The following is a 57671-nucleotide window of genomic DNA, read 5'->3' on the forward strand; positions in this document are numbered from 1 at the left end:
ATTCACAAACTAATGTCGCAATATTAGGACTGTGTACGGTTATTAGTCAATACTAGACTTACCAAATAGAACACCATATAAGCTTAAGTTTAACTCAAGCTCTAAAAACTTTTACTATACCTTGCTTAAACAAAGAACTTTTGTTCTTTGATTTCGCAAAAAATTAGTCCAACCACCATGCTTGGCAGCAAAAGTTAAGCAGGACGGAGTTGAACCCTTTCAACCCATACCTAATATCTTGTAATCTTTATATTTCCACTAGCCCTGCACTGCAAGAATTTATTTATCTCGTAATCCTAACTGCTTATAATATTTTTGTTGAGCAAAAACTGCTGGAGTTAATAAAGCCTGTCTATGTGTTTAGTGTAGACGAAGCCCACCGAAGGTATCGCTTCATTATCTATAGTAGGAGTATGATGTCGGTGTGGGTGGTCAGAGTTTTGTTTTAGTCGCTTGGGCATGGCGGTAAACCAAATTTTTCATTGTATCTAATTAGCTCTCTCTTCCCCTTTGCCAAAACTGCCGTAAAATCTCCCCAGGTTTACGATCCCAAGTGTCGATATGCTCGTATATCAAATTATCTTGGTTGAGTTTATACGTTGAATAGCCATTAAAAAGCAAACCAGCTTTCCAGGGAACGCGCAACACTCCTCGCACTGTCCATTTGGCTAAAATCGTATCTTCGGCTGACTGATAGACCTCATGTACATCAAAGTAAATTTGGGTAAAAAATAGCCGAGCGTGAAATCGCAAAGTCCAAAATATAATCCGATAGTTAAATTTGTATTTAAATGTATTTACTGGGTCTTTAAAATAGATATCGTCTGTATAAATGTCATAGGAAATATCTTTTTCAAAAAGTGTCGGTAAATCTTGTTTGAGAGTTTCAATTACCTGTTGCATCTGTAAGTTACTTTATAGGTTAAATTTTTCCATAGCCCCCAAATATTATTGTAGTACTAGCATAAGCGTTACAGTAATATCCAAATTAACGAGATGTGCTTGCAGGTATACGGGTAAATAAAATCTCTTTAGCAGTTGGTTCTAGAGGAAAGGTAAGACTAGTAATATTACCTTGAGTATCAGTTAAGAAAGATATAAAGTCTGGTTTGTCGCTTAACTTAGATTCAACAAAAATATCATAGTGGTAGTGTTCTAATTTATAAATAATTGAATTATAAGTTAGTGTTAAAAGATTATCATTAATTGTTCCCACTCTAATAAAATAGGATTTACGCAAAAAGTGCTAAAAAGATTAATTTATCGAACCGCCATCGCGCTTCGCGTCTCGCAGAAAAGACGCCAAGAACGCCAAGAATCGTAGAGTTTGCGTAAGTCCTATAAAAAATATTTTCAATTACCTCTAGAAAACCCAGATTCAATCTGACTTTGTTAATTTGAAATTAGTATTACTTTTATACAGCAAAAATTATCACGAACCATGTTATTGGGTAGAGTGTAAAGCTTATTGCATTTATAGCTAAAGATTTCTTAAAAACTTTACTACTCCTTGCCAAATTGAAGATGTCTTGCTGTTACTTACACCACCCGCACTCAAATCTGACAGAGTGGGAAATGATGCAGACTTAGCATAAGGGCCATCTCGCAAAACTTTAGCTAGGGTATTGTTATTTTCGCGCAAACCTTCGTAAAAAAAGAATACCTCTCCTTGAATTCCAAGTTGACGATTGTATTCAATTGCCTGCACCAGATATTCTGGACTAATGCAGTAAGAGCCAAGTTTCATCAGTATTCCTGGCGCTAACTTAGGCAGTGTCGCATCTGTGAACTGCTGGTTTACTAGTTTATCAGCGATCGCCTGATAACTCCTAAAGTCACGGCGATAAATCTGCGGCTGAATCATATCAACTATTCCCCGCTTCAGCCATGCGGGTGAGTCTTGCAGATATTCCTGGAATGCCCAATCATGAATATTAGGTGCGATCGCTACTAATAAATTAGGATTAACTGCTTTCACTTCCCGGTAGAGACGCGCCAAGAAATCAGTGAGAATATCTGCACGCCACTGTAACCATTGCCTATCCTTGGGGTTCTGTGGCGGATTGCGATCGAATTGCTGGCGATAACGGTTGACAGTTCCCTCATCATAGCCTCCTTCACAGGGAAATGCAGGGAAGCGATCGTCTCCTTGAACACCATCCACATCATAATTCTTTACAACTTCCAGCACCAAGTTCAAAAAGAATTCCTGCACCTGTGAGTCGAGTGCATTCAACCACTCAAAGCCGTTTTTCTTTAGTAAGTTGCCGTTACAATCGCGCGCAGTCCATTCCGGTTTTTTTTGTAAGAGTACACCACCATTCAAATTGTAGGAACTTGCAAAGCCATATTCAAACCAAGGAATAACTTTTAACCCAACTCGCCGCGCCTCAATTATCACCTCTTCTAAAGGGTCACGACCTACAGACAGATGGTCAATTTCGACTCCAAATGTCTGCTGCATTGTTTGACTAGGATATAAAGTTACTGCCTTATTCCAAACAACGGGAAACACCACATTAAATCCGGTTTTGGCAAGGAAATCCATCGCCTCGGCAATGCGTTCCTTTGACCTGAGAACCTTACTATCAGTAGTCGTCAGCCAAATACCACGGGTTTCTATTATTGCCATTTCTATAAATTGAAATTCTCGGCACTGCACTATCTAAACATTGACTAACCGACGATACCGCGCCTGTATTATTGTGTAAATTCCATAGGCAACTAAACCTAGTGCCACAATACCCAAAAGCCATGCTCCGTTAGGCTGTTGCGCTAGTGTCTGTAATACTTCATCTAAACCTTCGGCGGTAGCGGCGTTCGATTGCCTTGCGGCTTCAATTAAAAACCAACCGATAATACAAAATACTATACCCCGTGCCGCTAAACCAAATCTGGAAATCCTCATTACCCATTGGGCTTGTGTGTTGCTTAACTCAGTTAAATTGAGTTCTTTACGAAATTTGCCACTAAAAGCTTGATAAAACTGATAGAAACCTAGAGCAATTACAAACACCCCCACAGTTCCAACTAACCATTCACCAAAGGGTTGAGAAAGCAAACGTGCTGTCGAATCTTCAGTAGAATCACTACTATTTTTACCGCTACCTGTACCCATAACGATTTTCACAGCACTTAAGGCTAAACTTCCATAAATCAAGCCATTAACTGCGTAACCAATTCGCGCTGCCAAACCTTTGGCATCATTCCCTTTATTTTCTGGGTCTTTAATTGCCTGTACAAAACGCCAGATTACGTATCCAATCAAGCCAATTGCAACTAAAGCTAGCAAAAATTTACCAAATGGCTGGTTGACAATTGTTTGGAGAGCGCCTTGGGTATCAGTTGTTTTACCACCCCTGCCAGAAGCTGCCTGTGCTGCCAGTAGTCCAACTATACCGTAAACTACTCCCTTAGAAACATAGCCAAATCGTCCCAGTCGCTCAACCCACAATGAAGCATGGTTTGTCAACTGTTGTGTCATGGTAATTAGGGAGAAATATTATATCTATCTTTTACCAAAAATTACCCATGATTTACATCTACCGCAGGGCAAATTGTCTAATGTTTTTGCAAAAAATCACTATCATAATACTGTCTTTTAATAGATGTGAGGTTACTCCAAATAATATTACAGTTGCTAAGTACAGTATTACTATTTAGTATTTTTTAATGCTGAATTTGAATTAATTATGTCTTTAATAGAAAGTTCTTGGAAACACGAATATATAACTACTAATGGGGTAAAACTACACTACGTTACCCAAGGGGAAGGCCCCTTAATGTTGATGTTGCATGGATTTCCGGAGTTTTGGTACTCTTGGCGGCATCAAATACCAGAATTTGCCCAAGATTTTAAAGTGGTCGCCCTTGATTTGCGTGGCTACAACGATAGTGATAAACCAAATGAGCAATCAGCTTATGTAATGGATGAGTTTATCAAAGACGTTGAGGGACTAATTAAAGGATTAGGATACCAAAAATGTGTATTAGTTGGTCATGATTGGGGAGGTGCGATCGCTTGGAATTTTGCATACACTCACCCCGAAATGTTAGAACAATTAATTATTCTTAACCTACCTCATCCTGCCAAATTTGCTCAAGGGTTACGCACTCCCCAACAGTTGCTACGTAGCAACTACATATTTCTCTTTCAACTACCGTGGATACCAGAATTACTTTTACAATCTTCAGACTACCAAGTAATTGAAACAACTTTTAAAAATACAGCAGTTAATAAGAATGCTTTCACCCAAGCGGATATTGACGCTTATAAAAATGCTGCTGCAAAACGCGGCGCCCTCACAGCAATGTTGAACTACTACCGTAATATTTTTCAACAGAGAATGCTAAATCCAAGTTGGGGCGTTCTGGAAGTGCCAACACTGATGATTTGGGGAGAAAATGACACTGCACTTGGCAAGGAACTAAGCTACGATACCGCAGCCTATGTTAGGAATTTTCAAATTAAGTACATACCCAATTGTGGTCATTGGGTGCAGCAAGAACAGCCTGAATTGGTTAATCAGTATATCCGAGAATTTTTAAAGACTTAAAGAAGTATAAATACTTATCAAAATAGCCAAATTATGACGAGTAGTACAAGCTCTTAAAAAGATTTAATAGTGATTTAACATTGGCAGTTTTTTAGGCATTGTCAAGTAAAAATCGCCAAAAATCAGAATTAACAGCATTTATTGGATTACCGTTACCCTTGTTTCATATCACAACTAAGTTGTCAAGAGATAGATTGACCTTAAGAAGTTTAATGAGATAATAGAGTTGTGAGGGACAGAACGGACGCAACTTGATTATTTAAGGGGGAAAATTATGAAACTCCAGCTATTAGCGGCCATGGCCTTAGCAACTCCCCTATTTTTTGCTAGCTCGGTTAGAGCCGAGAACCCGCAGGACTTACAAAAGCTGCTTTCAACTGGGGAATGCATTAGCTGTAATCTATCGGGAGCTAACCTCAGTGGCGCTCATTTAATTGGTGCTGACTTGAGAGGCTCAAAGCTTCAAGGAGCCAACCTTGTAGGCGCTAACCTCGAAGGTGCTGACTTAACTGGTGCAAACTTGGCAGGTGCTAATCTAACATCTGCTTATGTAAGCAATGTGAATTTAAAGCAAACCAATCTTAACGGAGTAAATTTTACACGCGCTACAATTCACGATTCTAATGTGTATAAAGCATCAATGAATGATCTTAACCTTACTGATGCCGAAATATTTAACACTGGAATCGGGATTGGTGGAGAAGATGCCGAGATTCCTGATTGGAAATAGGCTGAACTGGTAGGCAGGTTAAAAAAAGACAACATTAGAGAAACTGGTGTTTGCCAGTATTATCTTTAAAATCTGCCTATACACTATATAAAAATAAAAAATGAAACCCCTCTGCCTTGTAATGACTTTACTACAACAAAAGCAGAGGGGGTTTCTTATTGGGGCTGAACCGAAAATTTATGTAAAACAAATGTAATTTAGGCTGAATAGGTATGCTATGTCTAGCTTTCAGGCTTTTAATTAGTTTTAATGAAATTTTCAATAAGTTGTACGGTTCTCTACACACAAATCGAGGATGTTTCGTTAAGCTGTTAACGCTATGATTGAGCTTTAGTGAATGTCTTATGCATTGGTTGTTATCTGGGCCGTTGAGTATAGAGAAATTGACGGTTAACATTACAGGGTTGCCTGCATCGTTACAAGGTAAGAAGCTGGTGCAGTTGTCAGATTTTCACTACGATGGTTTGCGGCTGTCAGAAGAGATGCTAGAAAAAGCGATCGCACTTACTAACGAAGCTAAACCAGATTTAATTTTATTAACTGGTGACTACGTAACTGACGATCCCGCGCCGATTCACCAACTGATACTTCGACTCAAACATCTGCAAAGTCGCAGTGGTATTTGTGCTATTCTTGGCAATCACGATATACATTACCAAAACGCCAAAACAGAAGTTACCGATGCCCTTACTAGCATCGGAATCCACGTTCTTTGGAACGAAATTGCCTATCCACTAGGAAAAGAATTACCTCTTGTTGGACTAGCTGATTATTGGTCACAGGAATTTAATCCTGTACCAGTCATGAATCAACTAAACCCCGACACACCCCGCATCGTTTTATCCCACAACCCAGATACTGCCGAGATACTGCAAGAATGGCGAGTTGACTTACAATTATCTGGTCATACTCACGGTGGTCAAATCGTGATTCCCGGAATTGGCCCTGCGATGTTTTTTTACGACAAGCTTGCAGAAAAAATACCCAAAAAAGTGCAGCGTCGATTTCCATTTTTGTCAGAAAATATTTCTGTAGTCAGCCATTGGGAATGGGCACAGGGTTTGCACCGTCTGGGAAAAAATCAGCTATATGTCAATCGTGGTTTGGGGACTTACCTCCCAGGACGCTTATTTTGCCGCCCAGAAGTTACTATAATCACCCTACAGGGTGAATAAGTAATTCAAATTTAAAAATTCAAGAATAGAATCACGGCAGGTATTCTGGCTAATGAGTACCTGTAGTTTAGTTTCAGAATTTCAATCAATTAGTTAATTGTATCTGGAATAGATGACATAAATTATTGCAGTTTATCAAGTTACATTTTTATTTTGGTAAGCTGTAAGCGCTGGTATGAGGAGTATCGGTTGCCTTATGCATTGGTTGTTTACGGGACATTTAAGAGTAGATAAAATCACGGTTAAGATTGCGAAACTTCCAGCATCTTTACAAGGTACAACGCTAGTGCAGTTGTCAGATTTTCACTACGATGGTTTGCGCCTGTCGGAAGACATGTTAGAAAAAGCGATCGCACTTACTAATGAAGCTGAACCAGATTTAATTCTATTAACTGGTGATTACGTAACTGACGATCCAACGCCGATTCACCAATTGGTGCATCGACTCAAACATTTGCAAAGTCGTTGTGGTATTTACGCCGTACTTGGTAATCACGATATCTATTACAGCCACTCAAAAGCAGAAGTTACACAGGCGTTAACTAGCATTGGGGTGCATGTGCTTTGGAATGAAATCGCCTATCCACTAGGAAAAGAATTACCCCTTGTTGGACTAGCTGATTATTGGTCACAGGAATTTTACCCTGCACCAGTCATGAATCAATTAGACTCGGTTACACCCCGGATTGTTTTATCTCATAACCCAGATACAGCAAAGATATTGCAACAATGGCGGGTAGATTTGCAACTATCTGGTCATACCCACGGTGGTCATATCGTAATTCCGGGCATTGGCCCTGTAGTATTTTATTATAAAAAACTACTCAAAAAAATTCCCAAAAAATTACGGCGTTGGGTAACATTTTTCTTGGGAGACTGTTCTAAAGTCGTGCGATATTGGGAGTGGGCGCAAGGGTTTCACAAGGTCGAAGAAAATCAACTATATGTCAATCGTGGTTTAGGAACTTATAAACCAGGACGTTTATTTTGTCCTCCAGAAGTGACTGTAATTACGTTAGTTAGTCACTAGTCATTAGTCATTAGTCATTAGTCATTAGTCATTGGTCATTAGTCATTAGTTTAAATAACAAAGGACAAATGACAAAGGACAAAGGACAAAAATGCATAACACTCAAAGCAGAAACCGCCTGAAGCTACGGTGGATAAGTCTCAGCAGCTTGGGGCGGTTTCTTGAAGATTGGAGAATTCAGAAATAACTAACTCAAACTAAGGTGGACAACATTCGCGATCGCTCTACTCAGAATTGCACATCCTTACATTCCAACTAGGCAGGCATTTTCTGGCTGTGCGTTTTAATACCTCCAAAACAACTCATTGAACTTAAGGCGAAAACACATTCAATGGATGCCACAACTAAAAGAGCGATGTCTACGACGGGCTATGCCTACGCAAGAACATTAGAGCAGGAGGTACAGGCTCTAACTGGAAAGTTTTTGTTGAACTCTTAACCTGTTTGTACCTTGCTCTTAATCTAGCATCGTGTTTGTTTAGCTACAAGACACCTTTACTAAACTTGAGTACCATTTACTTTTCGCAACAATTCAGAAATCTTTCTTAAAAATATTCCCACTTGTTAGATGTTGGTGTTAATGCCAGCATTATCAAGTGGGATGAAAGTTTAGAAGTTGTTATTGAGCAGAACCGCCTGTAGTAGTATCATCTGCCGTAGAAGAACCGCTATTAGATGTACTATTTGACTGGTCTACTCCTTGAGGTGGAGTGGTTTTAGAGCTATCACTTTTCGTACTTGGCGCAACAGTATTAGTCGTTGGACTTTGTGTAGCTTTAGGCGTTGGCTGGATTACAGAAGGCGCTTTTTCTGCGGCAGGCTGCTGGGGTGGGATAGTAATGTTAATATTCGGTTGGCGAGGTACAGATGGAGGTGTAACCTGCTGTTGTGGAACAGGAACAGGAACAGTAACAGGAACAGGTACTTCCCTAGTTTTTTCGATTATCGTGGTTTTTGTTTGAGGAGAAGCACTAGGAGTTGGACTACTACTTGGTACAGGAACCACGACTGGCACAGTATTGTCAACGGCTGCGTTATTCTGCTGGTTGAAGTACCAGACGCCACCTATAACCAAACCAAGCAAGGAAGTGATAATAATACCCAACAGCAAACCACCACTAGCATTGTTTTCATCACGCTGGGCTAAATCTGCTTGCTGGTAGTTACGCTCAATATTTCGACCATGTACATAACCGTTAGTGTAAGAGCTAGGATTAGCTGCGCTGTTCTTGACTGTTTCAGAGGTTCGTGTCAAGTCAGTGTGAGTATTACCATTAATATCTGTGTAAGATTCGTGCTTGATTTCACTGTTTTTGCTTTCGCGTTCAATAGACATAGCTGTTGATTTCACTCCTCGATATGATTTTGACAAACTAAAGTTTTGTAAGAACAAGAGATTTTAATGAGCTTAAAAATTTATGTTGCTGATTAAATATTGAGTTTTATTTGTTACTCAACTGTTGGTACTTATCAGAATAACCCCTGAGATTAGACAAGTGGCTCTATCTCCAGAGAGTTAATACTTAATCGAAAGAAAGATTCTCCTAAAGATAGATGTTATTAAACAGTTAGGTGATGCATTGATAAAAAATCTAGTAATTTGCTTCAGTTTTCTCAATTTTTAATCAACTTGAATAGATTATGCTTATAGGTGATTTATAAAAAACTGACAGCCTTACCGATGGGGAACAGGGTAATAGTTTTATCCCCACTGCCACTAGCCAGCGTCTTACCGTCGGGGCTAAAGGCAACGGAATAAACCGCATCTTCAGCTCCTGAAAAAGTACAGAGTTCATTGCCTGTATCTACTTGCCATAGCTTGAGCGTTTTGTCTTTACTGCTACTAGCTCTAATTTTGCCATTGGGGCTAAAAGCGACAGAACAAACACGATCAGAATGCCCAGTTAGTATGCATACTTCTTCACCACTTTCGACACCAGTACAAGATTCTCTAACTCTAGGTATGTATCGCCGTCTGAAACGTCGTTCGGTTTGTCGTTAGACATCGCATCGCCAAAGCTTGATTGTCATATCTCGACTACCACTAACTAAAGTTTTACCATCGGGACTGAAAGCGACGGAATTAACCCAATCTGAATGGTTATCCAAAGTGTAAAGTTCTTGTCCCGTGTTAACATTCCATACCTTTACAGTACGATCTGCACTACCACTAACAAGATGCTGACGATTGGGACTAAAAGCGATCGCACTAACATAGCTGCGATGTCCAGCAAGTGTGTTAATTAGCTTACCTGTATTGATATTCCATAACTTGATAGTCTGGTCATAACTGCTACTAGCTAAAATTTGTCCATCAGGGCTAATGGCGACACAAGTCACCCAGCCTGAATGCTCGTTGAGAGTTTGCAGCAGTTTGTTACTTTTCAAATTCCATAGCTTAATGGTATTATCCGCACTGCCACTGATAAAAATCTGCTGCTTTGGGCAAATAGCAAGGGAGTAAACCAAGCCAGAATGACCTTTGAGGACTTGCAGTAATTGTCCCATCTCTATATGAGAAACCTTGATAGTAGTGTCTGTACCGCCACTCAGGATAGTTTGACCATCTGGACTAATGATTACAGAAAAAACTGGGGTTGAATGTACTTTGAGTGTCTTGAGTAATTTACCTGTAGACACTTGCCAAATCATTATGCTGCTATCATCACTGCCACTAACCAAAGTTTGGCTATCTGGGCTAAAGGCTAGGCATCTTACCCATTTTGTATGACTAGTGAGAGTATGTAGTAATTTACCTGTGTCGAGATGCCAAATTTTGATAGTATTATCACTACTTCCACTAGCTAAAGTTTGCCCATCTGGACTGATTGCAGTTGTAAAAACCCAGTTCAGATGAGTCAGGGTGTGTACACATTTCCAGGGTGAAGGTTGAGACTGTGATTTAGGTGATGGCGGCGTTGGTGGCTTTGGCGGCGGCGATGTTGGTTTGGGTGCTGCTTTTTTCTGTTTCAGTTCCAGTTCTCTGGCATTTTTGAAATCTGACTTGGCTCTATTTTCGTATCCTAGTTTCGAGCAAGCAAGCCCTCGGTATTTGTAGGCTTCAAAGTAGTTGGGGTTGAGACGAATTGCTTGACTAAAGTCTTCAATTGCTTCACTATATTTTCCCTTTTGAGCGTTCTCCATGCCCAGTTTATAGAAACTTTCAGCATTAGATGGAGTAAAATCAATTTTGATAGATGTGGAAGCAGATTGATTTATCTGATCTGGCTGATAAGACTTTAACCTTGCATAAGCTTGATTGATTTCTTTGATTTTTTCTTCTGCTTCTTGCTTTTGCTGCGGTTCAAGAAAAGAATCTGGATGCCAAGTCTTAGCCATCTGGCGGTAAGCTTGCTTGACCTCATCAACAGATGCACCTGGTTTTAACCCCAAGATATTGTAAACATGATTTATATCGATGCGATCGCTCATACTAGAAAATCAGCAGCAAATCCAACTCTACTTAGTATTCCCTAATATAAGTATTATCTAACTCAAGATATGGTGTCGCCGTCTGAAACGTCTTAAACTATATTCGCTTCTTATCTCCAACGCCGATTTAGCCGCAATATGTTTTTAATCCTCTGACAAAATCTTTCTAGCAGAGGTCTAGGTTTGGATACATATCTAGGCGATCGCACTCTCCGTGCAGCACCCGGATTTGTTAACTCTTCTTCTATTTGTGCAGCTTTATTTAAATCGGAAGCGGCTCTATATTCGTATCCCAGTTGTGAGCAAACTAGCCCACGATATTTATACGCCTCAACATATTGAGGATTGAGACGAATTGCATGGGTAAAATCTGCGATCGCATCCTCATACCTTCCTTGTGTAGCATTCTCTACTCCTAAACTATAAAAAGTTTCAGCATCCCAACGATTCACAGATATTTTGGTGGGATTTTTAGGCGAAGATGAAGATGGATTTTCAGGAATAGGAGGCTCAGATGGACTTTCTGATTTGAGCTTGTTGTAAGCTGAGTTGATTGATTTGATTTTTTCCTCAGCTTCCTGTTTTTGCTTTTGCTCAAGAAAGCGATCGGGATGCCAAATTTTCACCAGTTGACGGTAAGCTCGCTTTAGTTGTGCTTGTGATGCACCCGGTTCCAACCCAAGAATTTCATAAGCATGATTGATATCGAGGTCATCGCGCATACTGAAAAAATCGGCAACTATAACTATATAGATATATGTTAACTATTCCCTTAAATCTCCTCCAATCAACTCAAACGCCCCATTCTGGTTATCACTGGGATGGTAGTAGTCGCCGCTTCTTTGAAGGCTGGTATTACCGCATCACTTTACCGGAAATTGGGCAAACATTCGCTTTTATGTACTCCATTGAAGACCCCATCGGCGGTAAACCCCACAGTGGCGGTGCAGCCCAAATTCTCGGCCCCGATGATGAGTATTTATGGCGTACTTTTCCTGATGTGAATAAATTTTGGGGAAATCGAGATGTTTTGGGTTTAGGTCATTGGGGTAAAACAGACTTGCAAATTTCTCCTTTATATTTGCTCCAAGCAGAGTTTGAGCATCATGTTCAAGAGGGTTATCAAGCTACAGCTACCTTGAATCAGGGGATTATCTGCGATCGTGCAACCAATAATTATTGCCGTTGGCAGTATGAAATTCAACCAGTATACGGTTGGGGTAATAAAAATAGCATTCAGCAATCAACCGCAGGCTGGGTGTCATTTTTGCAGATTTTTGAACCTGGATGGCAAATTTTGATGGCTCACGGTTTAGCCACTGGGAAGATTGACTGGAATGGTAAAATCTACGAATTCACCAACGCCCCAGCCTACGGCGAGAAAAATTGGGGTGGTGCTTTCCCGCAAAAATGGTTTTGGCTAAATTGTAACTACTTTGAAGGCGAACCCGATTTAGCATTAACTGCTGGCGGTGGAAGGCGGGGTGTGCTGTGGTGGATGGAATCTGTAGCGATGATTGGGTTGCACTATCAAGGCAAGTTTTATGAATTTGTTCCCTGGAATTCTCAAGTAGATTGGGAAATTCAGCCTTGGGGTAGATGGCAAATGAAAGCTACCAACTCTAATTATGAAATTGAATTGACAGGAACCACAGATTTTCCTGGTACACCTCTGCGTGCGCCTACAGAGGATGGTTTAAGATACTGTTGCAAAGACACCATGCAAGGAAAGTTAAATTTAGAGTTACGAGAAGTAAGTGGGAGAAAATCTAAAATAATCTTGAAAGCAGAAAGTTTTCTTTGTGGTTTAGAAGTAGGCGGCGGTCCTTGGGATGATTGTTGGCAGTCTCGGTAAAAGTACTGCTATAATTATATATGCTTCATATTTGGGGTTGTAGCTCAGTTGGATAGAGCGGACGCCTCCTAAGCGTCAGGTCGTGCGTTCGAATCGCACCAGTCCCGTAAGCAAAGAAATCCCTATGACCTTGACTAATAGGGGGTAAACTGCATTAAAAAATACTCAGATGTAATAAGTGCGTAGGCGTAGCCCGTCCAGACATCGCATTCTGTGATTGTTGAATCCATCTTTAATCACTACAGCAGCTTTCAAAGAAAGTCAAGTACACAACGATTCGTCTCAAAGCCATTAACGGAACTTAAACATTTTTGAGACAGAAACAAGGCTCAAACCTATACAGGGCAAGGAAAATACACCAAAGGCTCAAAAATGCTTGAAACCCAGATATATCAGGAAACTAGGTAAAACGATGTCAAAGTCTTTTTGTATATACGTTTGAGAGTTTTTTTAGGCTACTTTTTGTCTAAGTCCCATTAATAAAGCGTGTTTGACTTCAAAATTACTAACTTCTAAATTCTGAATTCTCCTGTATTAAACTTCATCAGGGTTTATTCCAAGCTGTCTCAAGCGTTCTGCTAAACGCTGGGCTTTTTGCTGTTCTTGTTCTAATTGAGATGTTAATAACTGCGATTTTTCCTCACCAGTTAGTAATAAATTTCCTTGTGTATCCCACCAACGCAACCAAGGCGCTGTAGTATTTCCATACTGTCCTTGCCAAATACCCAATTCGACACCCATCAAGGAAATCTCATAGTGTCCACGTTCGTTAGCTGTGAGTTGCTGATACCTACCATCAACTAAGTGATAAACCTCAATCGCAGCTTTGCTAAATTCGTAAATGCCATAAAAAGGTACGCGGATTGCTTGCTCGTATACCCAGAATTTACCAGTCATTGGAGTATTATCTCTTTCTTCTGAACCATTCCCAGAAGCGAATTCCAATACAATTAGGGGAGCGACATATTCTTGCCACAATACATACGAACATCGAAACTGACCATTTAACATAGGTGCAACATTCGGGACGTAAAACCAATCGGGTGCTGAAGCACCGCGTTCAGGTGGTTCGGTTAAACGCCAGTAAATGCCACAATCTTGACCAATACAATACTGATTATCTGGGTGAATTTGCTGTAATGTACCTTGAACTGAGTCAGTTAGAAGTATGCTTTGCGGATGTTCTTGAAAATTTTTCACAAAAGTTCCATCCGACTCAGGTAACTCAGTATGGTCGGGAAGGTGAGTAATGCCTAGTTCGGACAAGTTGGCAATAGTCATTGAACTTTGGCGCGAGTGAATCGGTTTATTGATCTTAGCACCGCTCCGACCAAATGCTTGGCAGTAGGTAGTTTAGCGATGCTAATCAGCGACTCATTGCAAAAATCTGTTCAGCCGTTAAGGGAATGTTTGGAAACAATCTAGAATCAATTCGATCCTGCCCTCGAAACACCTTTGGGGGTAAATACTCTCCATCTTCAAGTTGGTAGATTGTAATGGTTGGCTGCTTGGGAGAGCCAATGAACCGAATGCCACCAAAAGCAGCATAGTCCACGATGATGTACTCGAAAACGCCCAAGTCCTCTCTTCGAGACGCTACGCGAACATATTCAGCAAGTTTTGTCAGATAGTCGTCCTTCCAGTTGTTGCTAACAACCTCAATGATTCCGGGTGGTGGAATATATGTTGCTGACGGGTACTTCACTTAATGCTACCAAGATGAAGATGTACAGCTTTGTTTATGCCTTCAATCATGCCATAGGTCTTTGATGGACACACCTTTCTAAAAGTTTTTGTGTCTTTCCTAACAAATTAGATGCAATAATGTCTGATGTGATATCACCATCCAGATTATCGTAGAAGTACGAAGAATGAGCATCTTCTGCTCCAATAACCATTGCCATATCTGATTGACCCATATTTTTTAATGTTTTCTCCATCGCGTTTGCATACTGCCACACATACTGATCGCAGAATAATAAATCTAAGCCAATTTCATCTTCTATGGCAGCTTTCAGAGGATAGGCAATTAAGTCAGAGGAATGAATTATATTTACCCATCTTAATTTTTGCAATACAGCAATTTCTTCTTTATTAGAATTTTTAAAATAATATTTGATAACTGAGAAATCAATATCTAGCATTTGCTTAAGGAATAAGAGAGGAGAACCCAGTGTCGTAATGCTAGCTAAATTTAACAGATTTAGTTTCTCACGAAAAATAAAAGCTGGATCATCGTTGTCTAAAGTATTTGAAAACATGAGATCCCACAGAATAAAACTACCTAGAGAATGAGCAATCAAATGAATTTCTTGTTGATTGGAGTGGTCATTTAAGAACTGACTCAGTTGTACAACGATAGTTTTACGTATTGCTTTACCGCGTTCGGGATTTTGATAGATTAAAAAATCACCTAAAAAATTACTGATTATCTCATTTCTTCGTTTTTTGTATCTGTAAATATCATCATACGAACCTTTATATTCTTTATGGTGTTCACAAACTCTAGAAAAATCTTTTTCAATACATCCAATAGTTTGATGTTTCTTATTGTTGAATAAGTTTCCCCAGAAACTTGAGTAAAAGTTGGCAGGGGTTGCTAGCTTTTTGCGGATTTTTTTTATGAGTGCGTCAGCATATCTAGAATTCTGAGTGTTGACACCGTGAATAAAGAATACAAGCATACTGATAAACAATTACAGTTATAACTGCTAGAAATTGTACTGTTGTAATATTTCCCCATAACCAACCTCAAATCACTGCGCTATAGAACAATTGTTATTTGATGTTGAGCCGTACAAATTTCGGGGAACACTAAACTTGAAACCCCAATGAGTCTGTTATATAAGTATTGACCAAAAGATATAGTATGGATGAATTCGTAAGAAAAGCTGCTGGAATAGGTTTGCCTGTAATTATACTTCTAATTACAATGGCTACTACAGGTCTTACTGGTGCTGCTGCTATTACAGCAGCTTTAGCAATGTTGGGGCCAGGAGGGATGATTGGTGGTATAGTTCTGCTGGGAATAATAGGCTTGGCAGCTGACATGTTATCTAGGTTTGGTCTAGAGGCGTTGTTAATAGCCATCTATAGACAGCGCTTGCAAAATGGGGAAACTCGTAACAATATCTGCCAAGAAATTAGCTGGCTACCTATATCTGGAGATTTAAAGCGCAGGCTTAGAGAAGAATTTGGGTGCTAGTTGTTTTAAGTAAGCGATATTTATAAGTGAGTATCGCCTTACCTGCTAAATTAAGGAGAGATTCTAGGAATGCGATTGCCTACGGCGGGTTTAGTCCATCGCACAAATGCCACTCATCCTCTTTCACATCTCCACTATTCTGAAAATAATCCCTGACGCAATTACAAGCTTGCGCCAACAATTTTTCTAGACTGGAATCAAAGTCTAAATTGAGGACATAAGAACGCTTGAACAACAAACACACTATGCGGATTACACCTGACGGTCAGATTACTATCCCTCCTGAAATCCGAGAGGTGCTAAACATTTCTCCTGACGTAGAATTAGCGTTTGAAATCGAAGACGATCGCCTCTACCTCAAGAAAATACGCCTACCGATAAAATTTCAACTTGGATTGACGCCATACGGGGTTGCGCTGCTGGAAACCTCGCCACTGACCAAATCATGACCCTCACCCGCAGCGATGACAATCTATGACCGTCTTGGTAGACAGCAACGTTATCCTCGACATTCTTACCAACGATCGCATTTTAACGGCTCGCACTCTTCATTGCATCTGCGATCGCATCTAAAAAAGCTGCTTTAATTCCTTCATCGGTAAGTCGCGGATGCGCTTCTAGTATTTGCTCAGGTGTTTCACCCGCAGCAAGTTTTTCGAGAATTAATTCAACTGTAATACGAGTTCCTGAAATGATAGGTTTGCCCATCATTATTTTTGGATTGGATACGATTTTTTGCATGAGTTAGGATTTTTTTGATAGATAATTAATATATACAACGCCTTTGATCATTCTTCTCCATCACCTACTAGAACACAAGGCGCGATCGCTCTTCATTACCTTCTGATTAGTCTGCAAATAATCATGTAGCAAATTGCAACCCCGTGCCAGCAATTTTTCTAGTTCGATATCTGCTAAATTTTGGAAAATTACTGTACCATTGCCACTACCCGCAGCCAGAGTCTTGCCGTCATGACTAAAACTGACGCTGGTTAACTCTTGTTTATCACCCTTTAAAGCAATCAGCAACGTGCCTTCTCGGTTCCAAATTCTCACTTTGTCATCACTGCTAGCGGCTAAAGTTTTACCATCGGGGCTAAAACTCACACTGATGAAACTATCGCCATCGCCTGTAAGATTATTTAGCAAATGACCGTCGCGGCTCCAAATCTTCACCGTGTTATCAATACTAGCCGAAGCGATCGCTTTTCCATCTGGCGACCAAGCAACCCCATTTACCCGGCGACTATGACCATTTAAGCTGTATAGCAATTTACCATCTAAATTCCAGATTTTCACGGTTTTGTCATCGCTGGCTGAAGCTAGCAACTTGCCATCAGGGCTAAAGCTTACCCAATTCACTGCATCTTGATGTCCCTGCAAGGTGTTAAGCAGTTTACCGTCACGATTCCAAAGCTTTACTGTTTTATCTTTACTAGCTGAAGCAATTACTTGACTATTAGGCGACCAAGCAACACTCAAGACGGTATCATCATGACCATGTAAAGTGTTAAGCAGTTTACCGTCACGATTCCAAAGCTTTACTGTTTTATCTTTACTAGCTGAAGCAATTACTTGACCATCGTGGCTGAAACTAACGCCCCAAACTTGACCTTCATGCCCAGTTAATGTATGTAGTAGTTTACCGTCTCGACTGAAAAGTTTAATAGTTTTGTCTCGACTTGCTGCTGCTAAGGTGCGATCGTTTGGGCTAAAACTGATGCTAGTTATCCAGTCATTGTTATCGGCTTTGGGCTTTCGCTGTAACACGCCGTCCAAATGCCAGAGTTTAATAGTTTTGTCACGGCTTGCAGAAGCCAAGGTGCGACCGTCTGGGCTAAAACTGACGCTATTTACCCAATTATTATGTCCTTTCAGGGTTCCCAGCAACATACCTTCAGAACTCCAAAGTTTGATTGTCTCATCGGTACTTGCAGAAACAATCGCTTTCCCATCACGGCTAAAGCTGACGCTGGTAACTCCAGCACTATGCCCCGATAAGGTTCGCAGTAACTTACCCTCTAGATTCCATAGTTTGATTGTCTGGTCTAAACTAGCAGAAGCAATAGTTTGACCATCAGGCGACCAAGCGACACTTAAGACTGCATCATCATGTCCCTGGAAGGTTTTTAGCAGCTTACCATCCCGATTCCACAATTTCACCGTCTTGTCAGCACTCCCGGAAGCAATGGTTTGTCCATCGGTTGACCAAGCGACACTTAAAACTGCACCATTATGTCCCTGCAAAGTTTTGAGCAATTTACCATCCCGACTCCACAGTTTCACCGTCTTGTCGCTACTCGCCGAAGCAATAATCTGACCATCTGGGCTAAAACTGGCATTATTCACCACACCTTGATGCCCTACTAGAGTAGCAAGCAGTTCACCCTCTCGACTCCAAAGTTTCACCGTCTTATCTTGACTGGCGGAAGCAACGATTTGGCTATCTGGGCTGAAACTGACGCTATTGACTACATCTTCATGTCCCGATAACGTTTTGACCAAGCTACCATCGGGATGCCAAAGTTTGATTGTAGTATCCGCACTGGCTGAGGCAATTAAGGTGCGATCAAGGCTAAATGTAACACTGTTTATCCCAGATATATGCCCGTCGAAACGGTTATATTCTCTTAACCCGAAAACTGCTTGATATAGTGCCGTCTGTACTTGTTCTCTAGTATTGGAATCTACCCAAACTGTCTGTTGTAATTTTCTCCCTGCTTTTAAGCTTTCTTTTAAAGCATCAATACCTTTTTGGGATGCAAATAAGGCTTCACTAGATGCACTGAGGGTTTTAATTTCGCTATCTACTGCTGTGACGATGGAAACACTTAATCCCAATATGGCGAGAACAGAAGCAGTCAGCGCAATTTTTAATGAACGATTTAATTGAGCTTCACTTAACCTTTGTTTCTTTTGACTTTCTGCGAGTTTAGCTGTTAATTCTTTTTCTTTTAGTTCAGCTCGTAATTGCTCAATTTCTAACTGACTCAATTCTTCGCGCTTGTGTAACTCCCGCAATTCTGTTAATAAATCCAAACCCTGTTGAGGATAAGGATCTACTAATTGCGATCGCTGCTCATTTTGGCTAAGTTCACTCTTAAGTCGCTCAATCTCAGCTTGACTCTGTTCTACTTTGTAGCGCAGCTGGTTAAGTTGTACCTGTAAGCTCGATTCTTGTTGTTGCAGGTAGCGAATCAAGTCTACTAAATAATCGTGAATCAGTTGATAGCGTTCTGGTACATCAGGGAATAGTACCACTAAACCGGAGCTAACTAAAATCTCTAATACTAACTCTAATTTACTAGCATCTTCTAATTCTGCTAGCTGCGTGGCTAACTCAGCACGAGTTTTAAAAGGTCGGTTGTTACTTTCATCTGTTAATAAGTATAAGACGAGTAACGCGGCTCGTTCATTTTCTGGCCCGCAGTCTTTAATCAGTTCCTTAAGATATCGCTCGATGAGTTTGTTCGGTCTATATGGCTGATATTCTTCTAGTGTAGTAATTCGCTCATCTTGAATTTGCGCTCCTACAACTTGCAATTCAATGGGGCGGACTTCTCCAAATCCTGTTGATAAATCTTCGATTAAGGCATCAATTAAAGCAGGCTCTAAATTCAACTGCGATCGCTCTGTTAATTTTCGGATAATTGCTTTAGCATATTCTGGCGAAAAATTATTTAATTGGTAGCGAATATGTTTGTCAAGAATATTATTATTAATCGCTTCCAGTGCTGAAACATGTTTAAAGTCTAATAAACGATGTAAATAATCTTCTCGCAAAGAAAGGATAACTTTAACAAAGGGTATATTCAGGCAGTCGCTAATAAATTTATCAAATTCTTGCTTTTGATTGCGATCGCTATAACCAAAGAAAAATTCTTCAAACTGGTCAAAAATTAAAACTGTGATTAGATGGTTATCAGCATTTTCTTTTAGTTGTTGTAAAATTTCTAAGATGGTGATGGGTGTGTCAGAGTAGGGCAAAGTTTCCGCTTCCATAGCGGCTTCTGCTTCTGGGATGATGTCAGCATAGATGGCTAGGGATGCGTCATTAGACATCGCCTCACTTAAAGATTTTCCTAATTCCCGTGCCCAATCGGTGTAAACTTGCAGTACTACAGGTACAGCTATTTGATCGCCAATAGCTCGATTTTGCAGTGCTGGAACTAAGCCCGCAGTTACAATGGAACTCTTACCTACCCCTGATTGACCGTGAATCACCGTCAATTTTCGATCAGCACGGCTAATTCTCCCAATTAAGTTATTAATATCACGCTCTCGCCCAGAAGCTGCAATTTCTAAAGCAACGCTGCTACTCCCAGAAGGTGACATCAATGCTGGGTTTGTCGCCTGTCTTTGGGGTTGCAAGCGTCCAGCACCGATGAAAGCCCGAAAACCGTACTGCTGTTCAACAGAACGCCGTTTCTGTCGAATATAATAGGCTTCCAAATATCGCCCTTCTTCAAAGTAGAGCGATCGCAGTGTCCGCAATAAGCGAATATAACGATGGGCATCGTATTGATGGGCGCTGCTTTCTAAGGCTCCTGGTAGTTCTTTTGTCGCTTTGTCTAAGTATTCACGGGCTACTTCTAACTCACCTATATTTCGCTGTGCTTTCGCTAAAACTAAATAGTAAATTTGCCCCAACAGTAACGGAAATAAGCAGTTATAAGGGTCTTTGTGCTTTTGCGACTCACCTAATTTCAGCAGTGATACGTGTGCTAATATACTCGCCTGTACCCACCGCGACTGCTGCACAGCCACTTGCGCGAGAAAACCGTAGTCACAAGCTAATTGGATTTGACTACCATAAGTTTGATGCAACTCCAGAGACTTTTGGGCAACCGTCTGCAATTCTTGCCACTCTTGCAGATATTGCAAAACTTCCGCAAGTTGACTAATAAATCCAGCAACTATGTCTGGACGACCAGCCACTTGTAAGATAGTCAAGCACTGCTGAAAATAAGATTTAGCAGTGTACCAATGACGGCGGTTTTCTGTTTGATTTTGCTCTGCTAGACGGCAATAACATAGCCCAATATAAAACAACAAGATTCCTTGTCGCAGAAGCAATGGAGATGGCCGATTAGGAGGCGTAGGCGAAGAAAAAACTCCCCCTGCCTCCCCTGCCTCCCCTGCCTCCCCTGCTCCCCCTACTCCCCCTACTCCCTCATCCCCTTTCTTCGCCAACTGCTGCCAAACTTGCAAGCTTTGCTGAAAATGGTTTAAAGCTGGATTAATGCGATCGCTAATATAATCATCTAGACCAAAAACAAATTCTAAACTCGCGTGTAATTCTGGCTCTAAGGTAATACCACGATTGTGCAACTCTCTAATGGCAAAGTGGAGTTCATAGCTATGTTCCCAGACTTGCTCCACAGTGGAATAATGCTTTGCAATTTGAGGAGGTTGGTGTTGTGTAGCATCGCTTGATAACACCGTCGCAAATAAAGAGTCAGTTTCCTGTTGCAAAAATTCCAGCAATGATTCAGTTGTCATCTCAAACCGAATCGGTGTCGCCGCCCAACTTGCAAAATCTGGCGCTAAACGCACTACCTTTTGCAATACTTCCTCATTCATCCACACAATCATCGGGAATGGGTGGCGTTTACGAAATTCATCACGAATATGATTAATAGAGCTAAGTAGATCGTCAAGTCCATCTACTGACTCTAAACCCAAAATCATCAACGCCGAGGGCGGATTATCTTGGTTTAGCAGTTGTAAATGAATACTTGTGTAAAGGCTTCTAGCATTATGCGACAGAACTACCTTTTGAATTCGGTGTACTCCTGAAGAGAGTTCTTCGAGTCGTTGCAGCATTCGCTCTTGCAAAACCCGATAATTGCAGCACACCAAAACCAGGGAGAATTGACCGCTAGAAAGGGTAATTGCTCTCCCCAAACTTCGTAAAGCACGCTCGTTTGCTGCTCTTATATCTGCTTGTGGGTGTCGTTCAACCATGATTTAAATTTTTCCGTCTCTGCTAAAACTGGGTTGACGGCAAACCAAGCTCCCTGATGATCACGGTATTCAAATACAAATAAACTTCGCAAGAGAGCATGGTATTGTATATCACCTCTAACTCTCTGCTGTTGCACCACCTGAAAGATGAGTTCCCACTCATGAGGATCGATGGCGTTGGCTCGGTAATCCCGTTGTCTTTGAATTACCAATTCAACACATTCCCGCTCAAAGGGTGGATCTTGTTCTCGCAGACAGTCAAACAGTAACCCTAGCAAGTCGCGTACATGACCACCACTAATCAGGCACAATCGATCTAAGGTTTCCCGACTATCAAACACCTCTGTAATTAAGCGTAACCGATCGCTAGGTAAAATGTCTGGAAAAGCTCTAGCTAGCACCATTTGCTGCATCATTCCTAGCCCTTGGGTGAAAATCTCCCCAGAGCGCAAACGTACAGGTATCATCGGTAACATCTTTGGTGCGACTCCTCCCCCTAAACGATGCTGAAGTTCGGCGCTATCGTTGGAGAAAGTCAGGGCTAAGGGAATAGTGTAGACTACATGACAATTTAATTTGCGTAACTGTTCACCCCGTTCAATAAATAAGTATTCTGGTAGCGATCGCCCCGATGGTAAAGGTCGAATTGCGACTCTATCCAAGTTATCAACAATGACTACCAGTCCTTTTTTACCCTTGCTTTTCAGTTCTTTGTTAGCACGTTCTAGCAATTCTTGATTAATTGACTGTAAAATATTTGCTGTTCGTGGTTCTAGATAATCTCTTAACCGCCGCCGCAATTGGGGACTTTCTTTCGTTTTAGCGGTAATTTTGGCAATCCCCACAGATAATTCTGCTTCTACGCCAAGGTCAATTGGTGTTTGCAAAAAATCCACAATTTCACCAAACAACTTGGTAAAATAGCTAGGCTTGAGCCTAATTTTCATTGCTTCTAGGCTTTGACTCACTTGGCCGGCGATCGCCAACAAAATATCAGTCACATCCACATCTGCCATTTCTAAGACATGGGTAGACTCAAAGTAAACTACATGAAATTGCTGCACTTCTAACTCAGCTTTGAGCCGCAACAACTCTGTTGATTTTCCACAACCGAGATGTCCTGTAAATAGTTGACAAGTTGGAACATCTGGCGATATTCTAGCGATCGTGCGCTGCAAAGCCTCGATAATTTTGCCACCCCGCACCGCAGCAAAATCGATATAGTACCTGCGATCGCTGGCATTTCCTATAATTAGAGGTCTGCTCGGATTGCAAGCCTGATAAAATCTTTCTAAATCTAGGAGCATAACTAATCGAATTCACTCAGGAATAGGGATGACAAAATCTACTGATTAAATATATTAGTTTTAGGGAATTGAACCCTTAATTGTAAGTACACTAAGTACATCTCACCTAAACTACTAACTAAACTAGCAGCATTCAGGATAATTGTTCATATATAGGAATCGTATTTGATTTTTGAAATTATCTATGTGGGCGGGGAGTGGGGAGTAGGGAGTAGGGAATTAGGTTTTTCGATCTGTACCGAGCTTTTTCAGAAATCAAACATTAGTCCTATATAAGTTATGTGTAGCACATCGTAATGCTGATATTTGGTTTTAAGTAAGCAGAAATACTACTATAAGTACAAATAGCAAAAAGACCTTATCTTAAATAAGGTACTCTTATGAATATTAAAAATATCTAACACAAAAAAAGGTACTGTTAAGTACAATTTTCTAGTGTTTTTGAATAAAGAGTTTTGTTACAGCAATTTTGAGCTTAATCTCGTTGCTAAATCATGATTTTGTCAACGAAAAAGATCCTTTTGTCAACGAAACACATCTTTTTGCTAACGAAACACATCTTTTTGTCAACGAAACACATCCTTTTGTCAACGAAAACCATGATTTTGTTAACGAAAACCATGATTTTAGCTACAACAGCTATTGCATTCAGGGTAACAGCCTCTGAAAAACGGGAAGTAATCTACAAACCCATTGAGTATAAAATAACGCGATCGTGCAGCTTATTGGGCAAAATATGCTTTAGCACAGCTCCAATTTTGGCATCTTGTCCAACAAGATAGCGTGTTTTGGGTTTTTTTGCAGTCAGCGCATGAACAACAGCCTGAGCGACAATATCCGCAGAAATTCCCCTAGCTGCGATAATTTGCATTTTCTCACGGACAATATTCATCGCCTGACCGTAGAGACTTTGTGCTGTTTGGGATAGATCGTGCTGTGCTATTTCAGATTGACTTAACGACTTTTCCCAGATTGGGGTAGCGATGGAACCAGGTTCAATAATTGAAACCGAGATTCCCCAAGGGCGTAACTCCATCCGCATTACATCATTGAGTGCAACGAGCGCAAATTTGGAAGCATTGTAAGCGCCCAGAAACGGCGTCGGGCTTCTACCAGAAATGGAACCCATATTGACAATTCGGCCCCGGCTCTGGCGTAATAGACCAAGAAATGCTTGTGTCACTGCTAATTGTCCAGTGACATTAACCTGCATCTGGTGTTGAAATTCTGCGATCGCTAATAATTCCAACGGGCCTGGGACAGCAATTCCGGCATTATTCACTAAACCTAAAATCCCCGCACCACCGACTGCATTTGTTACCCGATCAACCGCAGCTGCGATCGATTCAGCGTCAGTAACGTCTAAAAAAATCGGAATCAGCCTTTGTGATCCTTTCTGTTTAAGTGTTTGAGCATCAATATCTTGACGCACCCCAGCAAAAACAGAGAAGCCCAACTGGTCTAAAAGCAAAGCACACGCCTGACCAATTCCTGTTGATGCTCCTGTAACCACTACTGTGCGCTGATTTCCTGCAACCATTAACTCTCTCCGTATGATGATGAAATTACTGAAATTACGAATTACGCATTAGTATCAATCTCTGCAAGTACCAGCACGAAGACAATCTTCGGTTTGGTCATCTCTAGCTGATATTTGCCACGGGAATTTATCTAACTGAGAATTTGTGTTGTGAACAACTAGAGCAGTTACTACGGGAAGCTGGTTTTCGACAATTGACATGTCACCACTACAAGTATTGCCTAGTTGAGCATTGTATAAATACACAGGCAATGCCATCAGTCCAATGCAAATTGTCCGATTCATAACACCTCAGCTAAAAATTTCCGATTACGCTATGTATGTATAGATACCACCTTGATGAACCGGATTTCCAAACTGAGTATTGTTATGATGTTGTGTCAATTTACTCAGCGCTAGCCGCAGAGACGTAATTTCTAAATTATCGGTTCCACTCTTTTTTTAGGTTAAACATTGCCTACAAGATGGCTTACTACTAATTTATGCAGATGCAATCCGAAAAAACAGGACAAAAAACCACAGCATTGAAAAACATATCTTGCTAGCCGCATTCCCCAGATAAAATAATGAAGAGTGCTGAGTCACCGCAATGGCCGATGACCAACAAAAAAACATATAAGCCCATAAATAACAGGACTTACGCAAAAATTGCCAAAAAGCTTAATTTATCGAACCGCCAAGACGCCAAGAACGCCAAGAATTGGTAGAGTGTGCGTAAGTCCTAAATAAATTAAATTTAGGGGATTGTTAATTTTAAATTTTGAATTTTAAACTCGGAGCGAAGCGACGTGACGCCTTCACAAGACGTAGATACTATAAACGTTCCCAACATTGACCCAGAAGAATATGACAACTCAGACACCGATCCTCTCGATGAGTTGCCAGGTGAAGTTGAAATGTCCCTTTTCGACCACCTCGAAGAGTTACGACAGCGCATTTTCTATTCGCTGATTGCCGTAGCAGTGGGTATTATTGGCTGTTTCTTTGCCGTTAAGCCGATTGTCCAACTACTTGAGGTTCCCGCACAAGGAGTAAAATTTCTTCAACTTGCACCCGGAGAATATTTCTTTGTCTCCGTGAAAGTTGCAGCATACACTGGCCTCATACTTACTAGTCCTTTTATTCTTTACCAGATTATCCAGTTCGTGCTTCCAGGACTAACCCGCCGGGAACGCAGGATACTGGGGCCTGTGGTTTTAGGTTCGAGTCTGTTATTTGGAGCAGGGTTAGTATTTGCCTATTTACTCCTTATCCCCGCAGCGTTGAAATTTTTTATCAGCTACGGAGCAGATGTTGTTGAACAACTTTGGTCAATTGATAAATATTTTGAATTTGTGCTGCTACTGTTATTCAGCACTGGTTTAGCATTTCAAATTCCGATTATCCAACTGTTGCTCGGTAATTTGAATATTGTCTCGTCTGAACGAATGGTTGCTGGTTGGCGTTACGTAATTATGGGAGCAGTGGTTTTAGGAGCCGTGCTGACACCTTCTACTGACCCTTTAACTCAGAGTCTTTTAGCGGGAGCAGTTTTAGGGCTTTATTTTGGTGGTGTTGGACTAGTTAAACTTACAGGTAAATAAAATAGGGAATAGGTGATAAGTGACAGGGAATAGGTAAAATTATTAACTAATTACTAATTATTCCTTAAACCTTGTTCGCGTAAGAGGGTATCAGACCATACAGCGTCTTCAGCTTTTAAGGGTGGTACTGGTTCTTTATTATAATCAATTGCTAAGTAATATCTTGCACGATTATATATACCATGCAATAAAGATTGCAAATCTACAATCGGTTCTGTATCTTCTGACTGTAACGGTAATAGAAATACGGGAATCGTTTCTCTGACGTTAAATCCATATAATTTAGCTTGAGGACGTGTTTCACTTCTGCTAACAATAATTTGATAATCTGTTACAGGCACTTCCCCTAAAATTGACATGGCTTTTCCACTTCTAAGTAAATCAATTTCGATTAAGTGAGAAAGACTAGCTAAAACTTGTTTGCGTTTCAGTTGATATGCTTTTCTGCCTTCGCCTGGGCGTTTATTTTTAGGAGATAAAACTTCGATAGAAGTTACCACAAAACCTGTAGAAACTTCTCGAATTTCTAAGTAATTTTCCGTGATATGTTCAGGTAACGGTATCATTACCGTAATGCCTTCTGACGTTTCTGTTTGGGTAGTAGTTGATGAATATTGCTGCGATGATTTGTGTTGAGAAAAAATAGAAACATCAGGTATACCAAATAATACAGAATCTGAGTCATCACTTAAATAAGTACGTTGTTCAATTGCAACTCGATACTGTGGGGGAATATTTTCTTCAATAGTATCTGCTATAGCTGTAATGAATCGATGATATAATTCTGACCAAAACACAGGATTTTCTAAATAAGGATTCATTCCGGGAAATGGAGAATTCATAGTTTTACTATCCTGAAATCACGGATTAGGATAATTCTAAATTAAGGAAGAAAAACTTGGTCATAATATCCATTCCGAAGAACGTTCGCCCAAATCTAGAGGAATGCTGACAGCTTTGCCAAGGCGGGGGCGATCGCGTGTTTGGGTAATATATGTTTGTACCTGCGTTGACCCACCCAAGGCATGAAGATAATTAGCAATGGTGTCAAGATGCTCTTGGTACTCCGCCTCGGTTAAGGGAAAAGAAGCTTGCTCCAAGTATTTCCACATGACTTGCAAAAATATCTTTCCCTGTGTCCGTCGAAACTGGACATCATAGGAATATCCCCACTTATCAAGCAACATCTGACGTAATTCCTGTCCTGTCATAGCTTTTCTCAATCAGATTTTACATTTAGTTATGATGTTAAGTTCCGTGACTCCAGTATGATAAGGATATAAAGAAATGTAATGCTAACAGAAAAGATGCTTTTTATATCTTGGAATAAAGAAGTATGGCATCTTTGTGAGCGCTAGCATTTCGACTTAGACAAGAGTTCCTCAAGTACAGTACTTTTGTCAAAATGCTTAACAAAATACACAAAGAGCGCGTAGATTATGGCTCAATTTTCTGAATCAGCAGACGTGCCCGATATGGGGCGTCGTCAGTTCATGAATCTGCTCACTTTTGGGACTGTCACTGGAGTGGCTCTGGGTGCATTGTATCCCGTTGTCAACTACTTTATTCCACCCGCAACCGGTGGTGCTGGTGGCGGGACAACGGCAAAAGACGAGCTAGGTAACGATGTTAGTGTCTCTAAATTTCTAGAAAACCGGAATGCAGGCGATCGCAACCTAGTCCAAGGGCTAAAGGGAGATCCTACCTATATTGTGGTAGACAGCAAAGAGGCGATCAAAGATTATGGCATTAACGCCATCTGCACTCACTTAGGTTGTGTAGTCCCCTGGAACGTTGCAGAGAACAAGTTTAAGTGTCCTTGTCATGGTTCCCAGTATGACGAAACTGGTAAAGTTATTCGGGGCCCAGCACCGTTGTCTTTACCTTTGGCCCATACCAATGTAAAAGACGACAAAATCGTTTTGACCCCTTGGACTGAAACCGACTTCCGCACCGGTGATCCAGCTTGGTGGGCTTAATCATTTTGTCCTTAGTCCTCTCTTACAAAGTTCTGTTCGGAGGAAACCTCCGCTCAGACTTTGCGCTTTGTTTAGGGCTTAATGACTAATGACTAATGACTAATGACCAATGACCAATGACTAATGCCTAATTCAATCGTTGCCCTTATTAGAGATGAGAAATGTTTTCTTAAAAGCGAGGTTAACTCGCAGCGCTAGAGCGATCGTCAAAACATTGCTCATAGCGATCGCTACTGTGACATTTTACTTCACCAGCGATCTAGCCCTTCCTCAATCAGCTGCCGCCTATCCCTTTTGGGCACAGGAAACCTATCCCGAAACCCCCCGCGAACCAACCGGGCGGATTGTTTGTGCCAACTGTCACTTAGCAGCCAAGCCGGCAGAAGTGGAAGTTCCCCAATCGGTGCTACCTGACACTGTATTCAAAGCTGTGGTGAAAATTCCTTACGATCTTAGCGCCCAGCAAGTTGGTGCCGATGGTTCTAAGGTTGGCTTGAATGTCGGTGCTGTACTGATGCTACCCGAAGGCTTTAAGATTGCTCCTGAAGACCGTGTTTCCGAGGAACTTAAAGAAGAAATTGGTGAGACTCCTTTCCAATCCTACAGCGAAGACAAAGAAAACGTCGTCATCGTTGGTCCCTTACCAGGTGAACAGTATCAGGAAATCGTCTTTCCAGTTCTTTCTCCCAACCCCGCAACTGACAAAAAGATCCACTTCGGTAAATATTCAGTCCACCTGGGTGCTAACCGGGGACGCGGACAAGTTTATCCTACTGGCGAAAAGAGCAACAACAATGTTTACAACGCTTCCGCTACTGGCACAATTACCAAGATTGCCAAAGAGGAAGATGGAGACGGTAACGTTAAATATCTAGTCAACATCCAACCTGAATCTGGTAATGTTGTCGTTGATACGATTCCTTTAGGGCCAGAATTGATTGTTTCCGAAGGACAAGCAGTTAAGACTGGTGAAGCTTTAACCAGCAACCCTAATGTCGGTGGATTCGGTCAACAAGATGCAGAAATCGTATTGCAAGATGCCTCTAGAGTCCAATGGATGATTGCGTTCATCGCTCTTGTAATGTTAGCTCAAGTTATGCTGGTGCTGAAGAAGAAGCAGGTTGAGAAAGTTCAAGCTGCTGAGATGAATTTCTAAATTCTTTGCTAAATCATTCTTTGTAGGACAGGCATGTTGCCTGTCTTTTTTATGGTTTTAAATTGGCGTTGCTAAATTTAGGTTTAAACTTCCGGCAAACGCAGACGTAGCAGAATCGTAGATTGGGTTGAACTTTAGTGAAACCCAACAAAGCCTTGATAATGTTGGGTTACCCTACCAATACTTTTCGGATAAACCCAATAATCTCTCTTTTGGTCTGGGGAAAGGTTAAAGGGCAAAGGGGAAAGGTAAATTCAAACCCTTTCCCTTTCCACTTTCCCCCTTAACCGAAAAGTATTGGGGTTACCCTACGGGATCTTGCTACGTTCCTCAACCCAACCTACACTAGTTTTATTTTTTAGCCTTAACTCAAGCGTATTGGGGCATAGTTAGCATTTGTATTTTTTGCAGTTTATGTACTACGCCTGTAAAGAAATTTGAAGTTTAGCGAAAAACTTTTAAAAATCTCTAGACTCTCTAGCCGACTAGAGAGTCTAGGATAAATTTAAGGCGACTCTGTTTCCAGTTATTTCTGAGTGTTGACTGGTTTCCCACAGTCATCCACTTTGTTTTAGCTAGCTGTTCCACTCTATCCCGTAAATCTATGAATCTCCAACTCACAGTTCCCGACATGGCTTGTTCTGCTTGTGCAAGTACCATCACCAAAGCACTTCAGGCAGTCGATGCCAATGCTAGCGTTCAGGCTGATCCTACAACCAAGCTTGTCAGTGTAGAAACTCAAGCATCAGAAACAGCAATCAAGGAAGCGTTAGCTGCTGCTGGCTATCCAGTTGCTTAAAGAAAGGAGATTGGGGACTAGGGACTAGGGACTGGGTGCTGAGATTCTTCTCTATATCCAATCTCTAATCCCCAATCCCCAATCCCTAATCCCCAATCCTTAATTCCCAATTCCCAGCATGGATACTCTCACACTCAAACTTCGAGGCATGAGTTGCGCCGCTTGCGCCAACAACATCGAAAAGGCAATTCGCTCTGTTCCTGGGGTAAGGGACTGCAACGTTAACTTTGGAGCAGAACAAGCCACCATCAAGTACGATCGCTCTCTAGCCAATTTAGAGAAAATCCAAAGTGCGATCGCATCTGCGGGATACTCTTCTTACTCACTCCAGGAAGAATTGCTCACCGAAGAAGATGATGCAGAGAAAGCTATTAGGCAAGCTTTACAACGCCAACTCTCCTTCAAGGTAACAGTGGGAGGTATTATCAGCATTTTCCTATTTTTAGGGTCGTTGCCCATGATGACTGGGTTGAACTTGCCCTTAATTCCAAGCTTCTTACAAAATCCTTGGATACAGTTAGTGCTGACAACTCCCGTCGTCTTCTGGTGTGGTGGATCTTTTTACCGCAATGGTTGGAAATCTCTCAAGCGCCATACGGCGACGATGGACACGCTAATTGCTTTGGGTACAAGTGCAGCGTATCTATATTCTTTGTTTGTTACTATTTTCCCGAAATTTTTTATTGTTCAGGGCTTAATACCTCATGTTTATTATGAAGTTGCCGCCATTGTCATTACCTTAATTTTATTGGGGCGGTTGCTGGAAAATCGCGCTAGAGGACAAACTTCTGAAGCCATTCGCAAACTTATCGGATTGCAAGCTAAAGATGCCAGAGTCATCCGTGATGGAATAGAAATTGATGTTCCCATCGCCGAAGTCAGAATTAACGATGTGATTTTGGTGCGTCCTGGTGAAAAGATTCCCGTAGATGGTGAAGTGATTACAGGTGCTTCGACGGTAAATGAAGCGATGGTGACGGGTGAAAGTTTGCCAGTCAAAAAGCAGCCAGGAGATGAGGTGATTGGGGCGACGATTAACGGTGCAGGTGCTTTTCAGTTTCGGGTGACGCGAGTCGGAAATGATACGTTTTTGGCTCAAATTGTCAAACTAGTACAACAAGCACAGGGTTCTAAAGCACCAATTCAGCGTTTGGCAGATCAAGTTACAGGATGGTTTGTACCAGCTGTGATTGCGATCGCAATCGCTACTTTCGTCATTTGGTTTAATTTCACTGGCAACCTCACCTTAGCAACAATGACAACGGTAGGTGTACTAATTATTGCTTGTCCCTGTGCTTTGGGTTTAGCTACCCCCACTTCTGTAATGGTGGGGACTGGCAAAGGTGCAGAAAATGGCATTTTGATTAAGGGTGCGGACAGTTTAGAACTAGCACACAAAATTCAAACTATCGTTCTAGATAAAACTGGTACTTTGACTCAGGGTAAACCCACTGTTACAGACTTTGTAACTGTCAACGGCACAGCTAATGGTAATGAAATCAAGCTTTTACAGTTAGCAGCAACGGTAGAACACAATTCTGAGCATCCTTTAGCAGCAGCAGTGGTGAAATATGCCCAGTCTCAAGAGGTGAATTTAACAGAGGCAAAGAACTTTCAGGCTAATGCAGGTAGTGGTGTTCAAGGAGTTGTTTCAAATCAGCTTGTGCAAATTGGTACACAACGCTGGTTAACAGAACTTGGAATTAACACCGTAAGTCTCCAGCAGTATAAAGATGACTGGGAAGCGGCTGGTAAAACAGTAATTTTGATTGCTGTAGATGGTGAACTGCAAGGGGTAATGGGTATTGCCGATGCCCTCAAACCTTCTTCAACAGCAGTAGTGAAAGCCTTACAGAAGTTAGGTTTAGAAGTAGTAATGCTTACCGGAGATAATCGTAAAACTGCTGATGCGATCGCGGCGCAAGTTGGCATCCAGCGAATCTTTGCCGAAGTTCGTCCAGATCAAAAAGCAGCGATTATTCAATCCCTTCAAAGAGAGCAGAGGAAGCAAGCAAACAATTATTATTCTTCCTCATCCCCCCACTCCCCACTCCCGACTCCCCAATCCCTTGTTGCAATGGTAGGCGATGGTATAAATGATGCCCCAGCCCTAGCACAAGCTGATGTAGGAATCGCTATTGGGACGGGAACAGATGTAGCGATCGCAGCTAGCGATATCACTCTGATTTCTGGCGATTTGCAAGGAATTGTAACAGCTATTCAACTTAGTCGCGCCACCATCAACAATATCAGGCAAAATCTCTTCTTTGCTTTCATTTACAACGTTATTGGTATTCCCATTGCGGCCGGAATTTTGTTCCCCATCTTTGGTTGGTTACTCAATCCAATTATTGCCGGCGCTGCGATGGCTCTTTCTTCGCTCTCTGTTGTTAGCAATGCCCTCAGATTGCGTAACTTTCAACCAAAAACTATCTCATAATTTCAGGATAATTTAGAAAATGTTCAGTAAAAAAATGCTTTGGGGAAGCCTAACAGCTTTAGTGCTTCTCACTGGAACATCAGATGTAGCATTAGCAGAAATGGCAGCCCACTCGCCAGAGCAAAACAGCCAGTTTCACCAGATCGAGCAACCTTTGGGCTTGAAAGTTGGGGTTGCGATCGCAGGTTTAGCCTTGATTGGACTAGAGTTATGGTGGTTTCTTCTCTATAAAAGTCCTGAGTCATAGATGAGGAACAAAAAAATTGCTTTATTTTTTAATTTTTAATTCCGCCCTGCCGTACTAATGTTTTGAATAATCGGACAAATTGTATCCTCATGCTGTCTGCCCATATTCTTCCAGCCTGAAAGTAATCCCTTTATTTCAGATCGTAAAGTTACCAACTGATCAATTTGGTGATCAATTTGCAAGAGTTTCTCTTCAAGCTTTTCTTGAATTTCACCACAAGGAGCTTGTCCTTGGTCATAAACCTGAAGAATATTTCCGATCTCCTCTAAGCTAAGACCAAGATTTTGTGCCCTTTTAATAAATGCTAGACGAGTCAGCACATCAAATGAAAACTGACGGAAGCCTCCCTCTGTTCGTTTTGATGATTTAATTAAGCCTAAACTCTCGTAATAGCGAATTGTCCTAATGGGGATTTTGCTTATATCTTTTACCTGACCAATTAAAAGCAGTTTTGTCTCCTGAGTTAACACGGCAGATTTCCCAACTATTGTAACTATTATTACATATTTTTCTTGTTAACTCATTTGATTTAGCAAAATGTTAGCATCAGTAGTTTAAATTTTGATCTAGTTAGAGATATTACTAAGTTGTGATTTTTCAAATATCTATTTTTAATGGATATTAGATTATATGGACTGATATTTATCTAGCATAATTTTAACATTTTAAATAAAATTAGCTCAATATTTTGCCTTTTTAATTTGCTCCATTGATTGGGTAGCTGTTTCTCATGGTACTGAAAGTAACTGTTTTTTTCTAGTTGTCATGTTACTTCTAGATCAACAGCTTCACCTCAAGTGAAACCATAAAAATGAATCTCAACTCGCAGACTTTTAGCTCAAACCGTAAACCTAAAAACTTCAATAATCCAGAACATTTTATTGAGGGATGGTATTGGGTAATACCCTCTCGAAATCTGCGGGTGGGTGAAGTAAAACCTGTCACGATTTTGGGCAGAGAACTAGTGATTTACCGGGGTAAAGACAAAAGAGTAACTACCTTTGATGCCTACTGCCCACACATGGGCGCTCACCTTGCTGAAGGCAAAGTTGAGGGTAATGCACTACGTTGTTTTTTCCATCACTGGAAGTTTGATGCTGAGGGGATGTGTATTGATATTCCATGTTTAGATACACCGCCTTCTTTGAAGTTACAAACTTGGCCTACTGCTGAGAAATACGGCATGATTTGGGTTTGGACTGGAGAAATACCACAACAACCTTTACCTTTTGTTCCAGAGTTAGAACAAAAAGAGTGTGATGTCGCCATCCATTCTCACTTTGTGATGAACTGTCACCCCAATGTGGTGATGATTAACCCTATCGATGGTCAACACCTCAATACAGTCCACAAACTGCCAATAGAAATTATTTTTGAAAAACAGGAACTGAACGAGAATGCAATTATCTTCAGTAATATTACACCCATCAAAGACAATTCCTCTGTCATTAAGCTCATCCGTCTTTTCTACAAAAATGCCATAACATACAGTATTTGCTATTGGTACGGTAGCATTAGCATTGTGACACTTGGCCCCGATTTCTTCCATGTCCACACGATGTTAGCAGTTCGCCTCCACGAAGGGGGAAAAGCTGAAGGTCAAATCTTGTTGATCGCTAATAAACGTAAAGGAATTTTTGGTTGGCTATGCAATCGAATTGTGCTATGGCTGACCAAGATTGCAGGTAAGTTCTTTTTTATGGGTGACATCAAGGTTCTGCAAACAATTCAGTTTGATTTGAAAACTCCCATGAAAGTAGATCAGCCAATCATGCAGTTTATTAACCATGTTGAAAAACAGCAATTCCTAAGGTGGGGGACTTGGCAAGAAGTGCGATCGCGCGATGTGGAAAGCAAGCCCAAACGTGAGAGATGGCAAGATAAAATGAATAATGACTAATATCATGTCTATATGCCCAGAATTCTGTTAGGCTGCTCAATCAATTAAATGCACGCTAAATCATAGCATTGTCAACAATCTTTGCAACAAATGAATCGGCTTTAGGGGCGTATATCTGTACGTCCCTAAAAATGTAGGTATATCAGGTATTTCGTCAAATTGTATAACAATTAATAAAAGTTCAACTAAATTAGTTTTAACTTTTAATTTATTTTTTACTGGGCTACAAGAATAAATAAAAAGAAGTGGCAAAGCCACTTCCTAATTCCCAGGTAGAACCTAAGTTATGAGTATAACCACTACAAAAATTTGAAATAGTATAAATCAACACCAATTAACTTAATATCTATGTTTTCCTTATTTTCTGGGTTAGGAAATCCTGATTCTCATCAGCCAAATAACTGTATATTTACATAGCCTCATAATTGCAATGCAGACTCAATTTTATCTAGTTCATCGCTAAGATATGCTAGTTTTGCCTCTTCATCAAGAAGTTGCTGTTCTAATTGAAACTTAACTGCCGTACCAGCCTCAATAGCTACAGCTTTCGTCATCTGCTTAAACTTCTCGCTGCGGATGTCAAATTCTGCCTGAAGTACGTCTAGTTTTTGTTGCGATCGCAGTCGTTGTCCAGGAGTTAAGCTAGTAGAAACTGGACTAGTTTCAATAGTTGCTGCTTCACCAGATAAAAATTTACTTCCACCAGCGTAATAGCAAAGGGGAAAATTATCACCCAAATCCAGTACTTTATTTACAAACGGGTGTTGCGGCCCTGATGCTCTTTTTGGCACTTGGTCAAACAAGTAGACTAAAATATCAAGAATACGTGCATAACCATCTTTATTCACCGCTGCTTTACCTTGCAAGGCTTCTAACAAGCAATCGGTGAAAGCACTATAAGGTTGACCCGTGTAAGAATATTCATCTTCTCGCGAAGAAGCAACCACAACTCGACCGCTTCCTGTTGCTAGTACATTTAACAGTTCCGGCGGTAAGGGCGATTTTACAAAGGTTTCCCCTGGTTCCTTCAAATCTGGAACGCCACCAGCATGACAGCAATCTAATAAAACTACGAGTTTACGCGCTGTAATTGCTTCAATTTTTTGGGTAAATTCTACACCTGAGATAGCTGTGTCTGCACGTTGACTGGGGTCATAGCCGAATGGTACAAGGAAGTATTCATTGGTGCGCTGGATGCGTCCACCATGACCAGAGTAGTAAATGATCACAGTTGCATCAGGATTTTGATTTACCTGGGTGATGATTTGGTCAAAAGCTGCGAAGATGTTTTGCCGAGTTGCAGAGGTTTCGGTGAGGAGTGTGACTTGTTCTAGTGGATAGGCGGCGCGATCGCCATCAATCAGTATATCTCGTATAGCCGTTGCATCTTTGACTGTGACTGGTAAATCAGCACCTACGCCAATGAGTAATGCATAACCGTTGCTAAAAGTTTGGTTTGTCATACGGTGGATGAGAAATCCGTAGCTGCTAGCTTGTCGTTAGACATCGCCTTTTATACTCTATAACTTGTGGAGAAGTGCGATCGCTTTCATTAGATATTTCACCATCGCTGCCATCCTTATCTTATTTACCACTGCCTTCCCTTACAAGGCTTCTAATAAACAATCTGTGAAAGCATTATATCGTTTGCGTTGTGCTTAAGGTTGAATCGGCACAAACTCATAGTTGTCAGTGCCAGGTATCTGTTGAACTTTGACTAAGAAGATGGCATTATTTGTGCGATCGCCTGATGGTGAAAACTGAATCTTTCCCGTTGCACCATCGACTGAAAAACTCGGACTATGCAACACCTTTTGTAATTCATCGCGTCTGTTGGTATTGGTTCGTTGTAAACCTGCGATGATCGCCAAAGTTGCATCATAAGCTGTAGCTGTTCGCCAATTGACAGTTGCACCCCAAAGTTTTTGGGCTTTTTGCGGAAAGATGTTATTAGGAAATGCTGCGGGATACCAAGGTGCAGAGATTATCAGTCCGTTGATACCGCTGCCATTCTTTAAGGTTTCGTCAGTGAAAAGTGTAGGACTACCAAATACAGTCAACTGCCCTTGATTAGATTGTGCCACCGCTAGACCTTGTTTTATTTTGTCTACATAAAGACCTAACACTAAGGCATTAGCACCGCTACGTACAGCTTGAGAAATGACAGCACGAGGATTAAAGTCACGGCCAGAAATATCGCACTCTGTAGAATTAATCTGAGCGTTAGCAGTTTTTATCGCATTAACAAACTCATCGTTAAACGACTGATTATCTATCCCTTGGTAATCAACACAGATAAGAAAATTGGTTTTCCCCGCTATTTTAATAGCGTAATAAGAGACGCTATCTGCTATAGATTTAACACTAGGAGCAGTGCGGAAGATATAATTGCCAACCCTATCAAGGTTTTGGGCAAAACTGGTGGGAGAAATCATCACTAACCCATCTTTTTGATAGACTGGGGCTGCTGAGAGAGAAGCATTACTAGAATTATGTCCCACGACAGCTAAGATGTTGGTATCTTTGCCAAACCGAGTGGCAAGCTGTGCAGATTCACTTGGATCATTATCATCATTAGCGATCGCTACCTCCAATGCTTTGCCATTGATACTGCCACTGCTATTCACCTCATCTTGAGCTTGAGCCACACCGCGCAGTATCTCTTTTGCTACATTTGAATTTGTCCCAATAGGTACGCTCACAGCAATTTTGAGCCGATTTTCTTTTTGACGAGCCTTAGCATTATTCAAGTAAATCAATGCTTCTGGGTCTGTGCTGTTAGCTTTGCGATATAAATTTAACTTATTAATAGCAGTTTGACAATCACCATTTAAAAATGCTTGAACTCCAGCTTCTTTATCTGAGTTTGTATCTTGTTTTAATAAAATTTCTTCACCCAGGCTAATTCTGTCATTCAAACTATAGGTCTCTTTAGGACATAATGAGTTTTGTGTAAGTTGAGATGTATGAAATCTAAAAATGTATATTCCTGTGCCTCCAATCAGCGTTCCTAGAGCTAATATAGATAAAAAGAATAGTGATGAAATTCTACTTCTTTTTAGCGCGTTTTTCTGGTTAGCGAGTTGCTCGAATAGCTCTGGAAGATTTGCTTTTATCTTTTCGGGAATAGGTAAATCAACTCCGGCAACCCGTATTTTATTTTCTCCTTCTAAGATTTTGCTAACTTGATCTGTTGCAGCCTCCAAATTCCCACGGGCTAACTTTCCCATTCCGCGTGCATAACTGAGTAAAGGATCGAATTCAGCTAATGGTTGTGCAAATATTTCTGTTAATGATACGATTCTTATCAGTTCTGCTTCATTATTAAAATCCAATTTATCGAATTCCAATGCCAATTCATGAGCTACCTTATTAGGCTGCGTGTATGCTAAAGCTGTCCACTGCTGCGTTAGAGCAAAATCTTGAATATCTGGATCTTTACTTTCAAGTTTTGGCCTTACATAGTCGAGTAAAAAGTTTGATAGTTCATTAATCCGCTGTTGACCAAATTTTTTATCTTCCTGCAAACGACTCAACAACAGATTTCGTACTGTTAAATCCATCTCGTATAGTTCATATCCGACTTCATTACACAAGCTTGAAACCAGCAAATCTGCTACTGCTACCCAAGGGATACCTAACACTTGGTCATCAATATCCCGTTGGAACTGAACCCATAGACGATACAACAAATCTGGTGTGAGTGCTAAGGGAAAAGCAGCATGATATGCTAAATATAGATGAGCTTTGCCGAGTTTTGCAAAAGACTCAATGCGTTGCTTCGCAATTTCTTCAAGTCTAATCTTGCTCATATTATTTGCCTCTCAAAGTTAGCAAAGCGTCCACGCAGCACAGCAATAGCATCTTGTAAACCTTGGTGGCTAAATTCAAACATGGGGACAAGATGGGCAATTTCTGCGGCTGTTGTACCAAGCCAACGCTTTCTCGGCATAGGATTAAGCCAAGCAATATAACGTACCCGTTGTTTCATTTGGGCAATAAATTGTTGAGTTAATTCGTAGCGTTCGTCGCTATATCTGCCACGAACAGCACCAGCATCACTAAAAATCAATACAGCAGTTCTATTTGAGCAAATATGGGTAACAATATTAGTGATTAATTCTGCTTGCTGATGATGGGGGTCGTGGTAAAGATATTCAATAGGGCAATTGTGAAAGTAGTAAATTCCAGATTTGCCCAAACGTCCCCCACGCAAGGCAGTTTCTGCCAACCGCCGTGATAGCGAGTGGAAAGGCACCATTGAACCATCTTGGTCAATTAGTAAGAGTAATTCTGATTTATTCACTCGACGGGGTATGAATACAGGTTCAAGCAATAAACCTTGGCATCCAATCTGGTGAATAGTTGCTGCCATATCTAACTCTATTTTTGGCCCTTCACGTACTGGGTGGCGCAAGTAACGCCAAATTTGTTTCATTTGTCGCTCGGTTACAGGCAAATACTCGCTAGTCAAGACGAGGCGCGTGGAAACAGTTTCTTCATTTCTGTTGGTAGCTTCTAGAACTGCTTTGACTGCTTGTACCTCATCTTCTATCGTCTGGGTCAATTTTGCAGCCAGAGATGAATTAGCTGTAGGGGTTACTTGTAAATGCGAGGTACTTTCAACAATGCGCTGTTGATTATTTCGCCTAACTAACCACTTAAAAATAATGGCTGTAACTAATAAAAAACTCCAAAAAAGCCAATCTGAATGGTTTGGGTTTGGGCTTGGGTTTGAGTTCGGCTTTGGTGTTTCAATTGCTTGGGGTGTTGGTTTTGTGGTTGAGGATGGTATCGGGTCTGAGATTGGTGTTTGAATTGGCTCTGGTGTTTGAATTGGCTCTGGTGTTTGAATTGGCTCTGGTGTTTGAATTGGCTTTTGTAAAAATAATCCAGCACCCAAGGCAATAGCAACTCCGATAAACCCCAAAATTACGTAGCGGGTAATCGGAGAAACTTGATGCTGTTCGGATTGTGTATGCAATGTTTCCGCAGTTGACAATCCAGACTCATTACCTATTACCAGTTCAAAATGATCTTCAAACAGCTGCTTTTCTTCAGATGATTTGATCCACAAAGTCTGACACAGACGTTTCAAAGCAGCTTGGTCATTAATTCCAAAGCCGGCTTGCATCGCTTGTAGAACTAACTGATATTCCTCTATGCCAAGTGGTAAGCCAGCATCGCACAGTTTGGTAAACAGTTCCAGCAGAGGCAAATCATTCACATCCACGGCTTTGTCTCAAATAACGTAAATGGTCATCCCACCTTTTTAGCAACACGCCAGCATAAGGTATCTTGCCATCCAGTTTTGCCAGAGCTTCATCTTCAGGATAACGGCGCAGAACGCGAAACCAATCAATTAATTCGCTAGTGCTGACCTTTTTGCCAGCCTCCCCCTTGTCTTCTTGCATTTTTTCCCGCAGACGCCAGAAGCTATCTATGGCTTGCTTCACCAAAGCTTCAGGTGAAGTAGGAAACAGAGCATTAACAATTTCCATTAATCGCTCACGACTTGGAAATTCGACATAGTGAAACAAACATCGACGCAAGAAGGCATCCGGTAAATCCTTCTCATCATTACTAGTGATTAAAACAATTGGTGCTGCTTTGGCCTCAATTTTTTGTCCTGTTTCCTCCACAAAGAATTGTTTTTGGTCTAATTCCAATAGCAAATCATTAGGAAAATCAATATCAGCTTTATCAATTTCATCAATTAACACTACCGTGCGCTGCTGTTGCTGAAATGCTCGTCCTAATGGCCCCCAGCGTACATAGCTAGTCGGGTCATCAATTCGCAGAATTTGTTCTGGTGTTAGGCGACTGGAGGTTGCAAGTTGGGCATCACGCAACCGTCCCACGGCATCGTAAATATACAAACCATCTCGCGCTCGACTGGTGGATTTAACATACCAAGCTTCTAATTTCAAATCTAGCTCGTAGGCAACTGCACTTGCCAGTAAAGTCTTCCCACATCCTGGTTCTCCCTTCAGTAGTAAGGGGCGTTCTAAGTAAATCGCCAAGTTCACCGCTTCTACCAGTTCGGGGTTAGGAAAATAGGGATATAAAAGCTGTCCGTTCGCGCCTCTTTCTCCTAACTGTGGCTGAACTTTACCTGTATATTCCAAGAGTTTTCCACCTACGGCTTGAACCATATTTGCTCCCATTCACAATTAGACAAGCGACAAATTTCTTGTAAGGCGGGTTCTGGAATGCCATTCTCACTGTTTTGGAGTATGTCACGTACTGCTTTATCTACCTCTACCTCTGTTGCCAAGTCGATTAGCAGTTCCTCGGCTTCATACTTTATCCAAGTAACTAGCTCATTTTCGGAAAATTCGGTAATTATAGGTAGCTTAATAGGGGTATCCGGTTCCCAATCTGGGTTGAGTTGCTCTGCAAAAGAAATATTCCAACTGCCCACACAGCCTTCATTGTCAACCAAAAACATGAATAGCTGGAATTGATTGGTTTGTCTAGTAGTCTCCCTAGCTTTAATCACCAATGGAAACCAGAACTTAAGGATCATTTCTTGCAAAAAAGCTTCAGACAGGTGATTCACATTGTCAAAAATCAGCAAGATGGTTTGAGTTCGCGACCATTTGTAAACTCTTTCTATAATGTCCGAGTTTGAACTTCCCCAGCCAAGACCGACCCCATAACTGAGTTCACGCCATAGTGCAGCAACATCACTTCTACGGGCAATGCGGGTAAGGTTAATTACCACTCTTTTAGCGTTAACGTTCTTGCTAACATACTTTGACACCAACCGATTCAATAACCAGCCTTGTCCATACCACAGTGAGCCATGAATCAGGAAAGCTGCTACAGAATGAGCTTTAATAAATTGTCGGAATGCTCCCGTCTGAGTTTGATATCCCAATTTCAATAAAGCACGATACACCCTTCCACTAGATAAAGCTTGTTCTAGTGCATCAAGCTGTTGAGTTAGTTCGTTGAGTTGTGTTTCAGTTTGTTCAATTTCCTTTTCCAGTTGGAAGCGAATGGCTGTGCTTGCCTGGATCGCCCAATCACGCCGTAGCATTTTTTCCTTTTCTATCAGTAAATCATATTGCTGTTCTAATGCTTGGCGTCTACGCTCTAAGTACTGTTCATCGGACATTCAATTACTTTTTTAGTGAATAATCTTTACTCAAAAGGAGTAGCCAGAATGTTGATGTAGGAATCTGAGCGATCGCCTATTGTTTCAATAGCTGAAACATCATTCTGACCATAAATGTAACTTATGTAGTTTCTTATAAAAGTAATTTACCACTTCCAGACCTAGTATAAAAATCTGGTTTAGATAGTCCGCTTTTGCCTAAGCCAGCAAATTAAATGTTTAGCAGCCGATCATTGCTCACTAGGATTACAATACAACGATAATTTCTTCTAACCTGATTCCCAGAGGTTTCCAATGGGGATTGCTTGAAGAAAAAGTACTATCGCCAGATACCGCTTGGTAGTCATTGGGATATTTCTGAGCAGCATTAGGAGCAGTATCTACTCGCAGGATGAGTTTGCCCTGATAGCTAGATAATCGGCTACTATCTAACAAAATAGTACCGCCGTAGTCCCACGCCAATCCATAGAGTTTAAAATCACCTAATTTCTTACGTAACTCACTCAATGGGGTTCCCACTCCGATACCTTCGCGGGTTTTCCAAGCCCAACCCAAGTTACGCACATCTAGAGGTTTAGTACGAGTATTATCACTCCAAACTACTAGCAGAGAGCGTCCCTGATTTAGATTTACCTGAGTAGCTGCAAAACTACCAATTCCTTCAGCACCAGAAATGGTTTTATCAACGAGATGAGATGCACCAAATAGCTTGGCTAAATCTTGCTTGGTGGTTGTGCGTGTTATCGGCCCAACTCTTTCCCCAGGAACAATTAAAGTGTCTTTTAACGGTTGGGAACGCGCATTAGTTGGCGGTTGATTGGTTTTCTGGGGTAATGCAACTACTGGGTTAGTTAATAGTAAAGCTAATGCAGCTATAGCGATACCTTTAATAGATGGGTTCATAGTCTACCTCTGCGGGAATTTGATTTAGTTATTGCTTTTGGGTTTTAACTTATACAATTTCCCAATTACGGATTCCTGATTTCCCAATAATTTTATTTCATCACTCTAGTCGCGTTAAAAATTGCTAGTATTGCTACTCCCACATCAGCGAATACTGCTTCCCACATTGTCGCTACGCCTAAAATACCCAATCCAATAAATACACCTTTAATGAATAAAGCAAAACCAATATTTTGCCAAACAATCTGCCTTGTTTTTCTGGCGATTTGGATTGCTTCTGCCACTTTTGAGGGTGCATCTGTCATAATCACAATGTCGGCAGTTTCGATCGCCACATCTGAGCCTAACCCACCCATTGCTATACCAACATCTGCTCTAGCAATCACTGGCGCATCATTAATGCCATCCCCAACAAAGGCAACTTTACCATGCTTGCCAGCAGTGCTAAGTAACTTCTCAATGGCATTGACTTTTTCTTCTGGTAATAACTCTGCTTCATAAGCATCTATACTTAGCTGTTGGGCAATCCGGGAGGCGATCGCTTGATTATCTCCTGTTAACATTACTGTTCTCTTTACACCCATTCCCTTGAGTACTTGAATAGCAAGTCTTGCATCTTCTTTAAGTTCATCAGCAATGACAATATACCCAGCGTAAATATTATCTACTGCTAGATGAACAACTGTTCCTTCTAACTGGCAATTATCGTGAGTAATATTCTGTTTATGTAATAAGCGATCGCTTCCCGCTATCACTACCCTATTTTCAACCTTGGCTCTAATTCCATAGCCTGCTATCTCTTCATAATCTCTTACCTCAAATTCATCGATTTTTCCACCATAAGCTTTGCGGATAGATTGAGCGATGGGATGATTTGAGTGCAATTCTACTTTGGCAGCTAATTGCAGCAATTCTTGTTCAACGTAGCCATTTGATGGTACTATTTTTGCTACTTTAAATACACCCTGAGTTAGCGTTCCAGTTTTATCAAAAACAACTGTATTCACTGCATTTAAAGCATCTAAAAAAGTAGAACCTTTAACTAAAATACCGCGTTTAGCTGCACCTCCTACACCTCCAAAATAACCCAAGGGAATACTGATAACGAGTCCACAAGGGCAAGAAATAACTAGTAAAATTAGGGCACGATAAACCCATTCTGAAGAAGTTGCGCCAGTAATAAATAAAGGAGGTAATATTGCAACTGCTAGAGATAGAAAAACTACTATTGGTGTGTAATATCGGGCAAATTTAGTAATAAATTTTTCTGTTTCTGCTTTTTTGCTTTTGGCATTTTGCACCAAGTCTAAAATCTTGGCAATGGAAGAGTCATCAAAGAGTTTTGTTACTCTAATGCTGAGAACACCCATTTTATTAATCATCCCAGCCAAAACTGTCTCGGATAGCCTCACCGATCGCGGTACAGACTCTCCAGTTAATGCAGATGTATCAACTTGTGAATTCCCATCTATAATCTCACCATCTAAGGGAATCTTTTCCCCAGGTTTGACGACGATAATATCTCCGATATTTACTGTATTTGGGGATACTTTTTTTAATTCTCCCTCTGTTTGAAGATTGGCATAGTCTGGACGTACTTCTAATAAAGCTTTGATGGAATTACGGGAACGGCTAACGGCAATATCTTGAAACAATTCCCCAATTTTATAAAATAACATGACTCCGACAGCTTCGGGTAACTTATGAATTGCGATCGCCCCTAGTGTCGCTACTGCCATTAAAAACGTTTCATCGAATATTCTACCTTTGAGGATATTGCGCCCAGCAGTTTTTAGAACACTCCATCCACTTAATAAATAAGCAGGGATAAAAAGCAAATATTCACCTATTGAGTAGAATGTATTGTGTAATTGATTCTCAAAAATTATACCAGGCGCATATAAACTTAAAATCCCTACCAAAGGCAATAGCTCATCTTTCAGATTGAATTCTCCACCGTGATCATGGTTATGATTCTCATCATGATTATGATCATGGTTATGATTCTCGTGATGATCATGTTCACAGCTGCAACCACCTGAAGATTCTGAATGTACTTTATGCTTCATTTTTTCTATTGAGGCAAGTAAATTAATTGATATCTCAGCCTTTTTCCAAATGTAATAAAAAAAAGAACTTTTTACAAGTTGATAATTTAAGAACGAGAATCTATATCAAATTTATTGTTCAATATTTATCCTATTTTTTAGCCAAAATTAAGCTTTTTAAGCTTCTAAAGATAGCTATACTGATTCTTAATTGTATAGAATAATGTACGAGATGACTTTTGTTCGTAGTCAACAATTTATCGCTCTGTATAAAATTTCAGAAGGAAATTGCTGACATCAAGCCAGTAATCACCATCTTGGAGATATGGAGCGGATTTAAATTCGCTGAAGTAGACGACTAAGATTTTAAAACCAGATATCAAGCCTGTTTGACTTCTAAGTTCTGCTGTAGCAACGAATTTGTAATCAAACTAGCTAGCACAGGAACATTCTTGGGTAACAAGTGTCAGGCTAGCTATTCTTAGGGAAAATCCACTTGAAGTTTGAAAGTGAATCGAATACCCTAAACTAGTAGACAATTTTCTCTAGTAAATCTATGAACAAAAAAATTCTTCTGAATTTGCTTTCCACTTCCTCAATCTTTATGTCGATGATGTCTACACTGGTGGCATTTCATCCTGCCCATGCTAGTACTTCTATTACACAGCGATTACTGCACACAGAAGACGGTCGTACCTGTATCACTAACCCACATGGTGGAAAAGATTTTGTGTGCATTCGAGATTCAGAGAGAATACATCCGTATACTTCTGCTCGTTCCGCAACTATTGTCACATCCGTATCAAATCAAAATATTGCCATGTTGAATTTTACTGACGCGGAAAGCGATCGCGCAATTCAGTTATTTGGCTGTGACTGTCCATTATGTATAAATTCTTTGCGGCAGTTGCAGGGTACTGGGAACTTGGTGTATTAAGATTGAAAAGCGCTGATAGTGACTATAACTTCTGTTAGATAGACGTGATTATTCACGTATAGAACATATACGAAACCAAACAAGCATTTTTAACTAAATACCACTACTAGTCTGTCAAGTTTAAATTAATAGGTTACGAAGTTCGTAGTAAGCACTAAAGTCCTTACTACAAACCTTCAAAACTAGCTTGGACATCGTACTACATATTTGGTCAAATCTAAATTCATTCTTGGGGCAGTTTGTAGGGGCAATTCATGAATTGTCCCTACAGCGTCATTTTTACATAAGTCCTGAAACAAAAAGACGCACAGAAATTATCAAATATTCTGTAATATCATGTCCGCTTGATTACTTATTAAACCCGAAGAACCCCACACCGCCAAAGCTATGGTTTGTCTCTCGGGTTGGGGTGGGGTGCAATAACTGTGGGAATCATAACTATTGATGCGGACATAATATAACAGCGTCTTGTTTATTCAACCACCTCATTCACAGGGAATCTATCAATCAACTGCATCGCTCGATAAGCATTACGTTGGAAAGAGTCTGGTAAATGGGGAACGTGGGGTATTTGTGATAATAAATCCAACGTCCGTCGTAAAATTCTCACTACGTCGCCTTCATCCAAAGTGGTGTTCTCGCAGAGTTCTATCCACTCCATTCCTAGCGCCCATTGTTCCACGATCGCAATTAACTCAAACTCCAACCATATAGGCAATGCTACATTATACCGCCGTTGTAATTGGAACATTTGGCGGCGAATTCCCCGCAATTTTGCTAAGGCATCTGCTACTTCATTACTAAGCTCAAAGTTAACCTTGCTATCTGGACGGGGAGTTTCCATCACCAAAGCGGCGGCGGCGGCGGCTAAATGGTGCGGATCTAAGTTGTCCAATTCACCACTAGCGAATACTAAACCAAGCCACAATTCATTCTCGCCTCGAATGGCGGCAGCAATTCGCCCTAATACTGTAGGTACTAAGTTATCTAAAGCGCCAAAGTGTTGCAGAATTGCGATTAAATTGAGAAATTCTTCCCAATGACGTTGTGACTGTTGCTCTACTTGCTCTTGCAACTGTTCAAGTTCGGCTTCTAGTTCGACATAGCGGGCCTGACGCTTGAAAAGCGTGGCAGCATTGCCTGATTGATGTAGAGGATGAGCTTCTAATTGCTCTTGGATGGCAGCAGTGCGACTGAGTTGTTCTGCTACTTCTGGAGCGAGATTCAAAGATTCTACCGGATTGGGAATACGCGTGGCGATCGCAAAGGTTTCCTGATTACCCCGGCGTGACTGTCCTGGCTTCAAAGGCATCTCTGGCGGCGGTAGTAAATCAGGTGGCACTTCAATTCGCGATAGTTCGGCATACAAATCGACTACATCCCCTGTTGTTGCCACATACCAACGGTTATCGTGCCCCAAGCATACTAAGTAAGGAGCCTGACCAGAACCCGGCGATTTGCCCACCAACACTGCGGTTACGGGTGTAGACACTGTGATGTTTTTACCTTTGAGACTCAACAGAGTTCCTGACACTGCAAAGCCCAACATCATCCCCAATTCTTCTTGTCTATCTTCCTGCGCTTGCTCTTGCAAGGTTTTCAATATCTGGCGTTCTACTTTTAGGCGTTGCCGCAATTTCTCATAAACAGTCAGTTCATTTTCATCAACGGCGGCGATTTGCTCATGAAGTTGAGCTAATTGTTTTTGCAGTTCGGCAATCTCATCATATTCTGGTCTTAAATGCAAGGTTGCCATGTACTGCCCAAAGCTGCGTTCTATGAGTTCCCTGGTTTGCTCTAGGGTGTGTGTTTGCAGCAAGTTTAGTACCATGCCATAACTGGGCGTAAACTGGCTTACAAGGGGGTCTGGCTTGGATGTTCCCAAATACGCTGCTTCTTTGGCTCCTTCAAAGGGAGTTTGGACTGTCACCACATGACCTTGTTTATCCATCCCCCGGCGGCCTGCGCGTCCCGCCATTTGCAAGAATTCGGAAGCGTTCAACAGGCGGTGTCCAGTATCGGTACGCTTGGAAAGGGTAGAAATTACCGTTGTCCGGGCAGGCATATTAATTCCCGCCGCTAATGTTTCAGTAGCAAATACTACTTTAATCAGTCCCTGCTGAAATAGTTCTTCTACCAGTGCTTTCCAAGCAGGTAAAATTCCGGCGTGATGGGCAGCAATTCCTCGGTATAGGGGTGCAATTTGCCCAGAACGTCCGGCTTCGGGATTGCGGGCTAAAAAGTCATCAATCTGTTGCCGTAAAATCTGGGACTCTTCATTATTTACCAGCCATAAATCACCAACTTCTGCCACGGCTTTATCACATCCCCGGCGGCTGAAGATAAAGTAAATCGCTGGTAGCATATCCCGTTGCTCTAACTGGCTCAAGGTAAAAACTATTCCAGGAGCCTCTGGTCTACCATTTCTCCCCCTCTCCTTTTCTCCCCCTCTCCCTTTCTTCTTTTGAATAAGGCGGGGGTTAATTTTGGTTTTGCTATCATTCAGCAGGGGAAATAACCCTTTGGGATTGCAAAAGTAAAATTCCAAGGGAACTGGGCGAAAATCGGAGTAAATCAGGTCAGTTGGGCCGTGAACGCGATTTAGCCAATCGGTGAGTTGATCGCTGTTGGCAACCGTTGCTGAGAGGGCTGCCAGTTGGACTTCCCGGGGACAATAGATGATTGATTCTTCCCAAACAGTACCGCGCTGGCGATCGTTCATGTAATGGCACTCATCAAGTATCACCGCTTCAACGTCTACTAATGAGATACCGACTTGCCCAATGGGTGTGCCATAGAGCATATTTCGGAAAATTTCTGTGGTCATTACCAAAATTGGTGCATCTCTGTTAATGGAAGCATCTCCAGTTAAAAGTCCAACTTGATCAAACCCGAATTTTTCTCGAAAGTCACGCAATTTTTGATTCGACAGCGCCTTTAGGGGAGTAGTATAAAATACACGTTTTCCTCGTGCCAGAGCGCGATAAATAGCGTATTCCCCGACTAATGTTTTGCCCGAACCTGTGGGCGCACATACGACTACGGAGCGTCCGGCGTTTAGGGACGCGATCGCTTCTTTTTGAAACTGATCCAGATCAAAGGGAAATATAGACCCTAAGTCAAGTTCTGGAGACGGTGCAGGATAATTCACTCAATCACATTTGCAACCAGATTGTTTACTATACTAACGAGTCTTTTGTCAACTTCGTTAATAGTCATTTGTCATTAGTCATTAGTCATTAGTTTTTCACAAAGGACAAAGGGCAAATGACTCTTTAATTATTTTCCCAGTTCTTGCGATCGCTCTGTGGCAGCTTTGACTGCTTCTATTAAAGCTGAACGAAATCCTGCCTGTTCTAGCTTGGCAATCCCCGCAATGGTTGTACCACCGGGACTAGTAACGCGATCTTTGAGTTCTGCTGGGTGCATTTTGGTTTCATATAACAGTTTCGCTGTTCCTAGTACGGTTTGCAGTGCTAGTTGATTAGCAATTGCTCTAGGTAAACCTGCGGATACTCCGCCATCTGCAAGTGCTTCTACTAGTAGCGCTACGTAAGCCGGGCCGCTACCAGATAGCCCTGTGACTGCATCCATCAGCCCTTCTGAGACTTCTACGACTTCCCCCACAGCAGAAAAAACCTGCTGTGCTATTTGGTGGTGTTTGGCATTAGTATATGCACCCGAACAAATGGCGGTAATTCCTGCTCCCACTGTTGCTGGGGTGTTGGGCATTGCTCTAATAACTGGCAATTGCACAAATGCAGCTTCTAGCTGACTCAAAGGCACACCTGCTAATATGGAAATGATTAGGGGTGAGTGTTCTTTATTAAGAAGATCAATATCTGTTAATTCTTGAGCGATCGCACTGAACACCTGCGGTTTTACTGCCAAAAACACAACTTCTCTAACTTGAGCGAAAACTTGGCTATTATCTGTAGTCACAGCAACATCGTATTGCTGTTTTAAAAAATCTAGGCGTGAAGATAGCGGTTCGCTAACTATAACTTCTGATGAGTGATAAATTCCACGCGCAATAAGGCGGGATAAGAGCGCTTCTCCCATTACCCCACCACCAATTAAGCCAAATTTTATAGTCATTGATTGTTTGTCATCTGTCATTAATCGGTTGTCCTTTGTCATTTGTCACTATTATCAAAACCCAGGACTAATCACAAAGGACAAAGGACTAACAACTAATTTAAGTTTATTGTGCCATCCGGTTAGTTTCGTTGCCCCAGGTTTGATTTGGAGTACCTGTAGGACGAGATGGACGTGCTGGCGGTTGTGGTACTTCATGAAGAACGCCACCTTGAGTGCTAACTTGGACACAGCTTGGCGTAAACAAGAAGATGCTCTCACCGATGCGTTCTTGATGTCCATCTAGTGCGTAAGTACCACCCGCAACAAAATCTACTGCTCGTTGAGCTTGGTCTGGGTCCATGATTGTCAGATTTAATACCACTGACTTGCGTTCTCGCAACGCTTGAATTGCCTGGGGCATTTCTTCAAAGGTGCGTGGTTCGAGTACTAAAACTTCCGAAATTCCGTTAATTGCTCCTGGCATACCAATCACATTCCCCATTGGCTTTGAACCTGCTGTTATATCATCTCCCATTGTAGGCACTGGTTCCCGCCAGCGTCGATTTTGAGCGGCTGGGCTTTCCTGTGGTGCTGGTGGTTGGGGATTTTCTTGCTGATACAGATTTTGGTAATTATTATCTGTTTCTGGTTCCTCTTCGTAATACTCGTATTCAACTTGCTCATTTAGACCCACAAAGTCTCTGAGTTTGGAAAATATATTGTTCATTGTCTGTGTACTCTCCTGGTGCGAATAGCCTATATTGACTTGGCTTAGGATTGATTGAGTAGGAGCAATCGCTACATCGGTGGATACTACAGCAAGTATACTGCTATTTGTAACCTATACTACTTGTTTTGGCGATGAACTGACACTTCTTGCAAAGGTCTGTGCATCGCCTAAACATAATAATGAGTCAAGATTATATCCTAAGGTTTGTCCGAAGGAAAGTTCTTTTTACTCTATTTTTCCTTAGCGATTGCTCTTGTCAATACTATATCCTTTGTTTCTAATTGCACCAGTTTGTTACAAAATTCTTGTCATCAAATCCTGATCTCTATTAATACCCAAGAGTAAGGCTGATGAACAAAGGCTAAGAGCGATCGCCAAACAATATTGTTCCTAATCGTACCATCGTTGCCCCTGCTTGCACTGCCAGTTCGTAGTCACCTGACATACCCATAGATAAGTGCTGCATTTTAATGTGCGACCAGTTTTGCTCCTGGATTTTCTTTGCTAGCTCACGATTGAGATTAAATACATGTAAAATTTCCGGATCATTTAATCCTGAAGGTGGAATTGTCATCAAACCTTGAATTTGTAAATTTTTGTATTGATCGAGTATGGGTAAATCAGCCAAAAGTTCTGGCACACTCCAACCAGACTTGTTGGGATCAGGGAGAATTTTCACTTGCAGGAAAACCTGGGGACTCACTCCTAGCTGTTGTGCCAATTGGTCTAAACGCTGTGCCAGCTTCAAATTATCGACGGAGTGAATCCAAGAGAATTGTTCAATGGCTTTTTTGGCTTTATTGCTTTGCAAATGTCCAATAAAGTGCCAAGTAATATCCGGTAAGTCTTGCAACTCGGCTTGCTTACTGGCGGCTTCTTGGATACGACTCTCTGCAAAATCACGAATTCCTGCGGCATAGGCAGACCGAATGGACTGGGCAGGAACTTGCTTGCTAACAGCAATCAATTTGACTGAAGTTGGCAGGGAAGAACGAATAGAAACAATACGTTCGGAAATCGAACTGCTCATTGGAAGGTGCGTTGGAAAACACTCTGAAGCTGATCGTACTCCTGAGATTGTCCACTGCGCCGCAGGGTACGTAAGCGATTTTCCAACATCATTCTAGCCTCAGTGCGTCCTAGAGACTGGAATTTAACACCTTTAACGTCATTTGCAACCAAAAAAAACAAGCGCTGGGCATAAAGTGTGGTGAACAAATCCTGGTTTTCATCAACCATACAGATTTTGTAAAGTAAACCCCAAGTTGGATGGTTTATGTAAGTTTCTGCGTTTTCTGGATTCATTTAAGAGTCAAGGTGTAGTCAAGGTGGAGTATGTATATCTTTTCGCAGTGAATTCCAAACATTCAGACGATAATACCAACATTCGTCAGAATATTTCCTTAAAATGCAAAACTGTGGTTGCGAAGACCTTGATCTAGTTTCTAATGGGCAGATGAAGCTAGTACCGCAAGGCGGAAGTCAAAAGTCAAAAGGTTTTAATTTTGCGCTTTTTAGTTCTAATTTAATGGTAAGTTGATTTCCGCCAACCTGTACTAGTGGTAGTGAAGCGCAAGGGTACAACATGAAACACGAAGCGTAGACTCGAAGAGTAGAGGCTTGCCGATAGATTTCGCCCTATGCTTTGGTGACTCAAATACACCAACCTGGCGGCACAAGGCATAAAACAGTCTTGACCCTCTTGTTGAAAGTTTAGTGTGGCGAGGGAAAACACCCTTTGAAATTCCTAACGGCAACAGCTAACTTTTCAACTTCTTTCCATACTGCCACAACTATAGCTGAATGGCACAAAATTAGGGAGTGGGGAGAAATCAATTAAAAATTAAAAATTAAAAATTAGAGAACTTTCGCCTGCTCTTTCCCTATTCCCTACCTAACATTTTCAGTGCTGCTAGTTGTGCCTGGGCTTTGTGCAGAGATTCATACCATTCTTTCTCAGGATCGCTGTCTGCAACAATTCCGGCGCCAACTTGTCCCCAGACAATGTTGAGTGCTGAGTGCTGGGGGATGAGTCTTGAGTGGGGAATGGAGCGTGGGAAAGAGGCAGAGGGGCAGGGCGCGGGGGGCAGAGGAGAAAATTCTTCTCCCCTTCTCCCTGCTCCCTGCTCCCTTGCTTCTTCCCCTGCCTCCCCTACTTCTTGAGACACGGGGGCTAATAGCAGGGTGCGGATTAAGATATTTAAATCTAAATGACCACGCCAATCTAAATAGCCGCAGGAACCGTAGAACAAGCTGCGCCGCACGGGTTCTAGTTCTTCGATAATTTCCATGCAACGGACTTTGGGACAACCTGTGATTGTGCCACCTGGAAACGTAGCGCGAATCAAATCAATGGGAGTGTATTCGGCTTTTAAAGTACCTTTGATGTTGCTAACAAGATGCATCACATGGCTATATTGCTCAATTGTCAGCAATTCGTCAACTGTAACCGTTCCCCATTCACAAACTCGCCCTAAATCATTGCGTTCCAAGTCCACCAACATGATGTGTTCTGCACGTTCTTTGGTGTTGCTGAGTAAATCTTGTGCCAATTGTATATCTTGTTCTGGAGTGACACCACGCGATCGCGTCCCGGCGATCGGTCTGGTTTCGGCTTGCCGATTTTGCAACATTACTAACCGTTCCGGCGAACAACTGATCACTTCTCCCCAAGGCGTTTGCCAATAGCTGGCAAAAGGCGAAGGATTGATTTTTTGCAAGGCTTGGTAAATTTCCCAACCAGAAGTCGACGTAGACGCTTGAAATCGCAATGAAAGATTTGCCTGAAAGATGTCTCCAGCTTGAATATATTTTTTTGCCTGGTTTACAGCTGTTTCATAATCTGCCTGCGATGTCAAAAACTGAGGAGCCGAGGGAGATGGGGAACAAAGTAGAACTTTCTCCCCCTCCCCCATTTTCCCTTTTCTGTTCTCTAATTTGTGCTGAAACTCATCGAGTTTACTTGCATCACTAACGGCTAGCCAAAGAATTTGTTGCGCGTGATCTAAAACGGCAAAACAATCTGGTTCATACCAAAACGCTATAGGAAATGGTAGGGGATCAATTTTATGATATGGTAACTGTTCAATTTCCCATGCTACATCGTAGCCTAGCCAACCTAACCAACCGCCCGTGAAGGGGAGATGGGGAGGTGGAGAAGCAGGGGAGGCAGAGGAAGCAGGGGGAGCAGGGGAAGAAAATACTACATCATCCTTCTCATACTTCTCATGTCCTGCTATCCCTTGCTGTAACAACTTTTCTAGGAAGGGAAAAACTTGTCCTACTTCTGGTGTCCACATTTGGGGGATGCCATCGACTAGGCGAGGAGCGCCTGCACAGATAGAATATCGGCTAAGTTGAGGATGATCGATTGGCGTTGGGTAGGGACTTTCCAGTAGGGTAGCAATTCCCGGCGCGGAGGTGGAGTGAAAAAGAGCAGCAAAAACTTCCGAACCTGTGCGCTTTTCTAAGGGTAGCGATCGCCAATACCAAGCCTTGATCATACTGTTTATAAGCGTTGCAAAATTAGACCTGAGTTCCTATAGCTAGCCGTATTCCCCAGAATAAAATTAAAGTTGCGATCGCAAGCCAGTCACGCCCTTTAAATCGTAAGTCATGCCACTGCACTTGATGCTCGTTGGGACTAGTAAAACCCCGTACCATCATTGCATTCGCCATTTGATCGGCTCGTAAGAGCAGATTTTCTAACAGTCTCTCTGCGACTGTCATCCAAACTTTGAATCCTCCTTTCAATCCTAGCTTTTTCCAATTAATTGCTCTAGTCATCACAGAGCGAAATAAGTTTTGCACTTCTTCTAAAACTAGGGGAATAAAGCGCAAGGATAAGGTTAAAGTTAAAGCAATTTCGGTGACAGGCCACTTGAAGCGTCGCAGGGGTTGCATTAGGCTTTCTATGCCAGATGTGATTTCTTCTGGTGCGGTTGTCAGCAGATACAGATTAGTGCTGTAAATTACGGTAAATATAATTGTACTCAGACGTACAGCCAAATCCAAGGAGCGGCGAGTTACTTTAACTGGGCCTTTGTGAAATAGTACATAGCTGTATTTGCTATTACTTGCTGGCTCTTGAACAATATTTTTGGAGTTTACTGGCTGGGTTAATATTTGTTCATTAGCTGGGAGGCGTGGCTGATAATCTACACCCATTCCATCAGGGCTGATGGCTCCGATTACTAAGACAAAAAACGATAGCATTAACAGCCAACCCATTTGCTGCTGCCATACTCGGCGGGGAATTCTGGCAATTAAGGTGGCAAGAATCAATACTACTACCAGCAGCACCCGCCAAAAGTTGTTAGCTAAAATATAGCTTGTTAAAAAGCTCATCAACCAGGCGAACTTGACTCGCGGATCGATTTTATGCAGCCAAGTTTGGGGTTGTTCTAAATAAAGTCCAAGTGGCAGCGATCGTAATAAATCCATTTGAAAGTTACGAGTTAGGAGTTAGGAGTTTTGACTTCTGGGTTAACCTATTATGTTGACATAGGCTTAAAAATAGCAATTTTAGCTTTAACTCATAACTCCTATAAAGACGAGATGAATCGCGTCTCTCTTGTACGGACGCGATTCATCGCGTCTCTCTTGTCAGACGAGATTCATCGCATCTCTCTTGTACAGGCGCGATGAATCGCGTCTCTCTTATCTCCTAACTTATTTTGACGCGAGTTGCTCGATTAACATTACCAATTTCAGCATCACGGACTCTTTTGCTCCGCCACAGTAAGATAATTGGCGTGCCTTTAAATCCTAGCTGTTGCCGGAATTGGCGTTCAATGTAGCGACGGTAGTTGTCGTTGAAGCGTTTGGAATCATTGACAAATAGTGCGATCGTTGGTGGTTGGCTACTTACTTGTGTACCATAATAAATCTTGCCCTGACGCCCACCACGGGATGCTGGCGGTGAATGCCAGCTAACAGCGTCTGTTAAGACTTCGTTAATAACTGATGTGCTAACACGGCGTTTGTGTGATTCAGCCGCAGTTTTCACCAATTCGAGAATCTTTTCTACCCGTTGTCCTGACAAGGCACTTACAAAAATTGTTTCTGCCCACTCGGTAAAATGTAAACGTGATTGCAGAGTTTTTTCGTATTCGTAGATTGTGTAAGAGTCTTTTTCGACAGCATCCCATTTATTAACGACGATGATGCAAGCTCGACCTTCTTCGATAATCCGCCCAGCTAATTTTTGGTCTTGCTCAGTAACTCCATCAACAGCATCTATTACTAATAAAACCACGTCAGCCCGGCGAATCGCTTTAAAAGCACGGTTAATACTAAAGAATTCTGTGCCGTATTCGATGTGTTTCTTTTTACGAATCCCGGCGGTATCAATCAAACGGTAGGTTTGCCCCTCTCGTTCAATGACAGTATCAATAGCATCGCGGGTTGTGCCAGAAATTGGGCTGACAATTGCCCTCTCTTCGCCAACAAAAGCATTGAGTAAGCTTGATTTGCCTACATTCGGGCGTCCCACAATTGCTACTTTGATTTCATTAGTTTCTGGGATATCTTCAATATCAGGGATATGGTTAACTAACTCGTCGAGTAATTCTCCTGTGCCACTTCCATGAATCGCGGAGATGGGGTAAGGTTCGCCTAATCCCAGTTCCCAAAATTCAGCAGCTTGCATTAAGCCTTGTTCTGGAGATTCACATTTATTTACAGCCAGTAGAACGGGTACAGTTTGTTGGCGCATCCATTCGGCAATTTCTAAATCTGCCGATGTAGGGCCTGTTTGACCATCTACAACAAAAATAGCAGCACACGCTTCTGCAAGGGCTGTCATTGCCTGTTGGCGAATCAGTGGTAAAAATTCGGTATTATCATTAAAAACCAAACCACCAGTATCTACCACTAAAAACTCACGACCATTCCAGAAAGCTGGTAGATAAGTGCGATCGCGTGTCACTCCCGGTTCATCATGGACAATCGCCGTTTGTTCCCCGGCGAGTCGATTAACCAGGGTGGATTTGCCCACATTTGGGCGTCCGATAATTGCAACAATTGGCAGTGCCATAAAACCAGGGTAAGTGAGAGACGTAGTATATCACGTACTTACATTTTACTTTCTTTAAACTGGAAGTTTTAATAATTTTCCAATAATCTGAAGCCATGTCAAAGAAACCTCTCCCTAGTTTTACTACGTAAAACCGTCCCTTTCCGAATCGGAGAGGGAAAGACTTGAACTAAAGTTCAAGGCAGGGAGAGGTTTATTAAACTCACATTAATTTAAAAAATAAAAAAGGTAGGAAACCCTACCTTTTACCCAAAAAAAGCATTTTGTAACCAAATACCAAATTAAATATCACACAAGCTTTTGGCGAATCTATTGCAAAACTATGACAAGGGTATGACATTTAATTTGTAATTGACTTCGCTAGTGCTGCTAGTTGCAATCCAGGCGAATAACTTCCTTCTTCCTTGATCCGTTTAATTTCAGCATCTGTAACCCGCAAATTTAATTTTTGTCCCAACGCCCGGACAATATCTCCCCGGTCAATTACACCAGCGACAGCACCAGCCGGAGACAGCACAGTAATTCGAGGTAACTGCTCATTTTCTAGCTTGTTAATTACCTCAGCTATCGTTGTTGCTTCAGCAACAGTGGGTATTTCTGTCAAGGGATGCACAATGCTATGTAAGGTTTGGGTTTCCCATTCACTCCTTTGGGTTAAACGAAAATCGTCAATGGAAACTAGACCCCGGTAACGTCCATCAGAAGCAGCAAAATAAACCTGTGAGGGATTGGTTTCTAACAGGTATGAATCGGCAAACGATCGCAATGTCTGGTCAGCATCGACAACCCGAAAGTCACGGGTCATCGCATCAGCCGCCACGACTTTGAGTAGGCTTTCTTGCAATGTCGTTACATTGTCATAACTGCTGGCGTTACGGACTGCAAACCAACCTAACAGTGCAATCCACAAAC

General features: G+C 41.6%; 50 protein-coding genes, 1 tRNA gene and 1 pseudogene (1 of these 52 only partly in view). 17 read left to right on the forward strand and 35 right to left on the reverse strand.

Annotated elements, in window-relative coordinates:
- Window positions 1–492: 492 nt before the first annotated feature.
- From RMY00_RS07060 to RMY00_RS07070, 4 genes are all read right to left on the reverse strand, one after another.
- Window positions 493–903, reverse strand: a complete 411-nt coding sequence (locus RMY00_RS07060; protein ID WP_322646866.1) for a DUF2358 domain-containing protein — start codon at window positions 901–903, stop codon at window positions 493–495.
- An 85-nt stretch (window positions 904–988) separates the two neighbouring features.
- A complete protein-coding gene (locus RMY00_RS36090) occupies window positions 989–1216 on the reverse strand; it encodes a DUF3471 domain-containing protein (protein WP_416212045.1) in 228 nt (75 codons plus the stop codon).
- Between the two features lie 264 nt (window positions 1217–1480).
- Window positions 1481–2632: a glycoside hydrolase family 10 protein gene (locus tag RMY00_RS07065; protein ID WP_322646867.1), complete on the reverse strand. Its 1152-nt coding sequence runs from the start codon at window positions 2630–2632 to the stop codon at window positions 1481–1483.
- A 33-nt stretch (window positions 2633–2665) separates the two neighbouring features.
- Window positions 2666–3484, reverse strand: coding sequence for a DUF1206 domain-containing protein (locus tag RMY00_RS07070; protein WP_322646868.1), 819 nt, complete (start codon window positions 3482–3484; stop codon window positions 2666–2668).
- A gap of 208 nt (window positions 3485–3692) precedes the next feature.
- On the opposite strand from RMY00_RS07070, the gene RMY00_RS07075 reads away from it, so the two are divergent.
- The 4 genes from RMY00_RS07075 to RMY00_RS07090 all read left to right on the forward strand — a co-directional run bounded on the left by RMY00_RS07075 (window position 3693) and on the right by RMY00_RS07090 (window position 7491).
- Window positions 3693–4556, forward strand: a complete 864-nt coding sequence (locus tag RMY00_RS07075; protein ID WP_322646869.1) for an alpha/beta hydrolase — start codon at window positions 3693–3695, stop codon at window positions 4554–4556.
- A 274-nt stretch (window positions 4557–4830) separates the two neighbouring features.
- On the forward strand, window positions 4831–5286 hold the full coding sequence (locus RMY00_RS07080) for a pentapeptide repeat-containing protein (RefSeq protein ID WP_322646870.1): 456 nt from the start codon (window positions 4831–4833) through the stop codon (window positions 5284–5286).
- A 344-nt stretch (window positions 5287–5630) separates the two neighbouring features.
- A complete protein-coding gene (locus RMY00_RS07085) occupies window positions 5631–6461 on the forward strand; it encodes a metallophosphoesterase (RefSeq protein ID WP_322646871.1) in 831 nt (276 codons plus the stop codon).
- A gap of 196 nt (window positions 6462–6657) precedes the next feature.
- Window positions 6658–7491: a metallophosphoesterase gene (locus tag RMY00_RS07090; protein ID WP_322646872.1), complete on the forward strand. Its 834-nt coding sequence runs from the start codon at window positions 6658–6660 to the stop codon at window positions 7489–7491.
- Window positions 7492–8110: 619 nt separating this feature from the next.
- On the opposite strand, the gene RMY00_RS07095 is transcribed toward RMY00_RS07090, so the two are convergent.
- The 4 genes from RMY00_RS07095 to RMY00_RS07110 all read right to left on the reverse strand — a co-directional run bounded on the left by RMY00_RS07095 (window position 8111) and on the right by RMY00_RS07110 (window position 11645).
- Window positions 8111–8827: a hypothetical protein gene (locus tag RMY00_RS07095; protein WP_322646873.1), complete on the reverse strand. Its 717-nt coding sequence runs from the start codon at window positions 8825–8827 to the stop codon at window positions 8111–8113.
- A gap of 320 nt (window positions 8828–9147) precedes the next feature.
- Entirely contained in the window at window positions 9148–9456 is a 309-nt protein-coding gene (locus tag RMY00_RS07100) for a hypothetical protein (RefSeq protein ID WP_322647130.1), read from the reverse strand.
- A gap of 33 nt (window positions 9457–9489) precedes the next feature.
- Complete coding sequence (locus RMY00_RS07105) at window positions 9490–10923, reverse strand: DnaJ domain-containing protein (protein ID WP_322646874.1); 1434 nt, start codon at window positions 10921–10923, stop codon at window positions 9490–9492.
- Window positions 10924–11033: 110 nt separating this feature from the next.
- Window positions 11034–11645, reverse strand: a complete 612-nt coding sequence (locus tag RMY00_RS07110) for a J domain-containing protein (RefSeq protein ID WP_322646875.1) — start codon at window positions 11643–11645, stop codon at window positions 11034–11036.
- A 35-nt stretch (window positions 11646–11680) separates the two neighbouring features.
- Here RMY00_RS07110 and RMY00_RS07115 point away from each other — a divergent pair, with 35 nt between their 5' ends.
- Together RMY00_RS07115 and RMY00_RS07120 are read left to right on the forward strand one after the other, a co-directional pair.
- Window positions 11681–12778 (forward strand): tocopherol cyclase family protein, encoded by a 1098-nt coding sequence (locus tag RMY00_RS07115; RefSeq protein ID WP_322646876.1) that lies wholly within the window; start codon window positions 11681–11683, stop codon window positions 12776–12778.
- A 33-nt stretch (window positions 12779–12811) separates the two neighbouring features.
- A tRNA-Arg gene (locus RMY00_RS07120) sits at window positions 12812–12885 on the forward strand.
- 427 nt (window positions 12886–13312) lie between these two features.
- On the opposite strand, the gene RMY00_RS07125 is transcribed toward RMY00_RS07120, so the two are convergent.
- The 3 genes and pseudogenes from RMY00_RS07125 to RMY00_RS07135 all read right to left on the reverse strand — a co-directional run bounded on the left by RMY00_RS07125 (window position 13313) and on the right by RMY00_RS07135 (window position 15462).
- Window positions 13313–14059, reverse strand: a complete 747-nt coding sequence (locus RMY00_RS07125; protein ID WP_322646877.1) for a Uma2 family endonuclease — start codon at window positions 14057–14059, stop codon at window positions 13313–13315.
- A gap of 85 nt (window positions 14060–14144) precedes the next feature.
- Window positions 14145–14471 (reverse strand): annotated as a pseudogene (locus RMY00_RS07130) (Uma2 family endonuclease); the annotation flags it as partial.
- Window positions 14472–14529: 58 nt separating this feature from the next.
- A complete protein-coding gene (locus tag RMY00_RS07135; protein WP_322646878.1) occupies window positions 14530–15462 on the reverse strand; it encodes a hypothetical protein in 933 nt (310 codons plus the stop codon).
- Window positions 15463–15647: 185 nt separating this feature from the next.
- Between RMY00_RS07135 and RMY00_RS07140 the strand changes: the two genes are divergently transcribed.
- Both RMY00_RS07140 and RMY00_RS07145 read left to right on the forward strand, forming a co-directional pair.
- Window positions 15648–15983 carry a hypothetical protein gene (locus RMY00_RS07140; protein WP_322646879.1) on the forward strand — a complete coding sequence of 112 codons (336 nt, stop codon included), beginning with the start codon at window positions 15648–15650 and terminating at the stop codon, window positions 15981–15983.
- Window positions 15984–16228: 245 nt separating this feature from the next.
- Window positions 16229–16432 carry an AbrB/MazE/SpoVT family DNA-binding domain-containing protein gene (locus RMY00_RS07145; protein ID WP_322646880.1) on the forward strand — a complete coding sequence of 68 codons (204 nt, stop codon included), beginning with the start codon at window positions 16229–16231 and terminating at the stop codon, window positions 16430–16432.
- Window positions 16433–16514: 82 nt separating this feature from the next.
- Here RMY00_RS07145 and RMY00_RS07150 read toward each other — a convergent pair whose 3' ends face one another.
- The 5 genes from RMY00_RS07150 to RMY00_RS07170 form a co-directional block, all read right to left on the reverse strand.
- On the reverse strand, window positions 16515–16724 hold the full coding sequence (locus RMY00_RS07150; protein ID WP_322646881.1) for a DUF433 domain-containing protein: 210 nt from the start codon (window positions 16722–16724) through the stop codon (window positions 16515–16517).
- A gap of 60 nt (window positions 16725–16784) precedes the next feature.
- Window positions 16785–21950: an eIF2A-related protein gene (locus tag RMY00_RS07155; RefSeq protein WP_322646882.1), complete on the reverse strand. Its 5166-nt coding sequence runs from the start codon at window positions 21948–21950 to the stop codon at window positions 16785–16787.
- Window positions 21920–23257 (reverse strand): P-loop NTPase fold protein, encoded by a 1338-nt coding sequence (locus RMY00_RS07160; RefSeq protein WP_322646883.1) that lies wholly within the window; start codon window positions 23255–23257, stop codon window positions 21920–21922. The genes RMY00_RS07155 and RMY00_RS07160 overlap by 31 nt, the downstream gene beginning before the upstream one ends.
- 682 nt (window positions 23258–23939) lie before the next feature.
- Entirely contained in the window at window positions 23940–24797 is an 858-nt protein-coding gene (locus RMY00_RS07165; protein WP_322646884.1) for an SDR family NAD(P)-dependent oxidoreductase, read from the reverse strand.
- A 54-nt stretch (window positions 24798–24851) separates the two neighbouring features.
- Window positions 24852–25082 carry a hypothetical protein gene (locus RMY00_RS07170; protein WP_322646885.1) on the reverse strand — a complete coding sequence of 77 codons (231 nt, stop codon included), beginning with the start codon at window positions 25080–25082 and terminating at the stop codon, window positions 24852–24854.
- Window positions 25083–25585: 503 nt separating this feature from the next.
- Between RMY00_RS07170 and tatC the strand changes: the two genes are divergently transcribed.
- Window positions 25586–26380, forward strand: a complete 795-nt coding sequence (tatC, locus tag RMY00_RS07175; protein WP_109011576.1) for a twin-arginine translocase subunit TatC — start codon at window positions 25586–25588, stop codon at window positions 26378–26380.
- A gap of 53 nt (window positions 26381–26433) precedes the next feature.
- On the opposite strand, the gene RMY00_RS07180 is transcribed toward tatC, so the two are convergent.
- Both RMY00_RS07180 and RMY00_RS07185 read right to left on the reverse strand, forming a co-directional pair.
- The gene (locus tag RMY00_RS07180; protein WP_322646886.1) at window positions 26434–27222 is read right to left on the reverse strand and encodes a DUF4058 family protein; all 789 of its coding nucleotides are present in this window, start codon (window positions 27220–27222) and stop codon (window positions 26434–26436) included.
- A gap of 60 nt (window positions 27223–27282) precedes the next feature.
- Window positions 27283–27591: a DUF3067 family protein gene (locus RMY00_RS07185; RefSeq protein WP_322646887.1), complete on the reverse strand. Its 309-nt coding sequence runs from the start codon at window positions 27589–27591 to the stop codon at window positions 27283–27285.
- A 228-nt stretch (window positions 27592–27819) separates the two neighbouring features.
- Here RMY00_RS07185 and petC point away from each other — a divergent pair, with 228 nt between their 5' ends.
- The 5 genes from petC (at window position 27820) to RMY00_RS07210 (ending at window position 33001) form a co-directional block, all read left to right on the forward strand.
- On the forward strand, window positions 27820–28359 hold the full coding sequence (petC, locus tag RMY00_RS07190; protein WP_322646888.1) for a cytochrome b6-f complex iron-sulfur subunit: 540 nt from the start codon (window positions 27820–27822) through the stop codon (window positions 28357–28359).
- A gap of 154 nt (window positions 28360–28513) precedes the next feature.
- On the forward strand, window positions 28514–29515 hold the full coding sequence (gene petA / locus RMY00_RS07195) for a cytochrome f (RefSeq protein WP_322646889.1): 1002 nt from the start codon (window positions 28514–28516) through the stop codon (window positions 29513–29515).
- Between the two features lie 604 nt (window positions 29516–30119).
- The gene (locus tag RMY00_RS07200) at window positions 30120–30314 is read left to right on the forward strand and encodes a heavy-metal-associated domain-containing protein (RefSeq protein ID WP_322646890.1); all 195 of its coding nucleotides are present in this window, start codon (window positions 30120–30122) and stop codon (window positions 30312–30314) included.
- A 118-nt stretch (window positions 30315–30432) separates the two neighbouring features.
- A complete protein-coding gene (locus tag RMY00_RS07205; protein ID WP_322646891.1) occupies window positions 30433–32754 on the forward strand; it encodes a heavy metal translocating P-type ATPase in 2322 nt (773 codons plus the stop codon).
- 19 nt (window positions 32755–32773) lie between these two features.
- Complete coding sequence (locus RMY00_RS07210) at window positions 32774–33001, forward strand: hypothetical protein (RefSeq protein WP_322646892.1); 228 nt, start codon at window positions 32774–32776, stop codon at window positions 32999–33001.
- Between the two features lie 35 nt (window positions 33002–33036).
- Here RMY00_RS07210 and RMY00_RS07215 read toward each other — a convergent pair whose 3' ends face one another.
- Entirely contained in the window at window positions 33037–33471 is a 435-nt protein-coding gene (locus tag RMY00_RS07215) for a heavy metal-responsive transcriptional regulator (protein ID WP_322646893.1), read from the reverse strand.
- A 341-nt stretch (window positions 33472–33812) separates the two neighbouring features.
- Here RMY00_RS07215 and RMY00_RS07220 point away from each other — a divergent pair, with 341 nt between their 5' ends.
- Window positions 33813–34901, forward strand: coding sequence for an aromatic ring-hydroxylating dioxygenase subunit alpha (locus tag RMY00_RS07220; RefSeq protein WP_322646894.1), 1089 nt, complete (start codon window positions 33813–33815; stop codon window positions 34899–34901).
- A 419-nt stretch (window positions 34902–35320) separates the two neighbouring features.
- On the opposite strand, the gene RMY00_RS07225 is transcribed toward RMY00_RS07220, so the two are convergent.
- From RMY00_RS07225 to RMY00_RS07255, 7 genes are all read right to left on the reverse strand, one after another.
- Window positions 35321–36364, reverse strand: coding sequence for a caspase family protein (locus tag RMY00_RS07225; protein ID WP_322646895.1), 1044 nt, complete (start codon window positions 36362–36364; stop codon window positions 35321–35323).
- A 195-nt stretch (window positions 36365–36559) separates the two neighbouring features.
- Window positions 36560–38713 carry an ABC transporter substrate-binding protein gene (locus RMY00_RS07230; protein WP_322646896.1) on the reverse strand — a complete coding sequence of 718 codons (2154 nt, stop codon included), beginning with the start codon at window positions 38711–38713 and terminating at the stop codon, window positions 36560–36562.
- Entirely contained in the window at window positions 38710–40134 is a 1425-nt protein-coding gene (locus tag RMY00_RS07235; protein ID WP_322646897.1) for a hypothetical protein, read from the reverse strand. The genes RMY00_RS07230 and RMY00_RS07235 overlap by 4 nt, the downstream gene beginning before the upstream one ends.
- Entirely contained in the window at window positions 40121–41056 is a 936-nt protein-coding gene (locus RMY00_RS07240; RefSeq protein WP_322646898.1) for a MoxR family ATPase, read from the reverse strand. The genes RMY00_RS07235 and RMY00_RS07240 overlap by 14 nt, the downstream gene beginning before the upstream one ends.
- Entirely contained in the window at window positions 41041–42024 is a 984-nt protein-coding gene (locus RMY00_RS07245) for a hypothetical protein (protein ID WP_322646899.1), read from the reverse strand. The genes RMY00_RS07240 and RMY00_RS07245 overlap by 16 nt, the downstream gene beginning before the upstream one ends.
- A gap of 246 nt (window positions 42025–42270) precedes the next feature.
- Window positions 42271–42927 (reverse strand): hypothetical protein, encoded by a 657-nt coding sequence (locus RMY00_RS07250; RefSeq protein ID WP_322646900.1) that lies wholly within the window; start codon window positions 42925–42927, stop codon window positions 42271–42273.
- 92 nt (window positions 42928–43019) lie between these two features.
- Window positions 43020–44996 (reverse strand): heavy metal translocating P-type ATPase, encoded by a 1977-nt coding sequence (locus RMY00_RS07255; protein WP_322646901.1) that lies wholly within the window; start codon window positions 44994–44996, stop codon window positions 43020–43022.
- 535 nt (window positions 44997–45531) lie between these two features.
- Here RMY00_RS07255 and RMY00_RS07260 point away from each other — a divergent pair.
- Window positions 45532–45912: a hypothetical protein gene (locus tag RMY00_RS07260; RefSeq protein WP_322646902.1), complete on the forward strand. Its 381-nt coding sequence runs from the start codon at window positions 45532–45534 to the stop codon at window positions 45910–45912.
- A gap of 472 nt (window positions 45913–46384) precedes the next feature.
- On the opposite strand, the gene RMY00_RS07265 is transcribed toward RMY00_RS07260, so the two are convergent.
- The 7 genes from RMY00_RS07265 to RMY00_RS07295 form a co-directional block, all read right to left on the reverse strand.
- A complete protein-coding gene (locus tag RMY00_RS07265) occupies window positions 46385–49063 on the reverse strand; it encodes an RNA helicase (RefSeq protein ID WP_322646903.1) in 2679 nt (892 codons plus the stop codon).
- Between the two features lie 128 nt (window positions 49064–49191).
- Window positions 49192–50010, reverse strand: coding sequence for a pyrroline-5-carboxylate reductase (gene proC / locus RMY00_RS07270; RefSeq protein WP_322647131.1), 819 nt, complete (start codon window positions 50008–50010; stop codon window positions 49192–49194).
- Window positions 50011–50116: 106 nt separating this feature from the next.
- Window positions 50117–50719, reverse strand: a complete 603-nt coding sequence (locus RMY00_RS07275; protein ID WP_322646904.1) for a cell division protein SepF — start codon at window positions 50717–50719, stop codon at window positions 50117–50119.
- A gap of 364 nt (window positions 50720–51083) precedes the next feature.
- Window positions 51084–51752 (reverse strand): YggS family pyridoxal phosphate-dependent enzyme, encoded by a 669-nt coding sequence (locus tag RMY00_RS07280; protein ID WP_322646905.1) that lies wholly within the window; start codon window positions 51750–51752, stop codon window positions 51084–51086.
- Entirely contained in the window at window positions 51749–52027 is a 279-nt protein-coding gene (pipX, locus tag RMY00_RS07285; RefSeq protein WP_109010971.1) for a transcriptional coactivator PipX, read from the reverse strand. Before pipX ends, RMY00_RS07280 begins: the two co-directional genes overlap by 4 nt.
- Before the next feature lie 578 nt (window positions 52028–52605).
- The gene (locus RMY00_RS07290) at window positions 52606–54225 is read right to left on the reverse strand and encodes an anthranilate synthase component I (RefSeq protein WP_322646906.1); all 1620 of its coding nucleotides are present in this window, start codon (window positions 54223–54225) and stop codon (window positions 52606–52608) included.
- 22 nt (window positions 54226–54247) lie between these two features.
- Window positions 54248–55165: an energy-coupling factor transporter transmembrane protein EcfT gene (locus RMY00_RS07295; RefSeq protein WP_322646907.1), complete on the reverse strand. Its 918-nt coding sequence runs from the start codon at window positions 55163–55165 to the stop codon at window positions 54248–54250.
- A 30-nt stretch (window positions 55166–55195) separates the two neighbouring features.
- Here RMY00_RS07295 and RMY00_RS07300 point away from each other — a divergent pair, with 30 nt between their 5' ends.
- A complete protein-coding gene (locus RMY00_RS07300; protein WP_322646908.1) occupies window positions 55196–55369 on the forward strand; it encodes a hypothetical protein in 174 nt (57 codons plus the stop codon).
- 19 nt (window positions 55370–55388) lie between these two features.
- Here RMY00_RS07300 and der read toward each other — a convergent pair whose 3' ends face one another.
- Together der and RMY00_RS07310 are read right to left on the reverse strand one after the other, a co-directional pair.
- Entirely contained in the window at window positions 55389–56759 is a 1371-nt protein-coding gene (der, locus tag RMY00_RS07305; RefSeq protein WP_322646909.1) for a ribosome biogenesis GTPase Der, read from the reverse strand.
- 340 nt (window positions 56760–57099) lie between these two features.
- On the reverse strand, window positions 57100–57671 hold the end of the coding sequence (locus tag RMY00_RS07310; RefSeq protein WP_322646910.1) for a site-2 protease family protein. The gene runs 625 nt beyond the window's last position; the window shows 572 of its 1197 coding nt (coding positions 626–1197); the start codon falls outside the window, past its right edge; the stop codon is at window positions 57100–57102.

Origin of the sequence: Nostoc sp. ChiVER01 (assembly GCF_034531155.1) — a bacterium.
Classification (GTDB): domain Bacteria; phylum Cyanobacteriota; class Cyanobacteriia; order Cyanobacteriales; family Nostocaceae; genus Nostoc.

Excerpts from the sequence above, each read along its gene's own strand:
- RMY00_RS07060 (WP_322646866.1), bottom strand. The coding sequence starts at position 903 with ATGCAACAGGTAATTGAAACTCTCAAACAAGATTTACCGACACTTTTT.
- RMY00_RS07065 (WP_322646867.1), bottom strand. The coding sequence starts at position 2,632 with ATGGCAATAATAGAAACCCGTGGTATTTGGCTGACGACTACTGATAGT.
- RMY00_RS07070 (WP_322646868.1), bottom strand. The coding sequence starts at position 3,484 with ATGACACAACAGTTGACAAACCATGCTTCATTGTGGGTTGAGCGACTG.
- RMY00_RS07075 (WP_322646869.1), top strand. The coding sequence starts at position 3,693 with ATGTCTTTAATAGAAAGTTCTTGGAAACACGAATATATAACTACTAAT.
- RMY00_RS07080 (WP_322646870.1), top strand. The coding sequence starts at position 4,831 with ATGAAACTCCAGCTATTAGCGGCCATGGCCTTAGCAACTCCCCTATTT.
- RMY00_RS07085 (WP_322646871.1), top strand. The coding sequence starts at position 5,631 with ATGCATTGGTTGTTATCTGGGCCGTTGAGTATAGAGAAATTGACGGTT.
- RMY00_RS07090 (WP_322646872.1), top strand. The coding sequence starts at position 6,658 with ATGCATTGGTTGTTTACGGGACATTTAAGAGTAGATAAAATCACGGTT.
- RMY00_RS07095 (WP_322646873.1), bottom strand. The coding sequence starts at position 8,827 with ATGTCTATTGAACGCGAAAGCAAAAACAGTGAAATCAAGCACGAATCT.
- RMY00_RS07105 (WP_322646874.1), bottom strand. The coding sequence starts at position 10,923 with ATGAGCGATCGCATCGATATAAATCATGTTTACAATATCTTGGGGTTA.
- RMY00_RS07110 (WP_322646875.1), bottom strand. The coding sequence starts at position 11,645 with ATGCGCGATGACCTCGATATCAATCATGCTTATGAAATTCTTGGGTTG.
- RMY00_RS07115 (WP_322646876.1), top strand. The coding sequence starts at position 11,681 with ATGTTAACTATTCCCTTAAATCTCCTCCAATCAACTCAAACGCCCCAT.
- RMY00_RS07125 (WP_322646877.1), bottom strand. The coding sequence starts at position 14,059 with ATGACTATTGCCAACTTGTCCGAACTAGGCATTACTCACCTTCCCGAC.
- RMY00_RS07135 (WP_322646878.1), bottom strand. The coding sequence starts at position 15,462 with ATGCTTGTATTCTTTATTCACGGTGTCAACACTCAGAATTCTAGATAT.
- RMY00_RS07140 (WP_322646879.1), top strand. The coding sequence starts at position 15,648 with ATGGATGAATTCGTAAGAAAAGCTGCTGGAATAGGTTTGCCTGTAATT.
- RMY00_RS07145 (WP_322646880.1), top strand. The coding sequence starts at position 16,229 with ATGCGGATTACACCTGACGGTCAGATTACTATCCCTCCTGAAATCCGA.
- RMY00_RS07150 (WP_322646881.1), bottom strand. The coding sequence starts at position 16,724 with ATGCAAAAAATCGTATCCAATCCAAAAATAATGATGGGCAAACCTATC.
- RMY00_RS07155 (WP_322646882.1), bottom strand. The coding sequence starts at position 21,950 with ATGGTTGAACGACACCCACAAGCAGATATAAGAGCAGCAAACGAGCGT.
- RMY00_RS07160 (WP_322646883.1), bottom strand. The coding sequence starts at position 23,257 with ATGCTCCTAGATTTAGAAAGATTTTATCAGGCTTGCAATCCGAGCAGA.
- RMY00_RS07165 (WP_322646884.1), bottom strand. The coding sequence starts at position 24,797 with ATGGTTGCAGGAAATCAGCGCACAGTAGTGGTTACAGGAGCATCAACA.
- RMY00_RS07170 (WP_322646885.1), bottom strand. The coding sequence starts at position 25,082 with ATGAATCGGACAATTTGCATTGGACTGATGGCATTGCCTGTGTATTTA.
- RMY00_RS07180 (WP_322646886.1), bottom strand. The coding sequence starts at position 27,222 with ATGAATTCTCCATTTCCCGGAATGAATCCTTATTTAGAAAATCCTGTG.
- RMY00_RS07185 (WP_322646887.1), bottom strand. The coding sequence starts at position 27,591 with ATGACAGGACAGGAATTACGTCAGATGTTGCTTGATAAGTGGGGATAT.
- petC (WP_322646888.1), top strand. The coding sequence starts at position 27,820 with ATGGCTCAATTTTCTGAATCAGCAGACGTGCCCGATATGGGGCGTCGT.
- petA (WP_322646889.1), top strand. The coding sequence starts at position 28,514 with ATGAGAAATGTTTTCTTAAAAGCGAGGTTAACTCGCAGCGCTAGAGCG.
- RMY00_RS07200 (WP_322646890.1), top strand. The coding sequence starts at position 30,120 with ATGAATCTCCAACTCACAGTTCCCGACATGGCTTGTTCTGCTTGTGCA.
- RMY00_RS07205 (WP_322646891.1), top strand. The coding sequence starts at position 30,433 with ATGGATACTCTCACACTCAAACTTCGAGGCATGAGTTGCGCCGCTTGC.
- RMY00_RS07210 (WP_322646892.1), top strand. The coding sequence starts at position 32,774 with ATGTTCAGTAAAAAAATGCTTTGGGGAAGCCTAACAGCTTTAGTGCTT.
- RMY00_RS07220 (WP_322646894.1), top strand. The coding sequence starts at position 33,813 with ATGAATCTCAACTCGCAGACTTTTAGCTCAAACCGTAAACCTAAAAAC.
- RMY00_RS07225 (WP_322646895.1), bottom strand. The coding sequence starts at position 36,364 with ATGACAAACCAAACTTTTAGCAACGGTTATGCATTACTCATTGGCGTA.
- RMY00_RS07230 (WP_322646896.1), bottom strand. The coding sequence starts at position 38,713 with ATGAGCAAGATTAGACTTGAAGAAATTGCGAAGCAACGCATTGAGTCT.
- RMY00_RS07240 (WP_322646898.1), bottom strand. The coding sequence starts at position 41,056 with ATGGTTCAAGCCGTAGGTGGAAAACTCTTGGAATATACAGGTAAAGTT.
- RMY00_RS07245 (WP_322646899.1), bottom strand. The coding sequence starts at position 42,024 with ATGTCCGATGAACAGTACTTAGAGCGTAGACGCCAAGCATTAGAACAG.
- RMY00_RS07250 (WP_322646900.1), bottom strand. The coding sequence starts at position 42,927 with ATGAACCCATCTATTAAAGGTATCGCTATAGCTGCATTAGCTTTACTA.
- RMY00_RS07255 (WP_322646901.1), bottom strand. The coding sequence starts at position 44,996 with ATGAAGCATAAAGTACATTCAGAATCTTCAGGTGGTTGCAGCTGTGAA.
- RMY00_RS07260 (WP_322646902.1), top strand. The coding sequence starts at position 45,532 with ATGAACAAAAAAATTCTTCTGAATTTGCTTTCCACTTCCTCAATCTTT.
- proC (WP_322647131.1), bottom strand. The coding sequence starts at position 50,010 with ATGACTATAAAATTTGGCTTAATTGGTGGTGGGGTAATGGGAGAAGCG.
- RMY00_RS07275 (WP_322646904.1), bottom strand. The coding sequence starts at position 50,719 with ATGAACAATATATTTTCCAAACTCAGAGACTTTGTGGGTCTAAATGAG.
- RMY00_RS07280 (WP_322646905.1), bottom strand. The coding sequence starts at position 51,752 with ATGAGCAGTTCGATTTCCGAACGTATTGTTTCTATTCGTTCTTCCCTG.
- pipX (WP_109010971.1), bottom strand. The coding sequence starts at position 52,027 with ATGAATCCAGAAAACGCAGAAACTTACATAAACCATCCAACTTGGGGT.
- RMY00_RS07290 (WP_322646906.1), bottom strand. The coding sequence starts at position 54,225 with ATGATCAAGGCTTGGTATTGGCGATCGCTACCCTTAGAAAAGCGCACA.
- RMY00_RS07295 (WP_322646907.1), bottom strand. The coding sequence starts at position 55,165 with ATGGATTTATTACGATCGCTGCCACTTGGACTTTATTTAGAACAACCC.
- der (WP_322646909.1), bottom strand. The coding sequence starts at position 56,759 with ATGGCACTGCCAATTGTTGCAATTATCGGACGCCCAAATGTGGGCAAA.